Here is a 57,130-nt window from a genome sequence, read left to right on the forward strand (position 1 = left end):
GACATAACAAAGCCCCGGAAAAGAAAAGGACCGATATCATGACACGACAGCTCTCCAGAAGATTGTTTCTCGCAGGAACCAGTGCGGCAGCGTCCGCAGGTATCGTCGGGACAGCCAATGCGCAGGTGGCCTCCGGCGGCGCTGCAACCGTCTCCGTGCAGGAAGCCCTGAAACAGCGCCGCTCTACCAAGCGCTTCGGGCGTGGTGACGTTGCGCGCGAAAAGGTGCTCGAAGCACTGTGGGCGGCCAATGGTGTCAACCGCGCGGACGGTGATGGACGCACAGCGCCCGCCTGGCACGGTGCGAAGAACGTCGATATCTACGTCGCGCTGGAAGATGGCGTCAGTCTCTACGACCCCGTGGCAAACGCTCTCAACAAAGTGGCCGATACAGATATTCGCGCGGATGTCAGCCCCACGGCTTTCGTACGCAGGGCGCCCGTGGTGCTGATCTATGTCTCTGATGCCGAGAAACTTGCCGCTGCCGCCGGTGACCTGGCCAAGTCTGCGCCCGAAGAACTGGTTATCGCCGCACGCGTCAACTCAGCCATCATGGCCCAGAACGTCTATCTGTTCTGCGCTGCCGAAGGGCTCGGCACATGCCTCCTCGGTACGGTGGACCGCGAAGCTATTAAAACAGCGCTGAAGTTCCCGGATCATCTTTCGGTGACATATATCCAGCCCTTAGGCGAAATCGGCTGATCCGGAGCGTGGTCATAGAGCGGCATGCAGGCCTTGCCGCATATCCGGTGCTTCTGCAGAGACACAAGCCTTGACGGCCGCAATTCTCTGGTGCGCGCTTGGCCTCCTCGCTTTGGTCGGCGGAGCGGATATACTGGTGCGCAGCGGGTCGACGCTCGCGCGCCGGCTGAGCATATCCCCGCTCGTCATCGGGCTCACATTTGTTGCGATCGGGACAAGCACACCTGAGCTGGCGGTGGGCATCAATGCCGCGTTGACGGGAGAAGGAGGGTTGGTCGTCGGGAACATCGCCGGCACCAACACCTTCGGTCTGCTGTTCATCCTTGGACTATGTGCTATCGCTCGGCCCGTTGTTTTGGAACCGGTCTCCGTTGGGCTTGAACTCCCTGCAATGATAGCCGCCGCACTGGCGTTCTGGGTGTTTGCAGCTGATGGTTATCTGTCGAGAGCCGAGGGCCTTGTGTTCCTGCTTGGTGGTATCGGCTATATCGTCCTGGTCGTTCGAAGCGCGCGCTTAAGAAGTTCGCCACCCGACAAAGAGTTGCCAGTCCTGCCACGCCCGATGCGCGACGCTCCGCGGAGCGGATGGTTGAACGTCGCCGTCATGATTGGTGGTATTGCGGTCATCACAATAGGCGCGGATTGGCTCGTATGGGGATCCTCCGATCTTGCTCGCAGGTTGGAGGTCTCCGAAGCTCTTATCGGACTGACCATAGTTGCAATCGGCACATCGAGCCCTGAACTGATCACGACAATCGTCTCGACCGTACGCAATGAGCGCGAGATCGCGGTAGGCAATCTTTTGGGCAGCAGTGTCTATAATATTGCAGTCATTCTTGGGCTGACGATGCTGGTTCCGAGCGAAGCGATCACCGTGGAAAGAACGCTCATCGCCGTCGACATTCCTGTTATGGCTGCGGCAACTGTGCTTTGCGTTCCAGCCTTCCTCACGGGCAGAACTCTGTCGCGGGCCGAAGGGGCAGCATTTGTCGGTTGCTACATAGCTTACTTCGCCTACCTTATGCTCGCTCGGACTTAACTCTGGCGCAGGCAGGGTAATGAAACTGGACGCATCGATTTGCTCCGCGAAGGTTGTCGCTTCCGTTCGAAAAATTGACGGATACAGCGCGCAATAGGTCACCCACGAGTAGGTTATGCAGCTGTTTCGAAGAGCAAGTTATGATGGCTGCCCGTCCCCGCAACCATCTTTACTTGCTCGGGGCGCAAGTGAAGATTAGATCCTGCCCCCGCAACCAGAATTTATGTGACTTATCAAAAAGCCCCGCAGACAGAAATGTCGCGGGGCTTTTTGATGTCGGTGCCAGGGCTCGCCTGCCCGGCACCCCCCCCGTTTTCCCCGCCTAATCCTGCGGCCTTATAATGCTCCAGGAACAACAGCTGGACACCCGCAAAAACCCGTGGCGTTAGCGGCGGCGGAATGATTCACTGGCGGCGAGCAAAGATGGAGCGCCGTCATGGACCCGCAGTCACTGTTCAGCCTGAACGATCACCTTAAGGCCCTGAGCAAGGAGGGCGATCCGCTCGAGGTTCTGCAGGAGACGGTGGATTTCGAGTATTTCCGGACCTGGCTGATCGAGGGACTGGGATACGGCGACGGTTCCAAGGGTGGAAGACCACCTTTTGACCCCGTCATGATGTTCAAGGCGCTGATTCTTCAGGCGCAGCACAACCTGTCGGACGCCCGCATGGAATTCATGATCCGGGACCGGCTGAGTTGGATGCGCTTCCTGGGACTATCGCTGGGGGATCGCACTCCGGACGAGAACACCATCCGGCATTTCCGCAACCGCATGACCGAGACGGGGACGCTGAAGCGGGTGATGAAGGCCTTCGACTGGCAACTCCAGAAGAAGGGCTACATCCCGATGTCGGGGCAGATTGTCGACGCCTCGCTGGTGCCGGCGCCCAAGCAGCGCAACACCGATAGAGAACGGGAGGCTATCAAGGCGGGCAAGTCGGCCGAAGAGATCTGGCCCGATGAACCGAACAAGGCGGCCCAGAAGGACACCGATGCGCGCTGGACACTGAAGATCGGCGGCAAGGTGCGGTATCGGGAAGACGGAACGCCGCTGCCGATGATCGCCTTGCCGGTGTTTGGCTACAAATCCCATATCGGCATTGATCGCCGCTATGGGTTCATCCGGTCGATGGCGGTGACCTCGGCATCGACGGCCGATGGACGTCTTCTCAGGCGGGTCATCAGCACCGACAACACCGGTTCCGAGGTCTGGGCCGACAGCGCCTATCGCTCGCAAAGCAACGAGAAGTGGCTCGGCGACAGGATGCTGACCAGCCGCATCCATCGCAAGAAGCCCATGGGCAAACCGATGCCGAGGGCGACGGCACGGGCCAATGCGCAGAAGTCCTCAATCCGCGCTCATGTCGAGCATGTGTTTGCCCATCAGAAGAACAGGTTCGGCCTGTTCATCCGCACCATCGGCCTTGCCCGCGCAGAGGCGAAACTGGCCCTTGCCAACCTGGCCTACAACTTCGACCGCCTGATCTTCCACGAACGCCGACGCGCCATGGCCTGAATCTGTCCGGGATTCGGCGAAGCCGCCGAAACCGGGAACCGAACCCACCAAAATCAGCCGAAATGGTCCCGATCAGGGCGACTATATCCTCGTCACGGTCAAACCGCCCGTTCTGGCGCCAAAATCAAAGGGTTTTTGCGGGTGTCCAGCTGGAAACGCACGCCATGGACACATCCGAAAATCTCGACCTCCCCTATATCTCTGCCGCTCAAGCCCAGAAACACGTCACCCACAACGAGGCCATCAGGGCCGTCGATGCGTTGCTCCACCTCGCCGTCAAAAGTCGCAGCGCGACAAGTCCGCCGGTAATCCCCGAGCCGGGCGAGCGTCATATCGTGCCGGCGGCGGCCACGGGGGCCTGGACGGGGCAGGCAAAGGCCGTGGCGGCGTGGCAGGACGGGATCTGGACCTTCTATACGCCGCGCCCCGGCTGGCTCGCCTATGCCCTCGATGAAAACCGCCTGCTCGCCTTCGACGAGGGCGAGTGGGTCCTTGCCGCCGTCAATGTCGCCATTCCGAGTCAGGTCGGCGTCAATACCACGGCGGATGCGACGAACCGCCTGGCCGTCGCCGCCCCGGCCACGCTTCTCACCCACGAGGGAGCCGGCCATCAGCTCAAGATCAACAAGGCAACCACCGGGGATAGCGCAACGCTGCTCTTCCAGTCCGGATGGTCGGGGCGCGCCGAAATGGGGCTTGCCGGCAGCGATGCCTTCCGCGTCAAGGTGAGCCCGGACGGCGCTGCCTTCCATGACGCCATGGTCGTCGATCCGGCGACGGGGCAGGTGACCTTTCCCGCCGGCGTCGTCGGCCTCCGGCCCCAGCTGACGGATCACCGGACCTACCATGTCGCAACGACCGGAAGCGACGGCAACAACGGGCTGACGCCGGGCGCACCCTTTGCGACCATCCAGAAGGCGATTGACGAGGCGCACAACCTCGATTGCGCCTACTATTACGTGACCATCGAGATCGCCAACGGCACCTATGCCGGTGCGAGCGTCCTGCGGCCGCTGATCGGCGGCGGCACGCTCGTCATCAAGGGCAACGAGGCGACGCCGGCCTCGGTGGTGCTGACATCCGGGCTGAGCTTCCGCAACGGCGCCCAGGTGCGGGTCACCGGGGTGCGGATCGCCGTCGCCACGGACCTGATCCATGCACTGTCGGTCGGCAACGGCGTCCACTTGCGCCTCGGCAAGGTCGAGTTCGGCGCGGTCGGCGCGAATGCCGATCATATCTTCTGCGACAATCCCTGCCAGATCGTGCTCGAGGACAACTACACGATCACCGGCGGCGCCCGGCGGCACATGAACATCGGGAGGGGCCATCTTTCGGGTGCGAACCGCACCTTCACGCTGACGGGAAACCCGGCCTTCACGCAGTTCATCGCCGCCAGCTGCTGCGGCACGGTGGCGCTCTCCAATCCGACGATATCAGGCACGGCGACCGGCGGGCGCTACATCGCCGAAACGAACGGCGTCATCAACACCTTCGGCAAGGCGGCGACCTTCCTGCCGGGCTCCGTCGCCGGCACCAATCCGACCGGCGGCATCTATGCCTGAGCCGGAAGCATAGCATGCATCGCTTTGCCGGCGGCTCTTGCGCAGGAGCCGCCGGACTGGTTATGAAAAGGCATGTCGCTCGAATCCGTCCGTACCTTCTTCTCCGAAAACGCCCCCGAAATCGCGGTGCTTGTCACCGAGCAAAGCTCTGCGACCGTGCCGCTTGCCGCCGCAGCGCATGGGGTTGCGCCGGAACAGATCGCCAAGACGATCTGCCTGCGTGTCGGCGAGGAGATCGTGCTTCTGGTCGCGGCCGGCACGGCGCGGCTCAGCAACCGCAAGTTCAAGGACCGCTTCGCCGCAAAGCCGCGCATGCTCGATGCCGAACAGGTGCTGGCCATCACCTCCCACCCGGTCGGCGGCGTCTGCCCGTTCGGTCTGCCCGCCCCGGTGCCTGTCTACTGCGACGTCTCGCTGAAACCCTTCGAGGAGGTCGTTCCGGCGGCGGGCGCGACGAATGCGGCGGTGCGCATTGCGCCCGAACGCATGGCGGCGCTGGTCAAGGGCGAATGGGTCGACGTCTGCGAGTGACGGAATCCCCTTGCTTTCCCGGAAAAGCGGGCCGCCCGTCAGGAAAATCGTGAAAGAGTTTCGCGAAAATCCGGGGAAATGCCCCGCTGGCGTAATTCCGCTCGAACAAGCAATATGACGAAACTGTGATCAACCGCGGCCGGCTTCCGGCGGACAGCGGCGCGCGGGCGCGGAGACATCCGCGAGGCAGGCGGTTCGCATGGCGGAGCGTCGGCCAGGTCCCGGGTCGCTGGAGGAGTAACTTGACCCGGAAGTTTTGCACGGCGGCGCCGTCAAGCGCACGCCAGGGGGAGAAAACATGTTCGAACGGCTTTTCAAGCTGCGTGAGCACGGCACCACCGTGCGCACCGAGGTGATCGCGGGTCTGACGACCTTCCTCACCATGTCCTATATCATCTTCGTCAATCCGGACATCCTGTCGACCACGGGCATGGACAGGGACGCCGTCTTCGTCGCGACCTGTCTTGCTGCCGCGCTCGGCTCCATGGTCATGGCGACCGTCGCCAACTGGCCGATCGGCATGGCGCCCGGCATGGGCCTCAACGCCTTCTTCGCCTTCACGGTCGTGGCGGCGCTCGGCTTCACCTGGCAGCAGGCGCTGGGTGCGGTGTTCATTTCCGGCATCATCTTCGTCATCCTGACGGTGACCGGCGTGCGTAGCTGGCTGATTGCCGGCATCCCGCATTCGCTGAGGAGCGCGATCGCCGCCGGTATCGGTCTCTTCCTCGGCATCATCGCCCTGAAGAGCTCCGGCATCGTCGTCGACAATCCGGCGACGCTCGTCGGCCTCGGCGACCTCAAGCAGACCGGCCCGCTGCTCGCCATCCTCGGCTTCTTCATCATCGCCGTGCTCGATGCGCTGCGCGTCAAAGGCGCGATCCTGATCGGCATCCTCGCCGTCACGGTCCTCTCCTGGATCTTCGGCGTCAGCGAGTTCCGCGGCCTCGTCTCCGCCCCGCCGTCGATCATGCCGACCTTCCTGCAGCTCGACATCATGGGCGCGCTGCATGGCGGCCTGCTGCATGTCATCCTCGTCTTCGTGCTCGTGGAAGTGTTCGATGCGACCGGCACGCTGATCGGCGTCGCCAAGCGTGCCAACCTCATCCAGGAAGGTAAGAAGAGCCGTCTCGGCCGCGCGCTCCTGGCCGACAGCACGGCGATCGTCGCCGGCTCGCTGATCGGCACCAGCAGCACCACGGCCTATGTCGAAAGCGCCTCGGGCGTGCAGGCGGGCGGGCGCACCGGCCTTACCGCCTTCACCGTCGCCATCCTCTTCCTCGCCGCCCTCTTCATCTCGCCGCTCGCCGGCTCCGTGCCGAGCTATGCGACGGCACCGGCCCTGCTCTATGTCGCCGGCCTGATGATGCGCGAACTGACGGAAATCGAGTGGGAGGACCTGACGGAAGCGGCCCCGGCGGCGCTGACCGCGCTCGCCATGCCCTTCACCTATTCGATCGCCAACGGCCTTGCCTTCGGTTTCGTCAGCTATGTCGTGCTGAAGTTCTTCACCGGCAGGTGGAAGCAGATCCACCCGGCAACGGCGATCGTCGCCGCCCTCTTCATCATCCGCTTCGCCTTCTTCGCGGAATAAGGGGATCGACCTTCGACAGGAAACGGGCCGCGTGATGAGCGCGGCCCGTTTTCGTTTTCAGGATCGGGCGATGGCGTCGAGCCAGGCCTGCCATTCCGGTTCGCTTGCCGCGGGGGATGTCGAGATGGCGCATGCGGCGGGATTCAATTGACAGGAAAACGTATCAAGGCATGCAAAAAGCCGGCCCGTGGAGGCGGGCCGGCGGATCCGTGATCCCGGTGGTGGATCAGCGGATCAGGAAAGGTTCGGCGTAGAAATGCTCCTCGAGGTTCACGCCCTCGCCGCCGCGGTCCACCACGGCGAAATCCGAGACCGTGTCGAGCGGCGTCAGGATGCCGTGCCAGACATTGCGGCCGATATTGACGCCCTGGCCGGGCGCGGTGCGGAAGGCGATCGGCTCGGCGGGGCCGTTCTCCGTCTCCTCGGCGACGACGACGAGGAAGGAGGCGTCGCCGAGCGGAATGAAGGCCTGGCTGCCGAGCGGGTGGCGCTCCACCATCGTCAGCTCCAGCGGCAGCGGATAGGGCTCGCCGCGCAGGAGGCTGATCATCGGCCGGGCCTTCTCGCCCGTCGTCTCGATATTTGCAAGGTCATGGTAGCGGGTGCATTTTCCCGCATTGATCGGAAAACTGTGCGCGCCCTCCTGCTCGATCACCTGGCCGAAGGGCGCGAAGGCCTCGCGGGTGAGCGGCTTGATCTCGATGGTCTTCATGTCTTTCCTCCCTCGGCCGGATGGCCAAAACACGCAGGCGGCCGATGCCGCCGTCCGGATGGATGTTCAGGCGGACATGCGCCACGGCACCCGCCCGTTGTTTCACGAGATCGCCGTCGAACCCGTGGATGCGGTCGGCGGCGAGTTTCTGCTCGGGCAGGATCTCCTGCCAGAACATCGACGGGGCGGTGACAAGGGTGGGGAGGTCCCCCGTCGTGCCCGTCAGGTCGGCGGCCTGCAGGGAGCAGGCATCCGGGTCGTCGCCCTTGAAACGGGCGGTATCGGCGACGATGCTTTCGATCGTCGTCCATATCGATGCCACGGCCGGACACGAGCAAGCGCTGGGGGGCCGCGTACTGTTCGTTCGAAAATCCCGCTCTCAGGCCGGCAGCATGGCTTTGAGCCGCAGCAGCGCGATGCGCTCCACCTGCCGGCAGGCGGTGGCGAGCTCGGTGTCGCGGTCGTTGCCGATGCGGGCCTTGAAGGCGGCGAGGATGCTGGCCTTCGTGTTGTCGCGCACGGCGATGATGAACGGGAAGCCGAATTTCCTCACATAGGCCTCGTTCAGTTCGGTGAAGCGGGCGCGCTCCGCGTCGGTCAGCGCGTCGAGGCCGGCGGAGGCCTGTTCCTCGGTGGAGCTCGCGGTAAGGCGTTTCGCCTGGGCCAGCTTGCCGGCAAGGTCCGGGTGGGCGACGAGCACGCGAAGCCGTTCGGCATCGCTGGCCGCGCGGAACTGGAAGGTGAGGGCGGCGGCAAGGCCGGTCGCCGTGTCGTTTGCCGGCGAAAGTTCGTCGGCGAAGGCACGGCGGGCGACCCAGTCGGAATGTTCGAACACGCCGCCGAAACGCGCGACGAAGGCCTCTTCGGTCATCTGCGAGGGGCGCTCGGCCGGCGGCTGCGGCGGGTGGGTCTTCGCCCAGTGCTCGGCGATATCGACGCGCCGCGCGATCCAGACCTTCTCGTGGCTCTGCACATAGTCGATGAAGCGGGCGAGCGCCATGACGCGGCCGGGCCGGCCGATCAGGCGGCAATGCAGGCCGATGCTCATCATCTTCGGGCTACCCTTGGCGCCTTCCGCATAGAGCGCATCGAAGCTGTCCTTCAGGTAGCTGAAGAACTGGTCGCCGCTGTTGAAGCCCTGGGGCGTCGCGAAACGCATGTCGTTGGCGTCGAGCGTATAGGGGATGATGAGCTGCTGCCGGCCGCCATGCTCGTACCAGTAGGGCAGGTCGTCGGAATAGGTGTCGGAAATATAGGCGAAGCCGCCCGCCTCGGCGACGAGGTCGACGGTGTTCACCGAACAGCGGCCGGTATACCAGCCACGCGGCCGCTCGCCGGTGACGAGCGTGTGCAGGCGGATCGCCTCGGCGATGGCGGCGCGTTCGTCCTCCGCCGTCATGTCCTTGTGCTCGACCCATTTGAGGCCATGCGAGGCGATTTCCCAGCCGGCCTCCAGCATCGCGGCCACCTGGGCGGGCGAGCGGCGGAGCGCGGTGGCGACGCCGTAGACCGTGACGGGCACGTTCTTTTCCGTCAAAAGCCGGTGCAGGCGCCAGAAGCCGGCGCGCGCGCCGTATTCGTAGATCGATTCCATGTTCCAGTGGCGCTGGCCCGGCCATTGGGCGGCGCCGACGATCTCGGAGAGAAAGGCCTCGGATGCCGCATCGCCATGCAGCACGCAGTTCTCGCCGCCCTCTTCGTAGTTCAGCACGAACTGCACGGCGACACGCGCCTCGCCCGGCCACCGGGCCGCCGGCGGTGTCTGCCCATATCCGTGCATGTCACGGCAATATCGCATGGGAACGCTCCTCCAAACGTTTTCGATGCGGAATTTCTAACCGCAAATCGCCGGTGCCATTCCCTACGGAAATTTTGAAAGTCTCGAACGATCCTGCTGCTTTTCAGTGGCAAGCGGCTGGAGGATAGTGATTGTAGGAGCGCTGTGTTCAGGAGGAAAAACATGCAAACGCATTCGCAAGGGGCCGGCCGCCTCACGACCCATGTGCTGGATACGGCGCGCGGCAAGCCGGCGGAAGGCCTGCGCATCGATCTCTACAGGGTGGAGGGCGACACGCTGCACCTTCTCAAGACCACCGAGACGAACGACGACGGCCGCTGCGATGCGCCGCTCTTGGCCGGCGAGACGATGAAGGCCGGCACCTACGAGCTGCGCTTCCACGCCGGCGACTATCTCGGCCGCACGGGGGATGGCCCGATGTTCCTCGACATCATCCCCATTCGCTTCGGCCTTGCCGACGAGGGCGCGCACTACCATGTACCGTTGCTCGTCTCGCCCTTCAGCTATTCCACCTACCGCGGGAGCTAAGCCATGGCGGCCGCCACGATCCGCTCGGAACTGCACTTCATCCTCAATGGCCGCGACGTCGCGCTCAGCGACGTCGCGCCGGACCAGACGCTGCTCGACTGGCTGCGCCTCGCGCGCCTGCTCAAGGGCACCAAGGAAGGGTGCGCCGAGGGCGACTGCGGCGCCTGCACGGTGCTGGTGGGCCGGCTGACGCCTGAGGGCGGCCTTGTCTACGAGGGCGTCAATGCCTGCATCCGCTTCCTCGGCTCGCTGGACGGCTGTCATGTCGTCACCGTCGAGCATCTCGCCGCCAGCGACGGCCGCCTGCACCCCGTGCAGCAGGCCATGGTGGATTATCACGGCTCGCAATGCGGCTTCTGCACGCCGGGCTTCGTCATGTCGCTCTATGCGCTGTGGATGCAGTTGCCGAACCCGACCGATCAGGAGATCGAGACGGCGCTGCAGGGCAATCTCTGTCGCTGCACCGGCTACGAGCCGATCCTGCGCGCCGCCCGCGCCATTTCCAGCTATGGCGGCACGGAGAAGGATCCGCTCCTTGCCGAACGTCAGGCGATGATCACGCGCCTCAAGGCGCTTGCCGACGGCGCGCGCGTCGAGATCGGCGAGGGCAAGAAGCGGTTCGTCGTGCCGGCGAACCTCGATGATTTCGCCGCCGTGCTGGAGGCCGAACCCGCCGCCACGGTGGTGGCCGGCTCCACCGATGTCGGCCTCTGGGTCACCAAGCACATGCGCGACATCACGCCGGTCGTCTTCATCGCCGGCCTTCAGGAGATGAAGGCGATCACGGTGAAGGACGACGTGATCGCCCTCGGCGCGGGCGTTACCTATACCGAGGCCATCGCGACGCTTTCGCGGTACATTCCGGCGCTTGGCCCGCTCATCACCCGCATCGGCGGCCAGCAGGTGCGCAACATGGGCACGATCGGCGGCAATATCGCCAACGGCTCGCCGATCGGCGACACGCCGCCGGCGCTGATCGCGCTCGGCGCATCGGTGACCTTGCGCAAGGGCGCGGAACGGCGCACCATCCCGCTCGAGGATTTCTTCATCGCCTATGGCAAGCAGGACCGCCAGCCCGGCGAATTCGTGGAATCTCTCGCGGTGCCCGTTCCTCCCGCGACGGAAAAGTTCGCCGTCTACAAGGTGACCAAGCGCCGGGACGAGGACATCACCGCAACGCTCGGCGCCTTCCGCCTGGCGCTTGCCGCCGACGGCACGGTCGCCGCCATCACCATCGCCTATGGCGGCATGGCGGCGACGCCGAAGCGCGCCTTTGCCGTCGAGAAGGCGCTGCTCGGCCAGAGCTGGACCGAGGCGACGGTGGAAGCGGCCATGGCGAAATATGCCGAGGACTATACGCCGCTGACCGACATGCGCGCGACCGCGGAATACCGCGCGCTGGTGGCCAGGAACCTGCTCTTGCGGTTCTATGTGGAAACGACGACCAGCGCACAGCCTGCGCAGGTGTCCAGATACGAGGCTGCGTAAGCCATGAACAAGCACAGTCCAGACCTCAAGGCGGAAAAGATCACCGGCGGCGTGCATGACAGCCCGCGCCATGATTCGGCGCACAAGCACGTCGCCGGCACGGCCGTCTATATCGACGACATCACCGAGCCCGCCGGCACGCTGCATGCCGGCCTCGGCCTGTCCACCGTCGCCCATGGCATCGTGAAATCCCTCGACCTTTCGGCCGTGCGCGCCGCCCCCGGCGTCGTCGATGTGCTCACCCATGAGGACGTGCCCGGCGACAACGACATCTCGCCCTCCGGCATGCACGACGATCCGGTGCTCGCCGTCGGCAAGGTGGAGTTCCACGGCCAGCCGATCTTCTGCGTGATCGCGGAGACGCGCGAGGAGGCCCGCCGCGCCGCGCGCCTCGCCAAGGTCGAATACGAGGAGCTGCCCGCCAATATCGACATCTGGGATCTCGACCAGAAGACGCACCGGCAGGTCTTTCCGCCGCTGACGCTGAAGCGCGGCGATGCCGCCGCCGCCCTCGACAGTGCCCCGCGCCGGGTGAAGGGCCGCATGCGGCTCGGCGGCCAGGACCACTTCTATCTCGAAGGCCAGGTCTCGCTCGCCGTGCCCGGCGAGGACGACGAGGTCACCGTCTACTGCTCCACGCAGGGGCCGAGCGAGACGCAGCACCTCGTCGCCCACGCGCTCGGCGTGCCGAGCCATGCCGTGACCGTTGAGGTGCGCCGCATGGGCGGTGGCTTCGGCGGCAAGGAGACCCAGGCCAACCAGTGCGCCGCGCTCGCCGCCATCGCTGCCAAGAAGCTGGGCCGCGCCGTCAAGCTCCGACTCGACCGCGACGAGGACATGGTGGCGACCGGCAAGCGGCACGATTTCGCCATCGACTACGATGTCGGCTTCGACGACGAGGGCCGCATCCTCGGCATCGACTACACCTTCGCGCTCAGGGCCGGTTTTTCGGCGGACCTGTCCGGCCCGGTGGGCGACCGTGCGCTGTTCCACTGCGACAATGCCTATTTCTTCCCGCATGTGCACGCCAGGACGGCGCTCCTGCACACCAACACCGTGTCGAACACCGCCTTCCGCGGTTTTGGCGGCCCGCAGGGCATGGTCGGGGCCGAGCGCGTCATCGATGAGGTGGCCTTCGCCGTCGGCAAGGACCCGCTCGAGATCCGCAAGCTGAACTTCTACGACGCGATGGGCGTCGAGGGGACCCGCAACCTCACGCCCTACCACCAGAAGGTGGAGGACTGCATCATCCAGCGCATCGTCGCGGAGCTTGAGGAAAGCGCCGACTATGCCGGCCGGCGCAAGGCGATCCGGGAATTCAACGCGAAGAGCCGCATCGTCAAGCGGGGCCTCGCGCTGACGCCGGTCAAGTTCGGCATCTCCTTCACCAAGACGGAATCCAACCAGGCCGGCGCGCTGGTGCATATCTACACGGACGGCTCCGTGCACATGAACCATGGCGGCACGGAAATGGGCCAGGGCCTGCACCTGAAGGTGGCGCAGGTGGTGGCGGAAGAGTTCCAGATCGACCTCGACCGGGTGAAGATCACGGCGACGACGACGGCCAAGGTGCCGAACACCTCGCCGACGGCGGCCTCGTCCGGCGCCGACCTCAACGGCATGGCGGCGCAGAACGCCGCCCGCCAGATCAAGGACCGGCTGATCGATTTCGCCGCGGAAAGCCATCAGGTGCCGCGCGACCAGGTCGTCTTCCTGCCGAACCGGGTGCGCATCGGCAATGCCGAGATTTCCTTCAACGATCTCGTCAAGCAGGCCTACATGGCGCGCGTCCAGCTCTCGGCGGCCGGCTTCTACAAGACGCCGAAGATCCACTGGGACCGCTCGAAGGGCCGGGGCCACGCCTTCTATTACTACGCCTATGGCGCGGCCTGCTCGGAGGTCTCGGTCGACACGCTGACCGGCGAATATGTCGTCGAGCGCACCGACATCCTGCACGATACCGGCCGGTCGCTGAACAGGATCATCGACATCGGCCAGGTCGAGGGCGGCTTCATCCAGGGCATGGGCTGGCTGACCACGGAGGAATTGTGGTGGGACGGCAAGGGGCGCCTTCGCACCCACGCACCCTCCACCTACAAGATCCCGCTCGCCTCGGATCGCCCGAAGATCTTCAACGTGGCGCTGACCGACTGGTCGGAAGCCTACGAGCCGACGATCCACCGTTCCAAGGCGGTGGGCGAGCCGCCGCTGCCGCTCGGCCTTGCCGTGCTGCATGCGCTGTCGGACGCGGTGGCGAGCGTGGCGGACCACAGGATCTGCCCGCGGCTCGACGCCCCGGCGACGCCCGAGCGCGTGCTGATGGCGATCGAGCGCCTCAAGGCGGCCCGAGCAATTCCAGGAAAAGTGTGATGCGGTTTTCCGTCCGGAATTGCGGCAAAGAAAGCAAGGGGTGAGGCCATGCCCGCCGTGCGCGAAGACATCCGGGATTTCCTGCGCCGCGCGCCGGGGTCGATCCTGGTCGAGGTGACGGGTGCGGCGGGGTCCACGCCGCGCGACACGGATGCCTTCATGCTGGTCTCGGAACGGGACATATTCGCGACGATCGGCGGCGGGCAGCTCGAATATATGGCAATCGACCAGGCCCGCCGCGCGCTGCGCTCGGGCGCGGCCGCCGAGCCGATGAGCGTGCCGCTCGGCCCGGAGATCGGCCAGTGCTGCGGCGGGCGCGTTGGCCTGTCCTTCACCGCCATGAACCCGGTGCTGGCGCGCGACCTTGTCGCCCGCAGCGACCGCGAGATGGCCCTGAGGCCGCATGTCTACGTCTTCGGCGCCGGCCATGTCGGCGATGCGCTCGCCATGGCGCTATCGCTCGCGCCGCTGCGCGTCGTGCTGGTGGATACCCGCGAGGACGAGCTCGTCGCCTCAAGGGTGCCGGGCATCGAGACCTGCCTCACCGCCATGCCGGAGGCCGTGGTGCGCGATGCGCCGGCCGGCAGCAGCTTCGTCGTTTTGACCCATGATCACGCGCTGGATTTCCTGATCACCGCCGAGGCGCTGAAGCGCAACGATGCCGCCTATGTCGGCATGATCGGCTCGAAGACCAAGCGCACGACCTTCCGCAACTGGCTGTTGCGCGAGATCGGCCAGCCGGACCTTTTCGACCGCCTCGTCTGTCCGATCGGCGGCACGGTCATGAAGGACAAGCGCCCGGCGGTGATCGCGGCGCTCGCCACCGCCGAGATCATGACGGCGGCGCTAACCTGGGCAAGCGCGCGTCAGAACGCGGTTCCCGTCAAGGACTAAAGCGGTCTATCCTCCGGGAGCCTTTTCCCAGGGATTGAGGCACGGGACGCCGAGTGGCTGAAAGTCCGAAAGATTGCGTGTGACGAGGACCAGATTGTTGGCGAGCGCGGTTGCCGCGATCATGCCGTCGGCCGTCGGCTTCCTGCCGGGTGTCGGCAATCGGCCTGCGATCAAGGCCGCCCGCGTATCGAACGGCAGGAGCCTTGCGGAAAATTCCGGCAGCACGACGGCCGTCAGCCATAAGGAAAGGTCATCGGCAAAATCGGGATTGCGAAGACGCTCGCGTTGTATGCCGAACTCGATCTCCATGATCGTAATCGTCGAAAGATAGGCGGTCTCGACATCGAACGCGTGGAGGAATTCCTGAAATTCAACGGCCTGACGCTCGGCCCTGCGGGATGCGGAAACAACGTTCGTATCGAGCAGGAATGCCATCAGAATTCGACGTCCCGCCCCTGAAGCTGATGCGTTCGGGCGCAAAATCGTCATCGAACCTGGAGTCCTTGTGATTGAGGGCGTCATACAGGCTTTTCGACTTTCGCCAGTGGTCCTTGAAATCGCTATAGCGGACAAGCACATAGCTCGCCTCGCCATGTTCGGTGATGACGAGGGGGCCTTCGTTTGCCGCCTTCTTCGCCTTGCTCGGATTCTGGTTGAAGTCGGCGCTGGTCATGGAGGCGAAGGGCATGGACTTCTCCATCTAGTATATTCTTAGAAGAAATATACTATTTTCCGTCGTTCGCTTCAACCAGTTCGGCTTTGCCGTCGTCGATGTCCTCTCCGAGCAGCCGGCCGATCAGCCGCTGACATCGCTCGGCCATGAAATCGATCATCAGCCGCACCTTGGGGTCCTGGAAGCGCTTGTGCGGATAGATCGCGGCGAGCTGGACGGAGGCGGGCGGGCTGTCCTTCAGGATCTCCACCAGGCGGCCCTCGGCAAGATGGGCCTTCACCTCGAAGAGCGGCTTGTTGATGATGCCGCGGCCTTCCAGCGCCCATTGCGTGAGCACGTCGCCGTCGTCGCTGTCATAGGGGCCGGCGACCTCGAACTTGCGCACGCCCTCGGCCGTCACCAGCGTCCAGTAATATTCCTTCGAGCCGGGATAGCGCAGCAGCAGACAGTCGTGCTTGTCGGCGATCAGCGCATCGGCCGTCTTCGGCGTGCCGCGGCGGGCAAGATAGGCGGGCGAGGCGCAGAGCACGCGCTCGCAATTGAGGATGCCGCGCATGCGCAGGTTCGAATCCTCGAGCACGCCGAGCTTGAAGGCGACGTCGACGCCCTCGGCGAGGATATCGACATTGTGGTCCGACAGGCGCACCCGCACCTCGATATCGGGATACTTGTCGTGGAATTCCGGAATGCCCGACGCGATCAGCCGCCGGCCGATGCCGAGCGGCGCGGTGATGCGGAGCGAGCCCTTGGGGTTGCGCGACAGGTCCGCGATCGCCGCCTCCGCCTCGTTCACCGCCTCGATGATCTTCACCGCGCCCTCGTAGAACACGCGGCCATGCTCGGTCGGCGAGAGCTTGCGCGTCGTGCGGTTGAACAGCCGCACGCCGAGATGGCGCTCCAGTTCCTTGATGCGATTGCTGGCGACCGCGGGGGTGACGCGCTGGTCGCGCCCCGCCGCCGAAAGGGTACCGAGTTCGACCACGCGAACGAAGACGCGCACATTATCGAGATAGGACATGGCTCTTTCTACCACATTGGCGTGCCGAGCAAAGAGGCGGCCATCTTTTAGATTTTTTTGAAAGTGTTCGGGATTCACCGGGATTTCCGTGAAAATCACTTGATGGCAAACAAGCCCATGGAAAATGGGAGGAGGTCCCTATGTACGAATATGCCATAGCCTGGGATTGGTTGATGTTCGCCGTCCGCTGGCTGCACGTCATCACGGCGATCGCCTGGATCGGCTCGTCGTTCTATTTCGTCGCGCTCGACCTGGGCCTGAAGAAGCACCCCGCGCTGCCGCCGGGCGCCCATGGCGAGGAATGGCAGGTGCATGGCGGCGGTTTCTACCACATCCAGAAATACCTGGTGGCGCCGGCCAACATGCCGGAGCATCTCGTCTGGTTCAAATGGGAGAGCTACGTCACCTGGCTGTCCGGCTTCGGCATGCTCTGTCTCCTGTATTATGCGGGCGCCGACCTCTACCTGATCGATCCGAACGTGCTCGATGTCTCCAAGCCGGTGGCGATCGGCATTTCGCTGGCCTCGCTGGCCTTCGGCTGGATCATGTACGACCTGATCTGCAAGTCGCCCTTCGGCAACGACAACACGCGGCTGATGATCGCGCTCTACTTCATCCTCGTCGTCGTCGCCTGGGGCTATACGCAGCTCTTCACCGGCCGCGCCGCCTACCTCCATCTTGGCGCCTTCACGGCGACGATCATGTCGGCCAACGTGTTCTTCATCATCATTCCGAACCAGAAGATCGTCGTCGCCGACCTCATCGCCGGCCGCACGCCCGATCCGAAATACGGCAAGATCGCCAAGCAGCGTTCCACGCACAACAACTACCTGACGCTGCCGGTGCTGTTCCTGATGCTGTCGAACCACTATCCGCTGGCCTTCGGCACCGAGTTCAACTGGATCATCGCCTCGCTGGTCTTCCTGATGGGCGTCACGATCCGCCACTACTTCAACACCACCCACGCCAATGCCGGCAACCCGACCTGGACCTGGCTTGCCACCGCGCTGCTCTTCGTCATCATCATGTGGCTCTCCACCGTGCCGAAGGTGCTGACGGGCGACACGGCCGACGCGAAGGTCTCGGCCAGCCAGCAGCCCTTCGTCACGGCTGAAGCCTTCCCCAAGGTGCGCGACACCGTTCTCGGCCGCTGCGCCATGTGCCATGCCAGGGAGCCGGGCTGGGAGGGCATCATCACCGCGCCGAAGGGCGTCGTCCTGGAAACGGACGGCGAGATCGCCAACCACGCCCGCGAGATCTACCTGCAGGCCGGCCGCTCGCACGCCATGCCGCCGGCCAACGTGACCCAAATCTCCGACGAGGAGCGCCGCCTGCTCGTCGCCTGGTACGAAAGCGCCATCAACGGGGAGAAGACCCAATGAGCGAACTCCTGATCCGCGGCCGCGTGCTGACCTTCCTCGCCGAGCCGCAGGGCATCGACGACACGGCCGCCTGGCGCTACATCGAGGACGGCGCGGTCTTCGTGCGGGGCGGCAAGGTCGTCGAGATCGGCGAGCATGCCGAGGTCAGCAGGCGCGCCGGCCCCGGCGTTGCGGTCGCCGACCATCGTCCGCACCTCGTTCTGCCGGGCCTCATCGACACGCATCTGCATTTCCCGCAGACCCAGGCGATCGCCTCCTATGGCGCGCAGCTCCTGGAATGGCTGAACACCTATATCTTCGTCGAGGAGCAGAAGTTCGCCGAGGCCGGCCACGCGGCCGCCGTGGCGGACCGCTTCATGGACGAGCTGCTCTCGAACGGCACGACGACCGCCGTCGCCTACTGCTCGGTGCATCCCGAAAGCGTCGAGGCCTATTTCTCGGCGGCCGAGGCGCGCGGCATGCGCATGGTCGGCGGCAAGGTGATGATGGACCGCAACGCGCCCGACGCCCTGCGCGACACGCCGCAGCAGGGCTACGACGAGACGAAGCGGCTCATCGGGAAATGGCACGGCCGCGGTCGCGCGCATTACGCGATCAGCCCGCGCTTCGCCATCACCTCCACGCCCGAGCAGATGGAGATGAGCCAGGCGCTCGTCGCCGAGCACCCGACCTGCTTCGTGCAGACGCATCTTTCGGAGAACAGCGACGAGATCGCGTTCGCCACCTCGCTCTACCCGCAGGCGAAGGACTACACGGACATCTACGCCCGCTACGGCCTGCTCAATGACCGCATGCTGCTCGGCCATTGCATCCATCTCGGCGACCGCGAGGTTTCCGTGCTCGCCGAGACGGGCGCCGTCGGCGTCTTCTGCCCGACGTCCAACCTCTTCCTCGGCTCGGGCCTTTTCGACCGCGACAGGTTCGACCGGCTCGGCGCCCGCTGGTCGGTGGCGACGGATGTCGGCGCCGGCACCAGCTTCTCCATGCTGGAAACGATGGACGAGGCCTACAAGGTGCTGCACCTCAACGGGCAGAAGCTGACGCCGTTCAATTCCTTCTACCGCCTGACGCTGGGCAATGCCCGCGCGCTCGGGCTTGAGAAGCACATCGGCTCGCTGCATGCCGGGGCCGATGCGGATATCGTCGTGCTTGATTCCTCCGGCAAATCGGCGATGGAATACCGCATGCGCACCGCCACCTCGCTGGCGGAGGAGCTCTTCATCCTGCAGACCATGGGCGACGACCGCTGCGTCGCCGAGGTCTATGTCGCCGGAAAGGCGATGAAGGGGAAGGGCAAGACAGGCGCCGCAAACCAGCGCCTGCTCGAGACGGCCTGATCACTTGACGGTGCAGATGCCGTTCGCGCCGCCGTGTCCGGTATAGGAGACGGCGGCAGAGCCGTCAGGGTTGATGCTGAGCGAGATCGTCACGCCTTCGCCCGTCGCTTCGTAATAATTGTCGTTGATGACCTTCAGCTTGCTTTCCTTGCCGTTGATGTAGATCGGCCCGCCCTCGTCGGCATGCACCTCGATGTCATGGGGGCAGGTGGCGTTGACGAGCGGGATCTTTGCGAAGGCGGAGCTCGCGGCGATCAGGAGAGAAGCGGCCACGGCGGCAATCCGGGTCAAGTTCATTGGACAATCCTTTCTGTCTATCCTGGGCTTTACGCCCCGACGGGGTACCCAGATTTGCGTAAGGTCGAAAGATAAACGTTTTTCTGCACATCGATGAGAACCGGGCCGGCTCGGGATGCCGATCCGGTGGTTGGAAAAGTCAAGCGCGTCGCGAGCGCCCGCCCATCGCCTTGGTCAGCCCCTCCGCCGCCGCGCGCACCACCGGGCCGAAGGCGTCGACCTTGCTGTCGGGCAGGCGCACCGCCGGACCGGACACGGAAATGCCGGCCACCGCCTCGCCATACTCGTCGAAGATCGGCGCGGCCACGCAGCGCATGCCGAGCGTATGCTCCTCGTCGTCGATCGACCAGCCGCGGGCGCGGATTTTCCCGATATCCTCGAGCAGCGTCGGGATCGTGTCGCGGGTCCTGTCGGTGAAATGCTGTAGCGTGCGGCCGGAAAGCAGCGCCTCGATGCGGGCATCCGGCCAGGTGGAGAGGATCGCCTTGCCGATGCCGGAGGCGTGGATCGGCCCGCGCCGGCCGGGGCGGAAGAAGGCGCGCATCGGCGCATGGCTTTCCACCTGCGAGATGAAGACCACGTCGCCGTCGTCCTCGATGGCGATGTTGGCGGTCTCGCCGCAGCCTTCCATCAGTTGCTTGAGGAACGGCCGGCTGATCGTGCCGAGCTTGCGGAAGCGCAGGTACGCGGTGCCGATCTCGAAGGCCTTCACGCCGATCGTCCAGGCGCCAGTCTCCGCGTCATGGGCGACCATGCCGTGCTGGGCGAGCGAGGTCAGCAGGCGGTGCACGGTGGAGGGCGCCATGGCCGACTGGTCGGCAAGGTCGGTGAGCGCCGCGCCGTCCGCCTGCGCCACGAGATCGAGAAGTTTCAGGCTGCGGTCCAGCACCTGCACCGAGGACGGTGCCGCATTCTCGCCGGCCTTGCGGCCGGGCCGCCCCCGCGTCTTCTCCTGCTGCTCCGCCATGCGCCCCTCTCTTCCGTCGCTCCGCACTCATGACATAGCCGTCTCGTGGCGATTGTTCCAGTTTCGTTGAAAATGTTTATTTCCATCTGATGGGATTGATTTCCATTTTATGATTGCGCGCAGGAACAGATGCGCTACCTTCCTTCTCGAGAGACGGAGGAAATCCCATGGCTAAAATGCGTGCTGTCGATGCAGCGGTCCTGGTTCTGGAGAAGGAAGGCATCGATTGTGCCTTCGGCGTTCCGGGCGCTGCGATCAATCCCTTCTATTCGGCGCTGAAGGCGCGCGGCACGGTCCGCCATGTGCTTGCCCGCCACGTCGAGGGCGCAAGCCACATGGCCGAGGGCTATACAAGGGCCCGCGCCGGCAATATCGGCCTGTGCATCGGCACGTCGGGCCCGGCCGGCACCGACATGATCACCGGCCTCTATTCGGCCTCCGCCGATTCGATCCCGATCCTGTGCATCACCGGCCAGGCGCCGCGCGCCCGCCTCGACAAGGAGGACTTCCAGGCGGTCGATATCGCCAAGATCGCCGCGCCCGTCACCAAATGGGCCGTCACCGTCATGGAGCCGGGCCTCGTCCCCTATGTCTTCCAGAAGGCGTTCCACACGATGCGCTCCGGCCGTCCCGGCCCGGTGCTGATCGACCTGCCGATCGACGTCCAGCTCGCCGAGATCGAGTTCGACATCGACGCCTACGAGCCGCTCGAACCCTACAAGCCGGCCGCCACCCGCGCCCAGGCCGAAAAGGCCCTCGCCATGCTGAACGCGGCCGAGCGCCCGCTGATCGTCGCCGGCGGCGGCATCATCAACGCGGATGCCTCGGACCTCCTGGTCGAGTTCGCCGAGATCACCGGCGTTCCCGTCATCCCGACGCTGATGGGCTGGGGCACGATCCCGGACGATCACCGGCTGATGGCCGGCATGTGCGGCCTGCAGACCTCGCACCGCTACGGCAACGCGACGCTGCTCGCCTCCGACTTCGTCCTCGGCGTCGGCAACCGCTGGGCCAACCGCCATACCGGCAATGTCTCGACCTATACGGAAGGCCGCACCTTCGTCCATGTCGATATCGAGCCGACCCAGATCGGCCGCGTCTTCACGCCGGACTTCGGCATCGTCTCGGATGCCGGCGCCGCGCTGAAGGTGTTCCTCGACGTCGCGACCGAATGGAAGGTCGCCGGCAAGCTGCGCGACTGGTCGGCCTGGGCCGAGGAGTGCCAGGAGCGCAAGCGCACCATGCTGCGCAAGACCCATTTCGACCAGACGCCGCTGAAGCCGCAGCGCGTCTACGAGGAGATGAACAAGGCCTTCGACCGCGACACCTGCTACGTCTCGACCATCGGTCTTTCCCAGATCGCCGGCGCGCAGTTCCTGCATGTCTACAAGCCGCGCAACTGGATCAACTGTGGCCAGGCCGGCCCGCTCGGCTGGACGCTGCCCGCCGCGCTCGGCGTGCGCGCCGCCGATCCCGATCGCCCGATCGTCGCCCTGTCCGGCGACTACGACTTCCAGTTCCTCATCGAGGAGCTGGCGGTCGGTGCCCAGCACAAGCTGCCCTACCTGCATGTGGTCGTGAACAATTCCTATCTCGGTCTCATCCGCCAGGCCCAGCGCGGCTTCAACATGGACTTCGAGGTCTCGCTCGCCTTCGATAACATCAATGCGTCGGGCGATTCGGAAGCCGGCTATGGTGTCGACCACGTCGCCGTCGCCGAAGGCCTCGGCTGCAAGGCGATCCGCGTGCGCAGCCCGAACGAGTTCCAGGAAGCCTTCAACACCGCGCAGGCGCTGATGAAGGAACACCAGGTCCCCGTCGTCATCGAGTTCATCCTCGAGCGCGTCACCAACATCGCCATGGGCGCCGACATCAATGCCGTCGTCGAATTCGAGGACCTGGCCGAACGCGGCGAAGACGCCCCGACCGCGACGCTGGCCCTCCTGGACTGAGACGAAGAGAGGAAAACACCATGCCGAAATTCGCGGCCAACCTGACCATGCTCTTCAACGAGGCGCCGTTCCTCGAACGCTTCGCGCTGGCCGCCAAGGCCGGCTTCGAAGGGGTGGAATATCTCTTCCCCTACGATTTCGACAAGGAGGCGCTGCGCGCCGCGCTCGATCTCCATGGCCTGACGCAGGTGCTGCACAACCTGCCGGCCGGCAACTGGGCCGGCGGCGAGCGCGGCATCGCGGTCCTGCCGGATCGGGTCGACGAGTTCCGCCGCGGCGTCGCCTCGGCGATCGACTATGCGACGGCGCTCGGCTGCAGGCAGGTCAACTGCCTCTCGGGCATCGCCCCGGTCGGCGTTTCGGACGAGGTGTTGCGCACCACCTTCGTCGCCAACCTGAAGCTGGCGGCGGGCGAGCTCGGCAAGCACGGAATCCGGCTTCTGATCGAACCGATCAACCGCTTCGACATTCCGGGCTTCTACCTCAACACCCCGGATCAGGCGGCCTCCATCATCGCCGAGGTGGGCAGCGACAACCTGTTCATCCAGTACGACCTCTACCACCAGCAGCGCACCGAGGGCGAGCTGATCGGCACGTTCAGGAAGCACCAGGCGCAGATCGCCCATGTGCAGCTCGCCGACAATCCGGGCCGGGGCGAACCGGGCACCGGCGAGATCGCCTGGCCCTTCGTGTTCAAGACGCTGGACGCGCTCGGCTACGACGGCTGGATCGGCTGCGAATACAAGCCACGCACCACCACGCAGGAAGGCCTCGGCTGGCTGGCCGAAGTCGGCCGCTGAAGACACAAACACATTCAAAGCTGAAAGTCTGGGAGTTCAGATCATGGCAAATATCGGTTTCATCGGCCTCGGCATCATGGGTACCCCCATGGCGCGTCACCTTCAGGACGCCGGCCACACGGTCATCACCTCGAAATTCTCCGTTTCGCCGCGTCAGGAACTCATCGACAATGGCCTCAAGATCGTCGACAGCCCGAAGGTGCTGGCCGAGACCGTCGACACGATCATCCTCATGCTGCCCGATACGCCCGAGGTCGAAGACGTGCTCTTCGGCGAGAACGGCGTCTGCTACGGCCTTGCGGCCGGCAAGCTCGTCATCGATATGAGCTCGATCTCGCCGATCGCCACCAAGGAATTTGCCAGGAAGATCCGCGCAACCGGTGCCGAATATGTCGATGGTCCGGTCTCGGGCGGCGAGGTCGGCGCCAAGAACGCCTCGCTCTCCATCATGGCCGGCGGTTCGCAGGAAAGCTTCGACCGGGCGCTGCCGCTCTTCCAGCTGATGGGCAAGAACATCACCCTCGTCGGCGATTGCGGAGACGGCCAGGTGACGAAGGTTGCCAACCAGATCATCGTCGCGCTGACCATCGAGGCGGTGTCCGAAGCCCTCGTCTTCGCCTCGAAGGCCGGTGCCGATCCGGCGCGTGTGCGCGCCGCACTAATGGGCGGCTTTGCCTCCTCGCGCATTCTCGAAGTGCACGGCGAGCGCATGGTCAAGCGCACCTTCGATCCGGGCTTCCGTATCTCGCTGCACCAGAAGGACCTGAACCTGGCGCTGCAGGGCGCCAAGGCGCTCGGCGTCGCCCTGCCCAACACCGCGTCCACGCAGGAGCTCTTCAACCAGTGCGCCGCCCATGGCGAGGCCGGTCTCGATCACTCAGGTCTCGTCAAGGCGCTGGAGCGCATGGCGAACCACGCCGTCGCATGACGGCCTGGCCGGGCGGGGAGGGGAGCCCCGCCCGGCCACCCCTTCTGGAGGCGGCGGCGCAGCCCCTCATCCCCCGCCGCGGCTCTTTTTCATCGGGAGGTGCTGGCGGGCGGGTGAGGGGCTGTGCTTAATTGCCCCGCCCGAAGCGCCGCGCGCCCCGCGCACGGCGACGGCCGCTGTAGAATTTTGAATCTGCTGCCGGAATCCCTCGTCCCGAGGCCCGGCGCAGCGTGACCCGGAGGAACCCATGCCGCCCATCGCCGATCCGCGCGCCTTTCTCGAGCGTCTCTTCTCCGTCGCGGTCTCCGCCGCCGATCCGGACAAGGTGCTGGCCGCCAACCTGCCGGAAAAGCCGAAGGGCCGCACGGTGGTGATCGGTGCCGGCAAGGGCGCGGCGCAGATGGCGCGCGCCTTCGAGCGGCTCTGGGATGGCCCGCTCACCGGCGTCGTCGTCACGCGCTACGGCTATGCCGTCGCCTGCGAGCGCATCGAGATCCTGGAGGCCGCCCATCCGGTGCCCGATGACAGCGGGCTCCTCGCCTCCGGCCGGCTGATGGCCGCCGTGCGGGCCTTACCGAGGACGACCTCGTCGTCGCCCTCGTCTGCGGCGGTGGTTCGGCCCTGCTGCCGGCGCCGGCCGGCGACCTGACGCTTGCCGACGAGATCGCCGTCAACAAGGCGCTGCTGGCCTCCGGCGCGCCGATCAGTGCCATGAACGCCGTGCGCAAGCAGGTCTCGCGCATCAAGGGCGGCCGGCTCGCCGCGCTTGCCCATCCGGCCCGCGTCGTCTCGCTCGTCGTCTCCGACATTCCCGGCGACAATCCCGCCCTCGTCGCCTCCGGCCCGACCATCGCGGACGAGACCACCCGCGCGGATGCCCTGCGCCTCATCGAGCGCTACCGCCTCGACCTGCCCGAAGCCGTGATGCGCCACATCCGCGAGGGCAAGGACGAGCCGCCGCTGCCGTCCGATGCCGCCTTCGCCCGCAACGCGGTGAAGCTCGTCGCCTCCGCCGCCGTCTCGCTGGAGGCCGCCGCCGAAGCGGCGCGCAAGGCGGGTGTCGAGGCCGTCATCCTTTCCGACGCCATCGAGGGCGAGGCGGCCGAGGTCGGCCGCGTGCATGCGGCGATCGCCGCCGAGGTGGTGCGCCGCGACCGGCCGTTCCGCAAGCCCGTCGTCGTGCTGTCGGGCGGCGAGACGACCGTGACGATCAGGGGCAAGGGCAAGGGCGGCCGCAACGGCGAGTTCCTCCTGTCCCTCGCCTGCGGCATCGATGGCCTGCCGGGTCTCTTTGCGCTTGCCGCCGACACGGACGGGATCGACGGTTCGGAGGACAATGCCGGCGCCTTCGCCGACGGGACCACCGTCGCGCGCCTCGCCGACAAGGGCAAGGATGCCGCCGAATTCCTCGGCCGCAACGACAGCTGGACCGCCTTCGACGCGCTCGGCGATCTCTTCGTGCCCGGCCCGACCGGCACCAATGTCAACGATTTCCGGGCCATCCTCATCCAGTAGGATTGGGAGAATCCGGCTAAATATGAAGAAGGTCGCGGAACTGTCCGCGGCCTTTCTGTTTGGTGGCAAACATCGCCCCAAGCACTCCGTCATCCTCGGGCCTGACCCGAGGTCCAGTCTTTCAGCAGCTTGTGGATGGCCGGGTCGAGCCCGACCATGACGGAGGAGAGGCAGGGTGGCCTTTCCTTACCGGTTGGCCATCGAGGCCATGCGCTGCGAGTAGCGTCCGCCGGCCACCTTCGCCGGCGACAGGAGGTCGCCGAGGCGGGCGGCTTCCTCGGGCGTCAGGACGATCTCGGCGGCGGCGGCGTTCTGCTCCAGATGGGGCACCTTGCTGGCGCCGGGGATCGGCACGATGAAATCGCCCTGCGCCAGCACCCAGGCAAGCGCGAGCTGCGCCGGGGCGACGCCCTTTTCCGCCGCCATCTCCTCCAGGAGGGCGACCAGCGCGAGGTTGGCGTCGAAATTCTCCGCGGCAAAGCGCGGCAGCGAGCGGCGGAAATCATCGTCGGCAAGGCCGTCCAGCTTCTTCAGCGCGCCGGTGAGCACGCCGCGGCCGAGCGGGCTGAAGGGCACGAAGCCGATGCCGAGCGTGCGGCAGGTCTCCAGCACGCCGTTTTCCTCGACGTCGCGGGTCCACAGCGAATATTCGCTCTGCACGGCGGCGATCGGGTGCACGGCATGGGCCCTGCGGATCGTCTCGCTGCCGGCTTCCGAAAGGCCGAGCGCCTTCACCTTGCCCGCGCGCACCAGCTCCGCCATGGCGCCCACCGTCTCCTCGATCGGCACGTCCGGGTCGACGCGGTGCTGGTAGTAGAGGTCGATGACCTCGATGCCGAGCCGCTTCAGCGAGGCCTCGGCGACGGCCCTGACGTTTTCCGGCCGGCTGTCCGTACCCGTGATCATCTCGGCCGAGGGTTTGGCGGGATCGATGCGGAAGCCGAACTTGGTGGCGATCACCACCTTGTCGCGCACCGGCTTCAGCGCCTTGCCGAGGAGGATCTCGTTCCTGTAGGGGCCGTAGACCTCGGCCGTATCGAACAGGGTGATGCCGAGATCGACGGCGCGGTGCAGCGTGTCGATGGCCGCCGTCTCGTCGCTGGAGGGGCCGTAGGCGTGGCTCATGCCCATGCAGCCGAGGCCGAGGGCGGAAACGTCGAGGGTACCGAGCTGTCTGTGTTTCATGGCGAAATCCTTCTTCTGTGGACCCCGGGAGGCGGGTCCGCGCGGCCGGGCGGCGAACGATCCGCCGTCATCCGGGCAAGGCCAATCTAGGACGCGGCGCCTCATCGGAAAATTGCTGCAAAAGCCAACGGCTTGTTCTATCTGTTGGAACAATGAACCGGACCCAGCTTTCCCAGCTCGCCGTGCTCGCCATCGTCGCGGAGACGCGCAGCTTTCGCAAGGCCGCGGCTGAACTCGGCATCGCGCCCTCCGCCGTCAGCCATGCGGTCTCGGCACTGGAGGCGAGCCTCGGCGTTCGCCTCATCGCACGCACCACCCGCTCCGTGGCGCCGACCGAGGAGGGGCGCCTGCTGCTCGACACGCTGGCGCCGGCGCTTTCCGACATCGGTTCGGCCATGGAGGCGCTTGCGGACCGGCAGGGCCGCCCCGCCGGTCCGTTGCGCGTCACCATGCCGCTGATCGCCGCCGAGGAGATCGTCATGCCGCGGCTCGGCGCCTTCCTCGCCGCCTATCCGGAGATCGAGCTGGACCTTCGGACCGACGATCGCTTCGAGGACATCGTCGAGAAGGGGTTCGATGCCGGGCTGCGGCTCGGCGAACATCTGGAGGCGGACATGATCGCGGTCCGGGCGAGCGGCCCCTGGCGCGGCCTCATCGTCGGCGCGCCGGCCTATTTCGAGAGCCATCCGAAACCCGTCCAGCCGCGCGACCTCATGCAGCACCGCTGCATCCGGCGGCGCTTTTCCAGCGGGCGGATCTATCGCTGGGAGCTGGAAAAGGACGGGCGGCTGGTGACGGTCGACGTCACCGGCCCGCTGATCGTCTCCGACCAGCGGCTGATGCGCGCGGCCGCGATGGACGGCGCGGGCCTTGCCTATGTCTTCGACCAGCGCGTCGCCGAGGATATCGAGGCCGGCCGGCTCGTCGCGGTGCTGGAAGACTGGTGCCCGGCCTTCGACGGCTTTTCGATCTACTATCCCTCGCGCCGGCAGATGCGCCCGGCGCTGCGCGCCTTCGTCGATTTCTTCCGCTTCCGCGGCTGACCCGGGCTCAACGGAACTGTGTCAGGTTTTCAGCCGGTAGCGGATATGCCCGTCGGCCTCGACATAGCTGTCGTAGAGCTTGCGGGCGCGCGCATTGTCCTGGCGGGTGTGCCAGTAGATGCCGCGCCAGCCGTTGCGCCTGGAAATGGTGACGAGATCGTCGATCAGCGCCCGGCCGATGCCCCTGCCGCGCGTGCCCTCGTCGACGAACATGTCCTCGAGATAGCCTTCCGGCGCGATGCCCCAGGTGGAATCGTGGTAGTGGTGGATGGCAAAGCCCAGCACCGTCCTGCCTTCCTCGGCAAGCCGCATCGAGACGCGCGAGCCGGGATCCAGGATGCGTGCCCAGGTGAAGGCGGTCACCTCCTCAGGCACGTCGGTCTCGTAGAAGGCGAGGTAGCCGGCCCAGAGCTTTCTCCAGGCGGCCTCGTCACCCTCCAGCGCATCGCGGATGGTGATGGCCATGGGTCACGCCCCCGCCGTGTCGAGCGCGGCCATCTGCTCCGCGCTCAGCGTGAGGGCTGCCGCCTTCATCAGGCTTGCGAGCTGGCCGAGGCTGGTCGCGCTGGCGATCGGCGCGGTGACGGCAGGCTTGGCCATCAGCCAGGCGAGCGCGATTTCGGCCGGCGTCGCGCCGGTCTCGGCGGCCACCTTGTCGAGGGCGGCGAGGATGCGCAGGCCCTTGTCGTCGAGATAGTGCACGACGCCCTCGCCGCGGGCCTTGCCCTCCGTGTCCGCCTTCGTGCGGTACTTGCCGGTCAGGAAGCCGGAGGCGAGGCTGTAATAGGTGATGACGCCGAGATCCTCCTTCCGGCACAGATCGGCCAGCGCGCCCTCGAAGCCGGCGCGGTCATAGAGATTGTATTCCGGCTGCAGCGCGCCGTAGCGCGGCAGGCCGGCCTTGTCGGCGGCCTCGAACGAGGCCTGCAGCTGGCCGGCATCGAGGTTCGAGGCGCCGAAGGCGCGCACCTTGCCGGCCTTGACGAGGCTTGCATGGGCCTCCAGCGTCTCCTCGTAGGGCGTCTGCGGATCCGGCCAGTGCGAGAGATAGAGGTCGATATGATCGGTCTGGAGCCGCTTCAGCGAATTCTCGACCGCCTCGACGATCCAGCGCCTGCGCAGGTCCCGGCGTCCCTGGCCCATGTCGGAGCCGACCTTGGTGATGACCACCACCCTGTCGCGGGCGATGCCGGAGCGCTTCAGCCACTTGCCGATGATCGTCTCGGATTCGCCGCCCTGGTTGCCCGGCGCCCAGCGGGAATAGACGTCGGCCGTGTCGATGGCGTTGAAGCCGGCGCCGGTGAAGGCGTCGAGCAGGTCGAAGGAGGTCTTCTCGTCGGCCGTCCAGCCGAAGACATTGCCGCCGAAGACGAGGGGGGCGATCGAAAGGCCGGTCTTGCCGAGGGCGCGAAACTGCATGGGGTTCCTCCAAAGGGTTCGTGCTGAAAAAGGCTTCCTGCAACATAGGGCGCCGCCGGCGCCTTTGCACGCCATGGATCCGACTTTTTGCCGGCCGCCGCGCTTGCGAGGAACGTACCTCGCGACTAGTCTCCTGTCGCAATCAGGGAGAGATCACCATGCTGCGTTTCGGAATCCTGTCGACGGCCAAGATCGGCCGCGAACTCGTCGTGCCGGCCATCCAGGACGCGGAAAACTGCGTCATCACCGCCATTGCCAGCCGTGACCTCGCCAAGGCCCGCGCCATGGCCGACCGCTTCTCGGTGCCGCATGCCTTCGGCTCCTACGAGGAGATGCTGGCCTCGGACACGATCGACGCCGTCTATATCCCGCTGCCGACGTCCCAGCATGTGGAATGGTCGATCAAGGCGGCGGATGCGGGAAAGCATGTGCTGTGCGAAAAGCCGATCGCGCTCAAGGCCGGGGAGATCGACGCGCTGATCGCCGCGCGCGACCGCAACAAGGTGTTGATCTCGGAGGCCTTCATGGTCACCTACAGCCCTGTCTGGCGCAAGGTCCGCGCGCTGCTTGCCGAAGGCGCGATCGGCCGGCTGCGCCATGTGCAGGGCGCCTTCACCTATTTCAACCGCGACCCCGGCAACATGCGCAACGTGCCGGCGCTCGGCGGCGGAGGCCTGCCCGACATCGGCGTCTACCCGACTATCACCACGCGCTTTTCCACCGGCAAGGAGCCGGTCCGCGTGCAGGCGAGCACGGAGCGCGACCCGGAATTCGGCACCGACATCTATTCGAGCGTGCGCGCCGATTTCGGCGACTTCGAGCTTTCCTTCTACGTCTCCACCCAGCTCGCCCAGCGCCAGGTCATGGTCTTCCACGGCGACAAGGGCTTCATCGAGGTGAAGTCGCCCTTCAATGCCGATCGCTACGGGGCGGAGGAGATCGAGCTCACCAACCAGAGCCACAGCGAAAGCCAGCTCTTCCGCTTCCAGGATGCCCGCCAGTACAGGCGCGAGGCCGAGGCCTTCACCCGGGCGGCGCTCGGGGGGACGAGGAGGTCGTGTCGCTGGAAAACTCGCGCCTCAACCAGAGGCTCATCGACGCCATCTACCGCGCCAGCGAGAAGGATGGCTGGGAGCCGGTCTGAGGCGAAGGCATCGACCTCCGCCCCGAGAGTGGTGGCATGCGGCACGGCGCCGCCGCTTTGCCTTCTCCCGCCGGGGAGAAGGCAAGAGGCAACACCTCATTTCACATGCGCCTCCGTTGCCTGAAGGGCGGAGGCGAAATGCCGGATCAGGCGGCCGGCTGCTTCGTCTTGCGCAGGTAGGGCAGGACGGTGTCGAAGGCGCCGAAGCGGGTGATGGCGTCCTCGTTGGAAACGGCGGCGGTGATGATCACGTCTTCGCCCTGCTGCCAGTTGGCGGGCGTCGCCACCTGGTGCTTGCTGGTGAGCTGGATCGAATCGATCGCGCGCAGGATCTCCGCGAAGTTGCGGCCCGTCGTCATCGGGTAGGTGAGGATCAGCTTGATCTTCTTGTCCGGGCCGATGACGAAGACGGAGCGCACAGTGGCGTTGTCGGCGGGCGTGCGGCCTTCCGACGTGTCGCCGGCGGCGGCCGGCAGCATGTCATAGAGCTTCGCCACCTTCAGGTCCTTGTCGCCGATCAGCGGGTATTCGACGTCGAAGCCCGTGGCGGTGCGGATATCGGCCTTCCACTTGGCGTGGCTGTCGACCGGATCGACCGAGATGCCGATGATCTTCACGCCGCGCTTGCGGAACTCGCCCTCGACGCCGGCCATGGCGCCGAGCTCGGTGGTGCAGACCGGGGTGAAGTTCTTCGGGTGCGAGAAGAGCACCGCCCAGCCGTCGCCGATCCAGTCGTGGAAGCTGACCGGGCCGATGGTGGTCTCGGCGGTGAAGTCCGGAGCGATGTCGTTGATGCGCAGGCTCATGGGATGGTCCTCTCTTTCATGCGGGGATCGCAGGATAGCCCCGCGAAAAATATGTCCGAGGGGTAGATAGAACGAAAAAAACGCCTTGCCTATAGCGGCCCGCCGTCGCCTGCCGCCCGCGCGGGAGCGCATCTTTGCGCCCTTTGCGCCGGCGGGATGAAGGCTTTCGGCGGCTTGCGGATGACGCGCCAAACCGTTCCGCGAAGCCGGCGGGAAATGGAAGGGGATTTCTTTTGACCGGAAGGGCAAATTTCCGGGCCTGGCGCCATTCCGGCAAGGGGCGCCGCGGTTTTGTCCACGAACCGTCTACTTGCCGATCCCGGCGCGCCCGCTCGTCAGGTCCGCGATCATCCGGCTGATCTCCTCCGCCTTTTCCGCCGGTACGCGGAAGGCAAGGCGCGCGCCGCGCGCGTGAAAGGTCTCCTCGTCCATCACGAGGCCGGCAAGGGCGGAAAGCCGCGCCTTGACCAGCGCGAGATCGGAAAAGCCGAGCGAGACGGACAGCGCGACGCGCTCGACATATTCGGTCTTGGCGGCGGCGCGCAGGCAGGCGGCCGCCGTGCCGCCATAGGCGCGGATGAGCCCGCCGCTGCCGAGCAGGATGCCGCCGAACCAGCGGGTGACGACGACGAGCGTGCGGTCGAGCGCCTGGCCGTCGATCGCCTGCAGGATCGGCTTTCCGGCCGTGCCGCTCGGCTCGCCGTCGTCGCTGAAGCGGTAGGTCTGGCCGATGCGCCAGGCCCAGCAATTGTGGTTGGCCGTGGGGTCCGAGACCTCGGCCAGCCGGGCCTTCGCCTCGGCCTCGCTCTCGACGGGGCAGGCGATCGCGCGGAACCGGCTCTTGCGGATCTCCTCTTCGAACAGCTCTGTCTGGTCCAGCGTGTACAAGGCGTCTTCCCGGTGGCGTCAGGCTGCCTCGTACTCCCTCGGCTTGGTGCGTATCAAGGGCGGAATAGAGCACTAATTTTGTAGACTATTGACAGCCGCCACGATTCCGCCATGATGTTGACCGGGACGTTAAACGGAACGGGAGCCTACCGCATGATCTATCTCGGCGGCGTGACGCTTGGTTACTTCAACCTCTACCCCGTCGGCTTCCAGCCGAAGGACGAGCAATCCGCAAGTGACGACACGCCCGGCCGCGCGACGGAAGACAGGCTGCCGCTCGAGGGCAGCCGGCTCTCCTCCTCCCGCCGCCCGGTCCAGTGGCCGCTGCACGTCTTCTTCTAAGGCAGCACAGTCTCCCTTCCCACAGGAAATCATCGATGATTTCCTGTAGTCGGGCAAATGCAGAGGGAAATGACCGCTCCGACATCGCGCCGGAGCCGGCGGGTCAGGGAAGCGCCGCGCAGGTGCCGGCCCTGGCCGGCAGCCCGCCGCCGGCGATGAGCGCGGCAAGCTGGGGCCGGTCGCCGTCGGCGGTCGGCTGGATGTTGAGCGGCTCCGTCGCCGGCCACCAGTCGCCGCCCGCCCAATAGGCCCAGCCGGTCCAGACCGCGCTTTCCTTGCCGACCAGCGCGGTCATGCGGGCGAGCCCGTCGAGGCAGGCCTTGTCCGCCGCGCCGCCGAACTCGCCGAGGAAGCCGCGCTTGTTGTTGCGCTTCAGCCAGTCGGTGAAGCGCTCCAGTGCGGCCACGGCGCCGTCCGCCCGCGTGCAGGTGTCCGCCTTGCCGGAAAAATCCGCGTCGAGATACTGATGCACCTCGTAGGCGTGGTTGTCGGCGGGGTCCTCGATGCCGAGCATGACGGTGCCGTTGGCGCCGCCCTCCCGCTCCTCTTCCCAGCTATGCGCCCCCGTCCAGATCGTGCCGGGCACGAGCACGAGGTTCTTCGCGCCCGCCTCGCGGATCGCGGCGATCGCCGCATTGGCGGAGGCGAGCCACTGAGGGGCGGATACGTCGTGCGGCTCGTTCATCAGGCCGAATTGCACGCCGCCGTCGTCCTTGTAGTCCTCGGCAAGCCGGCGCCAGAAATCGGCGAAGGCGCTGTCGGGCACCTCGGCCGAGCCGACCTGCTTGTCGCCGTAATAGGCGTAGTTGTGCGGGTCGAGGATGACGGTCATGCCGGCGCCGCGCAGCGCCTTGACGGTCTCGGTGAGCCGCTTGCGCTCCGCCTTGTCGAAGCCGCGGTTCAGCCGCGGCTGCAGCCGTTCCCATTTGAAGGGAAGGCGCACGGCATTGAAGCCCTTGCCGGCGAAATAGGCGATCGTTTCGGCGGACGGATAGGTATAGTCCTTGCCGAAGGTGCCGCGCCCCTCGCCGAATTCGGCGCCGGCGAGGTTCACGCCGCTGAGGCACGCCGCGCTCGCCTGAACGGGAAGAATCAAAGCCGCCATGGCCGCCACCAGTCGAAAGCGCGCCGCCGCGCCGCATAGGGATTGCACGCCTGCCTCCGTTCCGGCCGGGCGCCGGTTGGTTCCGTGGGGTATCGCACCCCGTCCATGGGAGCCGATCAAGACGCACACGATCTTAAGGCGGTGTTAAGGCGGTCCGCCTTTTCGCGAAATGGATTAAGAGAATGCGACCGTCCCGCTGCCCGTCATCTGCCGAATGCGGGCGCCCGGTGATTCCACTTGGCCGCAAAATGCTCTAGAGGCGAGGATGCCGCCGATCGACCGGCCGGCCCCGACAACAGGTTCCTTCCATGCCCGCTCCCGATACGTCCGCTCCCCTTTCCTCCGGCAAGCGCCATCCGCTGCGTGTTCTCCTGTCGCTCGTCAGCGACGAGAAGGGCCGCGTGATGCGGGCGGTCGCCTCGTCGGTCATCAACAAGATCTTCGACGTCATGCCGGAGATCCTGATCGGCATCGCGCTCGACGTGGTGGTGCGCGGCAAGGATTCCTTCGTGGCGCAGGTCGGCATCACCGATCCCGTGCAGCAGCTCACCCTGCTCGGCATCGCCACCTTCCTCATCTGGTTCGGCGAATCGCTGTTCGAATATTTCTACCAGATCCTCTGGCGGGGCCTGGCGCAGGACGTGCAGCACCGGCTGCGCATCCTCTGTTATGACCACGCCCAGCACCTGCCGTCGAGCTTCTACGAGGAGAACCGCTCCGGTGATCTCGTCGCCGTGCTGAACGACGACATCAACCAGCTCGAACGCTTCCTCGATCGCGGCGCGAACGAGCTGATCCAGACCTTTTCCGCCGTCATCCTCGTCGGCGCGGTGTTCTTCATCGTCAGCCCGCTGATCGCCGTCATCGCCTTCACGCCGGTGCCGGCGATCATCGCCGGCGCCTTCTGGTTCCAGCGCCGGGCGCAGGCGCGCTACGATGCGGTGCGGGCGCGGGCCGGCGGGCTCGGCGCGCGGCTCACCACCAACCTGCAGGGCCTGCAGACCATCCGCGCCTTCGGCGCCGAAGCGCGCGAGACGGCGGCGCTGACGGCGGAAAGCCGCGGCTATGTCGAGGCGAACCGGGCGGCGATCCGCGTCTCCTCCGCCTTCATCCCGATCATCCGCATGGCGATCCTGTCCGGCTTCCTCGCCACCTTCCTGATCGGCGGCTGGCTGACGCTGACCGGGCAGATGCAGGTCGGCGCCTATGGCCTGCTCGTCTTCCTCACCCAGCGCCTGCTCTGGCCGATGACCGGCCTTGCCGAGATCGCCGACCTCTACGAGCGCGCCATGGCCTCGACGCGCCGCATCCTGCGCCTGCTCGACGAGCCGCGCGGCGAGCCGCACGGCACGCACGAAGCGAAAGTCTCCGGCCGCTTCGAGATCGACGGCGTTACCTTCCGCTATGCGACGAGCCCCGGCGGCGTCAGCGACATCAACCTCGCCATCAAGGCGGGCGAGACGGTCGCCCTCGTCGGCCCCACGGGCAGCGGCAAGTCGACGCTGATCAAGCTGCTCGGCCTCTTCATCCGCCCGCAGAAGGGCCGTATCCTCCTCGACGGCGTGCCGCTCGCCGACTGGTCCGGCGAATGTCTGCGCAAGAGCATGGCCTGGGTGCCGCAGGAGGTGACGCTGTTTTCCGGCTCGATCGCCGACAACATCGCCTATGGCCGGCCGGGCGCGAGCCGCCGGGAGGTCGAGGCCGCCGCGCGCATGGCGGAGGCCGACGGCTTCATCCGAGACCTGCCGGACGGGTACGAAAGCCAGATCGGCGAATACGGCCAGAAGCTCTCGGGCGGCCAGCGCCAGCGCATCGCGCTTGCCCGCGCGCTGCTGATCGATCCGGCAATCCTCATCCTCGACGAGGCGACGAGCGCCGTCGACAACGAGACGGAGGCGGCGATCCAGCGCTCGCTCGCCAAGATGAAGGGCAAGCGCACGGTCATCCTCGTCGCGCACCGGCTGAGCACGGTGGTGCACGCCGACGCCATCCATGTGATGGAGGCGGGCCGGGTGATCCAGTCGGGCTCGCACGACGCGCTTGTGGAGCGGCCGGGGCTTTATCGCAATCTCTGGAACATCCAGACGGGGCATGCGGAGATCGCGGAGGCGTAGCGGCCCTGCTGAGGGCAACTGTGTTTGAACTTATAGCCTGATCGGCCGGTTGCTCCGGATCATGGCGTTGAGGATGACGAGGAGTTGTCGTCCAGCAGCGATGAGGATGGTTTTGGGGGCCTTGCCGGCGGCACGCATTCGATCCCGCATGGCAATGAGGGTAGGGACGCGCCGGGTTGCGGTTAGGGCTGCAATGTACAGAGCCTCGCGAACCTTTCTCCGCCCACCCCAGATGCGCCTTGTGCCCTTCCATGTTCCGCTTTCACGCGCATGCGGCGCGAGTCCTGCAAGAGAGGCGATACGTCTTCGATCGAGAGTGCCGAGTTCGGGCAATTCTCCAAGCAGGGTTGCCAGCACGGTGGGGCCGATACCGGGCACAGCAGACAGGAGATGGGCCTGCGCCGCAAGGTCACGGCTTTCGCCGATGATGGCCGCGATCTGCTTGTCCAGTTTCTCGATCCTGCGGTCGAAGATGGCGATCATGCTGTCGATGTCGTGAAGCAATTCCGGTTGCCCGGCGCTATGCCGGCGCAGCTTCTCGGCCTTTCGGGCTTCGACCAACTGCTTGCGTCGCCTGAGGAAATCGGCGAGCCGTTTCCTTTGTGGCTCCTGCGGCTTGGTGATGGTCAGGGGAAGGCGCTGCCCCATCTGGGCCAGCACCCTGGCATCGACCTTGTCGGTCTTGGCAAGCACGCCGAGCGCGCGGGCGAACTCGCGTGCCTGCCGTGGGTTGACGCGGGCATAGGTGACGCCGTGCTCCGCAAGGACTTGCATGAGGACAGCATCGCATCCGCTGGTGGCCTCGAAGACGACAAGAGCGGAGGTCTCAAGCGTTACGATCCATTGCGTGATGCCGGACTTGGTGTTCTCGATCCTCGACGTCCTGCGCCCGGCATTGATGCAGACGTCGATGAAGGCGCGGGAAAGATCGCAGCCGACGATGATCTGTGGCATGGTAAAGCTCCTGTCCATGTCGTGCGGGCTCGTGGCAGGCCCAAGCAACTGTTCAGGTTGACGACCAAGCGAAGGGGACCCTTGCTCTCAGACGGGATGGGACCCATGGGGGGGACGGGTTCCCCTCCGCTCAAACACAATGCCACATCTCAAACAGACAGGGGGGGTGGCGTGTTGCGGCACCCCCTCTTGCGGTAGCTATGCAGGATGAGGGGACGCTCAGTGCGCCTCGTCCCAATTGTGCGCGGCGCGCGCATCCACCTTCAACGGCACCTTCATCGAAAGCGCCGGCAGGGAGGCGTTTTCCATCACGCCGATGATGACGGGGACCGCCTTTTCCACCTCGCCGTCCTCGACCTCGAAGATCAGTTCGTCATGCACCTGCAGCAGCATGCGGGCGGAAAGGCCGGCGGCGGCGAGCGCCGGCTCCATCTTGACCATGGCGCGGCGGATGATGTCGGCAGCCGAGCCCTGGATCGGGGCGTTGATCGCGGCGCGTTCGTTGAAGGCGCGCACCGAGGGATTGGACGACTTGATCTCCGGGTAGTGTGCGCGGCGGCCGAAGATGGTTTCGACATAGCCCTTCTCGCGGGCGAAGGCCTTGGTCTGGTCCATGTAGTCCTTGATGCCCGGGAAGCGCTCGAAATATTTCTTGATGTAGTCGCCGGCCTCCGAGCGCTCGATGGAGAGCTGGTTGGCAAGGCCGAAGGCCGAGATGCCGTAGATGATGCCGAAATTGATCGCCTTGGCGCGGCGGCGGACCTCCGGGGGCATGCCGTCCACCGGGACGCCGAACATTTCGGACGCCGTCATGGCGTGGATGTCGATGCCGTCGGCAAAGGCCTGTTTCAGCTGCGGGATGTCGGCGACATGGGCGAGCACGCGCAGCTCGATCTGGCTGTAGTCGGCCGAGACCAGCTTGTGGCCGGGCGTCGAGATGAAGGCCGTGCGGATCTTGCGGCCTTCCGCCGTGCGCACCGGGATGTTCTGCAGGTTCGGATCCGAGGAGGAGAGGCGGCCGGTCGTCGTGGCGGCGAGCGCGTAGGACGTGTGCACGCGTTTCGTGTCGGGATGCACGAAGCCGGGCAGGGCGTCCGTATAGGTGGATTTCAGCTTGGTGAGCTGGCGCCAGTCGACGATCTTGCGCGGCAGCGGAATGCCCTGGGCGGCAAGATCCTCCAGCACCTGCGCGGAGGTCGACCACTGGCCGGTCTTCGTCTTGGAGGCGCCGGGCAGGCCCATCTTGCCGAACAGGATGTCGCCGAGCTGTTTCGGCGAGCCGATGTTGAAGCGTTCGCCGGCAAGGTCGTAGATCTCCTCCTCAAGGCCGGCGGCGCCCTGTGCGAGTTCCCCGGAAAGGCGGGACAGCACCTGGCGGTCAATGGTGATGCCGCGCTCTTCCATGCGGGCGAGCACCGGCACCAGCGGGCGCTCCAGCCGCTCGTAGACGGTGGTCATGCGCTCGCTTGCAAGGCGCGGCTTCAAGACGTGCCAGAGGCGCAGCGTCACGTCGGCGTCTTCCGCCGCATAGGCCGTGGCGCGGGAAATATCCACCATGTCGAAGGTCTGCGCGCCCTTGCCCGAGCCGGCGACATCCTTGTAGGAAATCGGCTTGTGGCCGAGCCAGCGTTCGGAGAGCGTGTCCATGCCGTGCGTGCCCGCGCCCGCGTCGAGCGCATAGGACATCAGCATCGTATCGTCGAAACCCTTCACGGTGATGCCGTGGCGGCGCATGACGAGGTAATCGTATTTGAGGTTCTGCGCGACCTTCAGGACGGAAGGATCCTCCAGCAGGCTTTTCAGCCGTTCCAGCGCCGGCCGGATCGGGATCTGCCCCTCGGCGAGCCCGCCGCCGAGCAAATCGCCGACGCCGGTCTTGTGGTTGAGCGGCACGTAGCAGGCGCGGATGACGGTGCCCGTCGGGTCCTTGGCATTGTCGGCGATCGCAAGGGAGAAGCCGCAAAGCTCCGCCTGCATGGCGTCGAGCGAGGTCGTCTCGGTGTCGAAGCCGACGAGGCCGGTCTCGCGCGCGGCGGAGATCCAGCGGTCCAGCGTTTCGATGTCCCGCACGGTTTCGTAGCTGGCATGGTCGATGGGGGCGGCCGAAAAGCGTTCGGCGCGGGCCCTGGCGAGCGCCGAGGGCGTGTCGCCATCCGCGCCGGCGGTGGGCAGCAGCGTGGCAGCGGCCTCGGCCGCCGTTTCCTTGCCGTCGAGCACGAGGGCGGGGCCGGCGACGTCGCCCTTGTCGAGGTCCGGGCCATGCGCCTCGGCGCCCCATTCGACCGGCACGTCCGCCGGCGCGATGGCGCCCGCGTCGCACTCGCAGGCTTCGGCGACGCGGCGCGTCAGCGTGGTGAATTCCATCGCCTTCAGGAAGGCGATCAGCCGCGGCCCGTCCTGCGGATGCAGGATCAGGTCGTCGAGCGGCGTGTCGAGCGGCGTATCCGTCTTCAGCGTGACGAGCTGGCGGGAGAGCAGCACGAGCGCGCGGTTGGCGATGATGTTCTCGCGGCGCTTGACCTGCTTGATCTCCTCGGCGCGGGCAAGCAGCGTGTCGAGATCGCCATATTCTTCGAGGAGCTGCGCGGCGGTCTTCGGGCCGATGCCGGGAACGCCCGGGATATTGTCAGTCGAATCGCCGGTCAGCGACTGGAGGTCGATCATCTTTGCCGGCGGCACGCCCCATTTCTCGACGACTTCCGGAATGGAGATCTGCTTGTCCTTCATGCCGTCATACATCGAGACGTTCTCGGTCACGAGCTGCATGAGGTCCTTGTCGGAGGAGACGATGGTGACATCCGCGCCGTCCGCCTCCGCAAGGCGGGCATAGGTGGCGATCAGGTCGTCGGCCTCGAAGCCTTCCTTCTCGATGCAGGGCAGGTTGAAGGCGCGCGTCGCGTGGCGGATCAGGCCGAACTGCGGGATCAGGTCCTCGGGCGGTGCCGTGCGGTTCGCCTTGTACTGGTCGTAGAGGTCGTTGCGGAAGGTCTTCGAGGAATAGTCGAAGATGACGGCGAAATGGGTCGGCGTCACGCCCACATCGGTGTTGCGCGCATCCTTCAGGAGCTTCCACAGCATGTTGCAGAAACCCGAGACGGCATTGACCGGCAGCCCGTCCGATTTGCGGTTGAGCGGCGGGATGGCGTGGAAGGCGCGGAAGATGAAGCCCGAGCCGTCGACGAGGAAGAGATGATCACCTTTTTTCATGGGGTGAATGGATAGCGCGGGCGGCTTTCCGCGTCCATCTTTCATTGCGGGCAAACAGGCCTTTCCAGGGGCCGGAAAGCCTCACACGAACGTTACCGATTTGTAATTTTCCCGGGCGCCTGAAACCCTTGAAAAGCCACATTCGAACCCACAGATATTGATCATCGGCACCTGATCAAAGCCGTTGTCTGGCACCCGGCCTGTCCCCCGCCGCGCCAGACAAAGGACAAAGGCCTCATCCCCCTCTCCGGGCCTTTGTCCATCATTCGAAGAAGCCGCCGCGACAAGCCTCCTGTCGTCGGCGGCTTCTCGTTTCTGGGGCCGCGCTGATGAATGGGGGAGCGCAGGAAGACATGGCCTCTCCCGGTCGCCAAAGCATCGCCTGCGATCCATTGTCTTCCGCCGAAAACCGGCTTAGCTTTCGCTCCATGGAATTTGACCGGAAGGAGTCGGCAGCGTACCTCGCCAATCTCCTGGCGAAGGCGGCGTCCCGCGCCCTTCAGGCACGGGCGGACGGGGCCGGTTTCGCACCCGGCCAGTTCCCGGTCCTCCTGGAACTGTGGAGCGGCGACGGCCTCACCCAGCGCGAGCTTCTCGACCGGCTCGACATCGAGCAGGCAACCATGGCCAACACGCTTGCCCGCATGCAGCGCGACGGGCTCATCTCCCGCCGGCGCCACCCGAAGGACAAGCGGGCCCAGCTCGTCTTCCTGACGAGCCGCGGCAAGGCGCTGCGCGAGACCGCGATGGCGGCCGCCTCGGCCACCGAGGACACGCTCTTCCGGGGCTTCCGGCGCTTCGAGCGGGAGCTGCTTCTGGAATATATGCGCATGGTGCTCGCCAATCTCGGCCGCGATCCACGCCTCTGATCGTCATACGATTTGCCCTGACCGAGCCGATCGGTCTAATGTCGCGCCGAAATTCATTTGATTTGCTGCATGTTGCACCGCAAGAGCGCGCCCGCACCATGTCCTGGGGGTTCATCCATGACCAACATCCTGCCCGTCCTCGATCGCGCCAGCGCCGGCATTCCGGCCAGCCTCGAACGCCTGTTCGAGCTCGTGCGCATCAAGTCCATCTCCACCGATCCGGCCTTCAAGGCCGAGTGCCGCCGGGCGGCCGAGTGGCTGGTCACGGAACTGCGCTCGCTCGGCTTCGACGCGACGGTGCGCGATACGCCCGGCCATCCGATGGTCGTCGCCCATCACGACGGCGCCAGGCCCGATGCGCCGCATGTGCTCTTCTACGGTCATTACGACGTCCAGCCGGTCGACCCGCTGAACCTCTGGGACCACGATCCCTTCGAGCCGGCGGTGCGCGATGCCGGCGAGGGCCGGCGCATCATCACCGGCCGCGGCACGTCGGACGACAAGGGTCAGCTCCTGACCTTCGTGGAAGCCTGCCGCGCCTACAAGGAAACGGCGGGCAGCCTGCCCTGCCGCGTCACCATCCTCTTCGAGGGCGAGGAGGAATCCGGTTCGCCTTCGCTCAAGCCGTTCCTGGAGGCCAATGCCGCGGAATTGACGGCCGACTTCGCCCTCGTCTGCGATACCAGCATGTGGGATGCCGACACGCCGGCCATCTCCGCGGGCCTGCGCGGCCTCGTCGGCGAGGAGATCGTCATCAAGGCGGCCGACCGGGACCTGCATTCGGGCTATTTCGGCGGGGCTGCGGCAAACCCGATCCACATCCTGTCGGACATCCTCGCCGGCCTGCACGACGAGACCGGCCGCGTGACGCTCGACGGCTTCTATGACGGCGTCGAGGAAACCCCGACGCAGATCAAGGCGGCCTGGGACAAGCTCGGCAGTTCGGCCGAGAGTTTTCTGGGCGAGATCGGCCTGTCGATCCCCTCGGGCGAAAAGGGCCGGTCCGTGCTGGAGCTCACCTGGGCGCGCCCGACCGCCGAGGTCAACGGCATCACCGGCGGCTATACGGGCGAGGGCTTCAAGACGGTGATCGCCGCCGAAGCCTCGGCAAAGGTCTCCTTCCGCCTCGTCGGCAAGCAGGATCCGGCGAAGATCCGCGATGCGTTCCGTACCTATGTGCGTGGAAAAATCCCGGCGGACTGCTCGGTGACGTTCCATGCCCATGGCGGCTCGCCGGCCATCCAGCTTCCCTACGATTCCGCCCTGCTCGGCAAGGCGAAGAACGCGCTGTCCGACGAATGGCCGAAGCCCGCCGTCGTCATCGGCATGGGCGGCTCCATCCCGATCGTTGGCGATTTCCAGAAGATGCTGGGCATGGAATCCTTGCTCGTCGGCTTTGCGCTGTCGGACGACCGCATCCATTCGCCGAACGAGAAATACGAGCTGCGCTCCTTCGAAAAGGGCATCCGCTCGTGGGTGCGCATTCTTTCGGCGCTCGCGGCGCGCTGACGCAGATGTGATGAGATGGGAGGCCAGCATTAACCGGACGGAACGGAAATGCTGGTTTCCTCAAAAACAAGGACCGCGCGCGGACAGGCGACGACGGTCCGGACACGGGGAAAGGGTGAGAATGGCATCAGGAAAGATTGCGAGAACACCTCGCTGCTCGGGCTATGGGGCGCCGGGAGCAGGGGGGAAGGCAGGATGAAGCGGCTGAAAAAGTTCTTCTGGCCGCTCGTCAGCACCGCCGCGATCATCCTGTCGGTCTATATCCTCTACAAGGACCTTCGCGGCCTGTCGCTCGACGAGTTCATGGCGAGCCTGCATGCCATTCCGGTCTCCGGCTGGCTGCTGGCCTGCGGCGCCACGCTCGTCGCCTATGCGGCGCTCGCCGCCTACGACCACCTGGCGCTCGAACATCTCGGCCATCGCATCTCGCTGTGGTTCATCACCATCACCTCCTTCACCACCTATGCGCTGTCGCACAATATCGGCGCCTCGGTGTTCTCCGGCGCGCTGGTGCGCTACCGCGCCTATACGTCTAAGGGACTGACCGGATCGGAGGTGGGCGTCCTCGTCGCCTTCTGCTCCTTCACCTTCGCGCTCGGCACGGTCGTGCTGTTCGGCCTGGTACTGGTGCTGGAGCCGGAGATCGTCGGGCGGTTCGCCGAGTTCCTGCCGATCGAGGCGGCGTTCTCGACCGGTGTCTTCATCCTGGCGCTGGTCGCGCTCTATGTGGTCGGCAGCCTCGTCGGCTTCCGGCCGATCAACACGCGCTGGCTGAGGCTGGAATATCCCAAACCCTCGCTCGTCTTCCGCCAGCTCATCATCGCGCCCATCGAGCTGATCGGCGCGGCGGCGATCATCTATTTCGTGCTGCCGGTGGAGGGCAATCCGGGCTTCTTCGTCGTGCTCGGCATCTTCCTCGCCTCCTTCTCGGTGGCGCTGCTCTCCCACGCGCCGGGCGGCATCGGCGTCCTGGAACTCGTCTTCATCGCCGGCCTGCCGGACATGGATCCGGCGGCGGTGCTGGCCGCGCTCGCCGTCTTCCGGCTGTTCTACCTGATCATCCCGTTCATCATGGCGCTGGTGGTCATTCTCGTCTTCGAACGGCAGCGTTTCCTCAGCCGGCTGGGCAATGGCGAGGATTGAGACGTGGAGAAGTTCGGTTCATCTTGCATTCAGTCGAATTGTTTCATGCTGTCATCCGTCTTGATCACTGTAAAACAGTGACTATCCAAGGGAGATCGACATGAAGACAACGATCAAGGGCGGTATTGCCGCCGCCATGGCCGTCGCCATGTTCGCCACGACATTCGTATCCGCACCGGCCTTCGCCATGCCGATGCCGAAGGTCGGCGCTTCTCAGGCGAGCGATGTGCAGGAGGTGCAGTGGCGTCGCGAGCGTCGTGGCTGGCACAATGGCCATCGCGGCTATCGCTACGAGCGTCGCGGCTATCGCCGGCACTCGGACGGCTGGTGGTATCCGCTGGCCGCCTTCGGTGCGGGCGCGATCATCGGCGGCGCGATCGCCAATGACGGCTACGCCCAGCCGCGCTACGAGGGCATCAATCCGCGCCACACCGAATGGTGCTATGCGCGCTATCGCTCGTACCGGGCCTATGACAACACGTTCCAGCCCAACTATGGCGCCCGCCGCCAGTGCCTCTCGCCTTACTATTGAGGTGATTTTACGGGCGGCCCGCAAGGCCGCCCGATCTTTCTCTCAAATCCCCCTCAAACTGTCGCCCGCCTGTTCACCGGTTCTTAACGACCCCTTAAATCGCCGCATTTAAGGTCCACCGGACGGTGATCTTTTCGAGGGTGTATCCGACCGCTTATGGCAGCCAATCGCAAATCCCAGCGCATCGAACCGTCCTTCCGGGGATCGGGAGGGCACGACGACGAGGATGATTTCCACGTCGGCGCGGGAGATCGCGTGGCAGGCGGCGGCCGCAAGGGGCGCGGCAAGCCGCAGAGGGCCGAGCGGCCGAGGCGAGGTTCCGGCGGGCGCCGGCAGGCGGGCGGCGGCGGTTTCTTCGGCCTCTTCCGCCGGCTCTTCTACTGGTGCGTCGTGCTCGGCATCTGGGGCGCCATCGGCGTCGGCGGCCTCGTCCTCTACTACGGCGCACGCATGCCGAGCGCCACGAGCTGGTCGATCCCCGATCGGCCGCCGAACATCAAGATCCTCGCGGTCAGCGGCGAGGCCATCGCCAATCGCGGCGCGACAGGCGGCGAGGCGCTGTCGCTGGAGAACATGTCGCCCTATATCCCGCAAGCCGTCATCGCCATCGAGGACCGGCGCTTCTATTCGCATTTCGGCATCGATCCGCTCGGCCTTGCCCGCGCCATGCTCACCAACATCACCACCGGCCGCATGGTGCAGGGCGGCTCGACGCTGACCCAGCAGCTCGCCAAGAACATGTTCCTCTCGCCGGAGCGCACGCTGGAGCGCAAGGTTCAGGAAGTTCTGCTCGCCTTCTGGCTGGAGCACAAATATTCCAAGGACCAGATCCTGGCGATGTATCTCAACCGCGTCTTCTTCGGCTCGAATTCCTACGGCGTCGAGGCCGCGGCGCGGCGCTACTTCAACAAGTCGGCGCGGGACGTCAATCTCGGCGAGGCCGCCCTCCTCGCCGGCCTCCTGAAGGCGCCCTCGCGCCTCTCCCCGGCGCGCGACCCCGAGGCGGCGGAAGCGCGTGCGCAGATCGTGCTCGGCGCGATGCGCGAAGAGGGCTTCGTCACCGACACCGAGATCAAGACTGCCATGTCGCAGACGCCGGCGCGGGCGAAGAGCTACTGGTCCGGCGCCCAGCATTATGCCGCCGACATGGTCATGGCCCAGCTGCCGGGCATGATCGGCGACATCACCGAAGACCTCGTCATCGACACGACGATCGACCTCGACCTCGAGAAGAAGGCCGACGCGGCGATCACCGCGCTCCTCGACAAGGAGGGCGAAAAGTCGAACGCCTCACAGGCCGCCCTCGTCTCGATCGATGGCACCGGCGCCATCCGGGCCCTCGTCGGCGGGCGGGACTATGCGGAAAGCCAGTTCGACCGCGCCTCCAAGGCCAAGCGCCAGCCGGGCTCCGCCTTCAAGCCCTTCGTCTATGCGGCGGCGCTGGAAGCCGGCCGCTCGCCGCTTTCCGTGCGCAACGACGCGCCGGTCAGGATCGGCAAGTGGACGCCGGAGAACTACGACCAGAAGTATCGCGGCGAGGTGACGCTCTCCTCCGCGCTCGCCCAGTCGCTGAACACGATCGCCGCCCAGCTCGTCATGGAGGTCGGCCCGAACGACGTCATAAAACTCGCCCGCAGGCTCGGCATCGAATCGGAGCTTCAGTCGAACGCCTCGATCGCGCTCGGCACGTCGGAGGTGACGCTGGTCGAGCTGACCGCCGCCTACGCCCCCTTCATGAACGGCGGCTACAAGGCGACGCCGCACATCATCCGCCGCATTTCGACGGCCGACGGCCGGGTGCTCTACGAGAATACCTACGACAACCCGCCGCGCGTGCTGGAGCCTGGCATCGTCTCCCAGATGAACGGCATGATGATGCGCGTCATCACCGAGGGCACCGGCAAGAATGCCCGCATTCCCGGCTGGCCGGCGGCCGGCAAGTCGGGCACGACGCAGTCCTTCCGCGACGCGCTTTTCGTCGGCTACACCAGCAACCTGACGACCGGCGTCTGGTTCGGCAACGACGACGGCAAGTCGATGAAGAAGGTGACGGGCGGCGGGCTTCCCGCGAAGGCCTGGAGCCAGTTCATGACCGCCGCCCATGAGGGCCTTGCGCCTTCGCCGCTCTTCGGCACGGCTGGCGGAGATCCTGTCGTGGACGGGACGGAACCGGCCCCGGAAGGCGACCAGCTCTTCGACATCATCTCCCGCACGCTGGGCAACGAGCCCGCCCGCGACGGGCAGGCGGTGGCGAACGGCGAGACGGGCACCGTTCCGCTCGACGACGGCCTTACGCCGCCCGCAGACGTCGGCCAGCAGGGACAGACCGGCACGCGCCGGACGACGCTCCTCGACGTGCTGCTGGGGGGCTGACGGTCGCGTTCATCCGAAGGCGATGACGGCATTTTCCGGCTCCCTCGGATGATCGATCCAGATCCGAATGCGCGTTTTGACGGGGGGCACCGATACGCTGGCAAACTCCGGCTCGTTGGCATCGAAGAAGACAAGCCTTTTGTCGGGCGTGTCGAGAAACCCGTCGAATGTCGGTGGCGTCGACATGGTTATTTCCGAAGCTTCTACAACGGAAAAACTGGTGTCGCCATCATTTCAATATGTGCATGGAATACTGATGCAATCGGGAGCAGACGGAATGAATTTTTTTCCTGAGATTGTAAGGAATGTCGCGTATATCCCGGTTTGCCAGATAAATTCTGCTGTATTAAGGCAGTGATGCTGAAGCGAAGAGTAGCTATCCTAAGGTGTTCCACCTCCTTTGAGCAGCATCTTCTCGCCAAGCGTGCCTTTCTGTCTCCAAGAGATAATAAACATGTTATGGTTCGAAGCAGTCATAACGTCATACCATTTATAGAAATATTCTATAGATTAAATGTAATTTGCAATAGTGCTGCCGCAGCACATTACTAGATTTCTTATCCCCAAGCAATAACGACATTTGAAGGCTCAATTGGATGATCGAGCCAAATGCGGATTCGCGTTTTTGTTGATGGAACTGTTGTGCTGACGTACTCAGATACTGTTGCGCCAAAAACAATAAGCCGCCTGTGTGAAGTTTTGAGAAATCCATCAAATGCCGGTTCGGCTGTTTCATTCAGCTCATCGAACGGGCCGAAAGTGACATTCGTGTCTCCATGATTCCAGTCATAGGCAGGAACGTTTATACACTGAGGCGATGCAAAGATTCCCTGTCGATCCATGTGCATTGGAATATCGACACCGGTGCGGCCGGCGATATAGATGCTAAGATATTCTGGAGCGATTGTAAGCGTTTCAACAGACATGACCTCAATAGCTTCCCTTTGATATCAAGCCGCCTTGTGATTTTCCGCACCACCAGCAGTGTGGATAAATCCTGCTAGGTTTGCCCAACGATTTTGGCACCTGATGGTCGCCGACAAAATGGCCCTGTGGCGTTCCCGACGTCTTTGTACCACACCAATGACATCCGTACGCCCGGCCTATGCGATCAATATCCGCCTGCTCCGCTCTGGTAAGCCGCTTATTGGTTGCTGGTGCGGCAATTCACTCCTTTGCAAACGGCCCGATACCGGTCCGAGGTAATTTTAACTGGAGCGCTCGGAGCATCGCCTCCTGTGCCGTTGCTTCGTTGGCCCGTATCAGTCCCTCAACCGTTTCGTATACGTGCGGCGTCGGTTTCCAGTTCGGTTCGCGCCTGTGAATGCCCCGCAGTGCCTCCTGCATTCGGCCGACGCTGACCGCCAAGCGCGCCTCCTGCGAGGGCGTCACGGCCTGCCATCTCCCGAGGATACGGATCTGTCCTCCGCCGCGAGGTCCTCGACGGCTGACGAGGATTGGCCGGACGCCGGAACCTTCGTCGACCCATTGCCCGCCGTCGGGATTGCCTGCGGGGACACGCGGTTGGTCGGCGCGGAAGCCGGCCTTTAGTCGAAGAGAGAAGGCCAGCGCGCGGATTTCGACTGTTATCGCCGCATATCGGTAGCTTGATTGTAAAAAGCTTGGTTCGGTAGGGTCCGTCGAGATCATTGCCACACAATCCGCTCGCTATTCAGTCGGAAAAGTGTGCGCGCGTTGGCGGCGACGGGGATAAATTAACCTCAAGAAAAATTTTACACTGCGTACAAGTGAAGGAAAATATTATATGTTTCCTTCCGTCGCTCTCTATTCGACGCCTCCGTTCATGCCGGATGTTCTACATTTCCGGGCCTTAGGATCCCATCTCTCCGGGAGCCGCCAAGACCTCGATCCGTTGCTTGAAACACCGGAGAGGATTGTGGTTGATTGCGGGTTGCGAGGGCGGTACACCAAATCCATCGGACGCGCTGATTTTGCGAGCTTTGCGGCCCGGCAATGTCTTGCAGTCGTCTGGAGGGCTCCTTATATACGCCGCAAGGCAGGGCTGCGGCCCATGCTTTCGTGAAGACCATACCATTAGGGGCTGCCAATCGAATGCCTGAATGGGTTCCGGCAGTTCGCTTCAAGGAGAGAATGACATGGCTAAAGTAATCGGTATCGACCTCGGGACGACCAATTCCTGCGTCGCCGTCATGGATGGCAAGGACGCGAAAGTTATCGAAAATGCCGAAGGCGCGCGCACGACGCCTTCCATGGTCGCCTTCACCGAAGACGGTGAGCGGCTGACCGGCCAGCCGGCCAAGCGCCAGGCGGTCACCAATCCGGAAAACACCCTCTTCGCCGTCAAGCGCCTCATCGGCCGCCGCTACGACGACAAGCTCGTCGAGAAGGACAAGGGCCTCGTTCCCTACAAGATCGTCAAGGGCGACAATGGCGATGCCTGGGTCGATGCCCGCGGCAAGGGTTATTCCCCCTCGCAGATCTCCGCGATGATCCTTCAGAAGATGAAGGAAACCGCCGAATCCTACCTCGGCGAGACCGTCACCCAGGCCGTCATCACGGTTCCGGCCTACTTCAACGACGCGCAGCGCCAGGCGACCAAGGACGCCGGCAAGATCGCGGGTCTTGAAGTGCTGCGCATCATCAACGAGCCGACGGCCGCCGCGCTCGCCTACGGCCTCGACAAGAAGGACGGCAAGACCATCGCCGTCTACGACCTTGGCGGCGGCACGTTCGACATCTCGGTGCTGGAGATCGGCGACGGCGTCTTCGAAGTGAAGTCGACCAACGGCGACACCTTCCTCGGCGGTGAAGACTTCGACATGCGTCTGGTCAACTACCTCGCCGACGAGTTCAAGAAGGACCAGGGCGTCGACCTGAAGAACGACAAGCTCGCCCTTCAGCGCCTCAAGGAAGCCGCCGAGAAGGCCAAGATCGAGCTCTCGTCCTCGCAGCAGACCGAGATCAACCTGCCGTTCATCACGGCGGATGCGACCGGTCCGAAGCACCTGACGATGAAGCTGACCCGCGCCAAGTTCGAAGCGCTCGTCGACGATCTCATCCAGCGCACCGTCGCGCCCTGCAAGGCAGCCCTCAAGGATGCCGGCGTTTCGGCAGCCGAGATCGACGAAGTCGTTCTCGTCGGCGGCATGAGCCGCATGCCGAAGGTGCAGGAAACCGTCAAGCAGCTCTTCGGCAAGGAGCCGCACAAGGGCGTCAACCCGGATGAAGTGGTCGCCATGGGCGCCGCCATCCAGGCCGGCGTTCTGCAGGGCGACGTCAAGGACGTCCTGCTCCTCGACGTGACCCCGCTGTCGCTGGGCATCGAAACGCTGGGCGGCGTCTTCACCCGTCTGATCGAGCGCAACACGACGATCCCGACGAAGAAGAGCCAGACCTTCTCGACTGCTGAGGACAACCAGTCGGCCGTGACCATCCGCGTCTCGCAGGGCGAGCGCGAAATGGCGGCGGACAACAAGCTGCTCGGCCAGTTCGACCTCGTCGGCATTCCGCCGGCCCCGCGCGGCATGCCGCAGATCGAAGTCACCTTCGACATCGACGCCAACGGCATCGTGCAGGTCTCGGCCAAGGACAAGGGCACCGGCAAGGAGCACCAGATCCGCATCCAGGCCTCCGGCGGTCTTTCCGACGCGGACATCGAGAAGATGGTCAAGGATGCCGAGGCCAATGCCGAGGCCGACAAGAAGCGCCGCGAGGGCGTCGAGGCGAAGAACCAGGCCGAAAGCCTGATCCACTCCTCGGAAAAGTCGCTGAAGGAATATGGCGACAAGGTTTCCGAGGCCGACCGCAAGGCCATCGAGGACGCCATCGCCGCGCTGAAGACCGCCGTCGAGGCCTCCGAGCCCGATGCGGACGACATCAAGGCGAAGACCAACACGCTCATGGAAGTCTCCATGAAGCTCGGTCAGGCGATCTACGAGGCCCAGCAGGCCGAGGAGAACGCTTCTTCTGCCTCGGGCGAGGCCGGCGACAATGTCGTCGACGCCGACTACGAGGAAGTCAAGGACGAGGACGACCGCAAGAAGTCGGCCTGAGCCTCCTGAACTGCCGGCCGCGCTCTCTCGCGGCCGGTGCAACGGATAGCGAGAAGGCGGAAGTCAGCGCGAAGGGAAAAAGACAAGATGATCACTCCCGTTTACCGCGGCGACGATGTCTTGGCTTTTCCTTCGCTCCGGCTTCCGCCTTTTGCATGCGCGCTTTTCAGGCATGCAGGCTAAGGCAAGCTTCCAGGTCCATAACAAGAAGACCGTTCCCGAGAAACGGACGTGAACCCGAATGGCAAAAGCTGATTTTTACGAGACGCTGGGTGTTTCCAAGAGCGCCGACGAGAAGGAGCTGAAGAGCGCCTTCCGCAAGATGGCGATGAAGTACCACCCGGACAAGAATCCGGGCGATGCCTCCGCCGAGCAGAAGTTCAAGGATGTCAACGAGGCGTATGACACGCTCAAGGACCCGCAGAAGCGCGCGGCCTACGACCGTTACGGCCATGCGGCCTTCGAGCAGGGCGGCATGGGCGGCGGCTTCGGCGGCGGCGGTTTCCAGGGCGGCGGCTTCTCCGACATCTTCGAGGACATTTTCGGCGAGATGATGGGCGGCGGGCGCCAGCGGCGCTCGTCCGGCGGCCGCGAGCGCGGCGGCGACCTGCGCTACAACATGGAGATCTCGCTGGAAGAGGCCTATGCCGGCAAGACCGCGCAGATCCGCGTGCCGACGTCGATCACCTGCGACGTCTGTTCCGGGTCCGGCGCCAAGCCCGGCACCAGCCCGAAGACCTGCGCCACCTGCCAGGGCTCCGGCCGCGTGCGCGCCGCACAGGGTTTCTTCTCGATCGAGCGCACCTGCCCGACCTGCCACGGCCGCGGCCAGACGATCAGCGATCCCTGCACCAAGTGCCACGGCCATGGCCGCGTCACGGAAGAGCGCTCGCTGTCGGTCAACATCCCCTCGGGCATCGAGGACGGCACGCGCATCCGGCTCTCCGGCGAAGGCGAGGCGGGCGTGCGCGGGGGACCTGCGGGCGACCTCTACATCTTCCTGTCGGTGAAGCCGCACGAGTTCTACCAGCGCGACGGGGCGGATCTCTACTGCACCGTGCCGATCTCGATGACGACGGCAGCGCTCGGCGGCACCTTCGACGTGGCGACGCTCGACGGCACCAAGTCGCGCGTCTCTGTGCCCGAGGGCACCCAGGCCGGCCGCCAGTTCCGCCTCAAGGGCAAGGGCATGCCGGTGCTGCGCTCCACGCAGGTCGGTGATCTCTACATCCAGATCCAGATCGAGACGCCGCAGAAGCTGACGAAGCGCCAGCGCGAGCTGCTCAAGGAATTCGAGGAGATCTCCTCGAAGGACAACAACCCGGAATCCGCTGGCTTCTTCGCGCGGATGAAGGAATTCTTCGAGGGCTGACCGCTCTCGTGAACAAACGTCACCCCAAGCACTCCGTCATCCTCGGGCTTGACCCGAGGATCCATTTTTCAATGGGTTGTGGACGACCATGACAGAGGAGAGTTTGGCGGATTTTGTCAGCAGCCGGAAGCCGGGATGGAGACATCCCGGCTTTCCTGTTTCGTGAAACGGGAGCCTGCGTGTCAGCCCGCCGCCCGCAGCAGCGTCAACCGGCCGTCCGCATCGGCTTGCGTGCTGACGCCCTCGTAGCTCTGCAGCGTCGGATGGCCGGTCTCGATGGGGTGATGGTGCGTCGCCGTCATCACCACGACATGGGCGCCGGCGCCCTCGCCGGCAAGAATGCCCGCCGGCACGTCCTCGAAGACGAGGCAATCGGCCGGGTCGAAGCCGAGCCGCTCGGCACCGAGCCGGTAGCCGTCCGGTGCCGGCTTGCCGCGCGTCACGTCGTCGGCCGTCACGATGACCGCGGGCAGCGGAATGCCGGCGGCGGCGAGGCGGCGATGGGCGAGCGCCACCGGCGCCGAGGTGACGATGCCCCAGCGGCCGGCCGGCAGGGCGGACAGGAAGGCGATCGCGCCCGGGATCGGCAGCACGCCCTCGACATCCTCCATTTCCTCGCGCTCGACCTCCTTGGCCTCGGCGACGGGATCGACGCCCGGCAGGCCGAGCCGCGTGATCGTGTCGATGCCGCGCACGCCATGCATGGTCGGCAGGAAGGTCGCCACGTCCAGCCCGTGCTTCAGCGCCCAGCGCGTCCAGACGCGCTCGGTGGCCGGAATGGAGTTGATGATCGTGCCGTCCATGTCGAAGAGGAAGGCGGAGAACGAACGGTCGAAGACGGGAAGGAAAGAGGACAAGGCAAGGACCTGCGGACTGGGAGAGGGGAGGATGCGAGGCACGGCGGGATGCCCTGGCTTACCTGCTCGCGGCCGGGCAGGCAACCGGCTCGATGCGGGCTTGCGGGACGGGACGGCTTGCATGGTGCCCGGCGCCTGCCCATCTTTCTGTTGTTGCCCGATTTATGCGCCGCAGGGTGATTCCCCTTGGCGGCAAAATGCTCTAGCTCTCACCCCATGCCGCACAAGGTTTCCCTCTCCCGCCTCAAGCTCACGGATTTCCGCAACTATGCGGGCCTGTCGCTGCCGCTCGACGGCCGGCATGTCGTTCTGACGGGGCAGAACGGTGCGGGCAAGACCAACCTGATGGAGGCCGTCTCCCTGCTTTCGCCGGGCCGGGGCCTGCGCCGCGCGCCCTATGGCGATGTCGTGCGCGCCGGCGCGAGCGGCGGCTTTTCCATCTTCGCCACACTCGACGGCATGATGGGCGAGGTCGACATCGGCACCGGCACGGAGGGCGGCGACGAGGGCCAGGCGCGGAAACTCCGGCTGAACGGCACGCCCGCCCGCACCGTCGACGAACTGCTCGACCATCTGCGCGTCGTCTGGCTGACGCCGTCCATGGACGGCCTCTTCACCGGCCCCTCCGCCGATCGCCGCCGTTTCCTCGACCGGCTGGTGCTGTCGCTCGATCCCGAGCACGGGCGCCGGGCGGCGGATTTCGAGAAGGCGATGCGCGGCCGCAACCGGCTGCTGTCCGAGCCGCGGCCCGATCCCGCCTGGCTGACGGCGCTGGAGCGGCAGATGGCGGAGCTCGGCATCGCCATGGCGCATGCCCGCCACGAGCTCGTCGGCCTCCTCTCCGGCCTCGTGGAGGCGGCGCGCGACGACGGCCCGTTCCCCTCGGCCACCATGCGCCTTTCCGGCTTCCTCGACGGGGAATGGCAGCGCCCGGCCTACGAGATCGAGGATATCTATCTCGGCATGCTGCAGGACGGCCGCTACCGGGACGCCGCCGCCGGCCGCACGCTGGACGGCCCGCACCGCGCCGACCTCTTGATCCGCCACCGCGAGAAGGACATGGAGGCCGAGCGATGCTCGACGGGCGAGCAGAAGGCGCTGCTCGTCGGCCTCATCCTCGCCCATGCCGGCCTCGTCGGGGGCATGACCGGCCATGCGCCGGTGCTGCTGCTCGACGAGATCGCCGCCCATCTCGACGCAGGCCGCCGGGCCGCGCTGTTCGACCGGGTCGATGCGCTCGGCGGCCAGGCCTTCATGACCGGCACCGACCGGTCGATGTTCGATGCGCTCGGCGATCGCGCGCAGTTCCTCACCGTCTCGCATGGAGGCATCGTGCCATGACCGATCCGCTCAGCCCCGAAGAGATCGACCGCTACCGCCGGCATATCGTGCTCGCCGAGATCGGCGGCGCGGGCCAGCAGAAGCTGAAGCAGGCGCATGTGCTGGTCGTCGGCGCCGGCGGCCTCGGCGCGCCGGTCATCCAGTATCTCGCCGCCGCCGGCATCGGCCATATCGGCGTCCTCGACGATGACACGGTCTCCCTCTCCAATCTCCAGCGCCAGGTGATCCACGACACGGCCGGCCTCGGCACGCCGAAGGTCGCGAGCGCCGAGGCCGCTGTCGCCCGCCTCAACCCGCATGTCGCCTTCACCGGCATCGCCGAACGGCTGACGGCCGGCACCGCCGCGCGCCTCCTTGCCGGCTACGATCTCCTCGTCGACGGTTCGGACAATTTCGACACGCGCTATGCCTCCGCCGACGCGGCGGAGGCTGCGCGCATTCCGCTCGTCACCGGCGCCGTCGGCCGCTTCGACGGTTCGCTGACCGTGCTGAAACCCTATGAGGCCGGGCCGGACGGCACGCTTCATCCCGGCTACCGCGACCTCTTCCCCACGGCACCGCCCCCCGGCGTCGTGCCGGCCTGCGCCGAAGCCGGCATCGTCGGCGCGCTGACGGGCGTCGTCGGCACGCTGATGGCGATGGAGGTGATCAAGCTCGTCACGGGCGCCGGCGACCCGCTGGTCGGGCGGATGCTGCTTTACGACGGGCTGGCGGCGCGGTTCGAGACGCTGAAGTACAAGCGGCGGAAGGCGTAAACCCTCCGTGTAGGAGAAATAGCCCTCACTTGCCCCTTCTCCCCGCGGAAGAGAAGGGGGCAGCAGCGACGAAGCGGTATTGCGTTCGGAATGCGAAACGCGGAAATGCTCTATCTGTTTGTTTTTACGCAATTCCGGACGCAAAACCGCTACGCACTTTTGCTGGAATTGCTCTAGACCCGGCTCGGCAGCACGCGGTCCGGCGGGCGGTGGCCGTCGAAGAAGGTGCGGATGTTGATGACGACCTTCTCGCCCATGTCGACGCGGCTTTCGAGCGTCGCCGAGCTCATATGCGGCAGGAGCACGACCTTGCCCTCGCTAGCCAGCTTCAGGAGCTTGGGGTTGACCGAAGGCTCGTTCTCGAAGACGTCGAGGCCGGCGCCGGCGATCTTGCCTTCGCGCAGGCACTTGATCAGCGCCGTCTCGTCGATGATGCCGCCGCGCGCCGTGTTGACGATATAGCTCGTCGGCTGCATCAGCTCGAGCCGGCGGGCCGACAGTAGGTGATAGGTCGCCGGTGTCGAGGGGCAGTTGACCGAGACGATGTCGACGCGCGCCAGCATCTGGTCGAGGCTGTCCCAATAGGTCGCCTCCAGCGCGTCCTCCGTGTCCGGGCGCACGCGGTGGCGGTTGTGGTAGTGGATGGAGAGGCCGAAGGCCTTGGCGCGGCGGGCGACGGCGGTGCCGATGCGGCCCATGCCGACGATGCCAAGGCGCTTGCCCCATATGCGCCGGCCGAGCATCCAGGTCGGCGACCAACCGGCCCATTCGCCCTTGCGATCCGTCAGGATGCGCGCCCCTTCCGCCAGCCGGCGGGGGGCGGCGAGGATCAGTGCCATCGTCATGTCGGCCGTGTCCTCGGTGAGAACGTTCGGCGTGTTGGTGACGGTGATGCCGCGCCGTGCCGCCGCCTCCACGTCGACATTGTCGACGCCGTTGGAGAAGCAGGCGATCAACTTGAGTTGCGGGCCGGCCTGCTCGATGAGCGCGGCGTCGATCCGGTCCGTCAGCGTCGGTACGAGCACGTCGGCCGATTTGACGGCGGCGACGAGTTCGGGCTGGCTGCGCGGCGTGTCGTCGATGTTGAGTTCCGCGTCGAACAGCTCGCGCATCCGGGTCTCCACGACCTCGGGCAGGCGGCGGGTGATGTAGACCTTCGGTTTTTTCTTCTGGGTCATGGGCTGTTCCGGCGTCCTGTTGACGGGTCCTTAACCAAGTTGGGCAAGGATTGCTTCATCAGGGGCATTTTCTACCAGACCCGGTCGCGAAGACAATCCGCCCTCTTCGGCGTTCCTGCGATTTGCCACTTTGCGCCGGTTCGGCAGCGTAATGCCCTCTCCAGTTTGTGCGGATCGTCCATGCGTCACCTTGTCCTGCGTCTCAGCCTTGCCGCCCTTGCGGGCCTCCTCGTCTCCGTTGCCGGCGTCCAGTTCGCCCATGCCCAGGCGGCCAAGGGGCCGAGCGGCCTGCCGCTGCCCCGCTTCGTCAGCCTCAAGGCGAAAAGCGTCAACCTGCGCGTCGGCCCCAGCGTCGATTATGCCGTCGCCTGGCGCTATCTTAAATCCGGCGTGCCGGTGGAAATCATCCAGGAATACGATAACTGGCGCCGCATCCGCGATGCGGATGGCACGGAGGGCTGGGTCAACCAGGCGCTGCTCTCCGGCGAGCGCACCGCCGTCACCGCGCCGTGGATGCGCGGCAAGGGTGAAGGCATCTTCGTCAACATGCGCCGCGAGGCGATGCCGAACTCGACGGTCATCGCGAAGATCCAGCCCGGCGTCGTCATCAAGGTCGGCGAATGCAACGGCGACTGGTGCCGCGCCGAAGCGGACGGCACGGCCGGATGGGTCTCGCAGAACGAGATCTGGGGCGCCTATCCGGGCGAGGCCTTCAAGTAAGGCCGGCCTTCCTGGCCTCTTCCGCCAGCGAGAGCAGCGGACGGGGGCCGACGTGCTGGATGACGAGGCCGGCGGCAAGGCTGCCGAGCCGGCCGCAATCGGCCAGCGACCGCCCGGCCGTATAACCGTAGAGGAAGCCGGCGGCATAGAGATCGCCCGCGCCCGTCGTGTCGACGACGCTCGGAATGCTGATCGCCTCCACCCTGGTGCGTTCGCCGCCGGTCAGGATGACCGAGCCTTCCTCGCTCATCGTCACCACCGCCAGCCGGCAATCCTTGGCGATGCGCGTCAGCGCCTCCTCGAAATCCTCTGTCTCGTAGAGCGCCAGGGCTTCCGCCTTGTTGGCGAAGACGATGTCGATCGTGCCGGAGCGCATGAGGTCGAGGAACTCGTCGCGGTAGCGGTGCACGCAGAAGCTGTCCGACAGCGTCATCGACATTTCCCGGCCGTTCGCATGGGCGATGCGGGCGCAGTCGCGGATCGCGTCCTTGGCGCGCGGCGGATCCCAGAGATAGCCTTCGAAATAGGTGACCTTGGCCTCGGCGACGACGCTTTCCTCCACGTCTTCCGGCCCGAGCTCCACGCAGGCGCCGAGATAGGTGTTCATCGAGCGCTCGCCATCCGGCGTGACGAAGATCATC

The 57,130-nt window shown here is 65.4% G+C and carries 49 protein-coding genes and 2 pseudogenes (2 of these 51 cut by a window edge); 31 read left to right on the top strand and 20 right to left on the bottom strand.

What is annotated here, in order from left to right; all coding sequences use genetic code 11:
• The 7 genes from shn_RS20565 to shn_RS20595 form a co-directional block, all read left to right on the top strand.
• Positions 1-7 carry the 3' end of a CBS domain-containing protein gene (locus tag shn_RS20565; protein WP_009450480.1) on the top strand. Its footprint begins 389 nt before the window's first position, so 7 of the gene's 396 nt are visible here — the last part of the coding sequence; its start codon lies off the left edge, out of view; the stop codon is at positions 5-7.
• A 31-nt stretch (positions 8-38) separates the two neighbouring features.
• Positions 39-701, top strand: coding sequence for a nitroreductase family protein (locus shn_RS20570; protein ID WP_009450479.1), 663 nt, complete (start codon positions 39-41; stop codon positions 699-701).
• A 70-nt stretch (positions 702-771) separates the two neighbouring features.
• Positions 772-1,740: a calcium/sodium antiporter gene (locus shn_RS20575; RefSeq protein WP_009450478.1), complete on the top strand. Its 969-nt coding sequence runs from the start codon at positions 772-774 to the stop codon at positions 1,738-1,740.
• Between the two features lie 436 nt (positions 1,741-2,176).
• A complete protein-coding gene (locus shn_RS20580; RefSeq protein ID WP_064328982.1) occupies positions 2,177-3,256 on the top strand; it encodes an IS5/IS1182 family transposase in 1,080 nt (359 codons plus the stop codon).
• 164 nt (positions 3,257-3,420) lie between these two features.
• Positions 3,421-4,818: a DUF2793 domain-containing protein gene (locus shn_RS20585; RefSeq protein WP_064332058.1), complete on the top strand. Its 1,398-nt coding sequence runs from the start codon at positions 3,421-3,423 to the stop codon at positions 4,816-4,818.
• A 72-nt stretch (positions 4,819-4,890) separates the two neighbouring features.
• Positions 4,891-5,349, top strand: a complete 459-nt coding sequence (locus tag shn_RS20590; protein WP_064332059.1) for a YbaK/EbsC family protein — start codon at positions 4,891-4,893, stop codon at positions 5,347-5,349.
• A 298-nt stretch (positions 5,350-5,647) separates the two neighbouring features.
• The gene (locus shn_RS20595) at positions 5,648-6,940 is read left to right on the top strand and encodes an NCS2 family permease (protein WP_064332060.1); all 1,293 of its coding nucleotides are present in this window, start codon (positions 5,648-5,650) and stop codon (positions 6,938-6,940) included.
• A 226-nt stretch (positions 6,941-7,166) separates the two neighbouring features.
• Here the strand turns inward: shn_RS20595 and shn_RS20600 are convergent, their stop codons facing one another.
• From shn_RS20600 to puuE, 3 genes are read right to left on the bottom strand one after another with little or no spacing between them, the layout of a single operon-like run.
• Positions 7,167-7,643, bottom strand: a complete 477-nt coding sequence (locus shn_RS20600; protein ID WP_371328610.1) for an ureidoglycolate lyase — start codon at positions 7,641-7,643, stop codon at positions 7,167-7,169.
• Positions 7,531-7,974 carry a hypothetical protein gene (locus shn_RS37625; protein WP_084438206.1) on the bottom strand — a complete coding sequence of 148 codons (444 nt, stop codon included), beginning with the start codon at positions 7,972-7,974 and terminating at the stop codon, positions 7,531-7,533. Before shn_RS37625 ends, shn_RS20600 begins: the two co-directional genes overlap by 113 nt.
• A 57-nt stretch (positions 7,975-8,031) precedes the next feature.
• On the bottom strand, positions 8,032-9,450 hold the full coding sequence (gene puuE / locus shn_RS20605) for an allantoinase PuuE (protein ID WP_064332062.1): 1,419 nt from the start codon (positions 9,448-9,450) through the stop codon (positions 8,032-8,034).
• 162 nt (positions 9,451-9,612) lie between these two features.
• Here puuE and uraH point away from each other — a divergent pair, with 162 nt between their 5' ends.
• From uraH to xdhC, 4 genes are read left to right on the top strand one after another with little or no spacing between them, the layout of a single operon-like run.
• A complete protein-coding gene (gene uraH, locus shn_RS20610) occupies positions 9,613-9,978 on the top strand; it encodes a hydroxyisourate hydrolase (RefSeq protein WP_064332063.1) in 366 nt (121 codons plus the stop codon).
• A gap of 3 nt (positions 9,979-9,981) precedes the next feature.
• On the top strand, positions 9,982-11,466 hold the full coding sequence (gene xdhA / locus shn_RS20615) for a xanthine dehydrogenase small subunit (RefSeq protein WP_064332064.1): 1,485 nt from the start codon (positions 9,982-9,984) through the stop codon (positions 11,464-11,466).
• A gap of 3 nt (positions 11,467-11,469) precedes the next feature.
• The gene (gene xdhB, locus shn_RS20620; RefSeq protein ID WP_064332065.1) at positions 11,470-13,836 is read left to right on the top strand and encodes a xanthine dehydrogenase molybdopterin binding subunit; all 2,367 of its coding nucleotides are present in this window, start codon (positions 11,470-11,472) and stop codon (positions 13,834-13,836) included.
• Between the two features lie 48 nt (positions 13,837-13,884).
• On the top strand, positions 13,885-14,730 hold the full coding sequence (xdhC, locus tag shn_RS20625) for a xanthine dehydrogenase accessory protein XdhC (protein ID WP_064332066.1): 846 nt from the start codon (positions 13,885-13,887) through the stop codon (positions 14,728-14,730).
• A gap of 6 nt (positions 14,731-14,736) precedes the next feature.
• On the opposite strand, the gene shn_RS20630 is transcribed toward xdhC, so the two are convergent.
• Together shn_RS20630 and shn_RS20635 are read right to left on the bottom strand one after the other, a co-directional pair.
• Positions 14,737-15,252 (bottom strand): type II toxin-antitoxin system VapC family toxin, encoded by a 516-nt coding sequence (locus tag shn_RS20630; RefSeq protein WP_245337332.1) that lies wholly within the window; start codon positions 15,250-15,252, stop codon positions 14,737-14,739.
• A gap of 203 nt (positions 15,253-15,455) precedes the next feature.
• The gene (locus shn_RS20635) at positions 15,456-16,421 is read right to left on the bottom strand and encodes a LysR family transcriptional regulator (RefSeq protein WP_064332068.1); all 966 of its coding nucleotides are present in this window, start codon (positions 16,419-16,421) and stop codon (positions 15,456-15,458) included.
• A gap of 140 nt (positions 16,422-16,561) precedes the next feature.
• Between shn_RS20635 and shn_RS20640 the strand changes: the two genes are divergently transcribed.
• Together shn_RS20640 and guaD are read left to right on the top strand one after the other, a co-directional pair.
• Positions 16,562-17,803, top strand: a complete 1,242-nt coding sequence (locus tag shn_RS20640; protein WP_064332069.1) for a urate hydroxylase PuuD — start codon at positions 16,562-16,564, stop codon at positions 17,801-17,803.
• The gene (gene guaD, locus shn_RS20645) at positions 17,800-19,140 is read left to right on the top strand and encodes a guanine deaminase (protein WP_064332070.1); all 1,341 of its coding nucleotides are present in this window, start codon (positions 17,800-17,802) and stop codon (positions 19,138-19,140) included. Before shn_RS20640 ends, guaD begins: the two co-directional genes overlap by 4 nt.
• Here guaD and shn_RS20650 read toward each other — a convergent pair whose 3' ends face one another.
• The gene (locus shn_RS20650; protein ID WP_064332071.1) at positions 19,141-19,437 is read right to left on the bottom strand and encodes a hypothetical protein; all 297 of its coding nucleotides are present in this window, start codon (positions 19,435-19,437) and stop codon (positions 19,141-19,143) included.
• 139 nt (positions 19,438-19,576) lie between these two features.
• Positions 19,577-20,404: an HTH-type transcriptional regulator BhcR gene (bhcR, locus tag shn_RS20655; RefSeq protein WP_064332072.1), complete on the bottom strand. Its 828-nt coding sequence runs from the start codon at positions 20,402-20,404 to the stop codon at positions 19,577-19,579.
• Between the two features lie 167 nt (positions 20,405-20,571).
• On the opposite strand from bhcR, the gene gcl reads away from it, so the two are divergent.
• The 4 genes and pseudogenes from gcl to shn_RS20675 all read left to right on the top strand — a co-directional run bounded on the left by gcl (position 20,572) and on the right by shn_RS20675 (position 25,599).
• Entirely contained in the window at positions 20,572-22,356 is a 1,785-nt protein-coding gene (gene gcl / locus shn_RS20660; RefSeq protein WP_064332073.1) for a glyoxylate carboligase, read from the top strand.
• Positions 22,357-22,376: 20 nt separating this feature from the next.
• On the top strand, positions 22,377-23,156 hold the full coding sequence (gene hyi / locus shn_RS20665) for a hydroxypyruvate isomerase (protein WP_064332074.1): 780 nt from the start codon (positions 22,377-22,379) through the stop codon (positions 23,154-23,156).
• Positions 23,157-23,199: 43 nt separating this feature from the next.
• A complete protein-coding gene (locus tag shn_RS20670) occupies positions 23,200-24,084 on the top strand; it encodes a 2-hydroxy-3-oxopropionate reductase (protein WP_064332075.1) in 885 nt (294 codons plus the stop codon).
• 247 nt (positions 24,085-24,331) lie between these two features.
• Positions 24,332-25,599, top strand: a pseudogene (locus shn_RS20675) (glycerate kinase).
• Between the two features lie 186 nt (positions 25,600-25,785).
• Here shn_RS20675 and shn_RS20680 read toward each other — a convergent pair.
• The gene (locus shn_RS20680; protein WP_064332076.1) at positions 25,786-26,784 is read right to left on the bottom strand and encodes an aldo/keto reductase; all 999 of its coding nucleotides are present in this window, start codon (positions 26,782-26,784) and stop codon (positions 25,786-25,788) included.
• Between the two features lie 152 nt (positions 26,785-26,936).
• Between shn_RS20680 and shn_RS20685 the strand changes: the two genes are divergently transcribed.
• Entirely contained in the window at positions 26,937-27,827 is an 891-nt protein-coding gene (locus shn_RS20685) for a LysR family transcriptional regulator (protein ID WP_064332077.1), read from the top strand.
• A gap of 21 nt (positions 27,828-27,848) precedes the next feature.
• Here shn_RS20685 and shn_RS20690 read toward each other — a convergent pair whose 3' ends face one another.
• Entirely contained in the window at positions 27,849-28,292 is a 444-nt protein-coding gene (locus tag shn_RS20690) for a GNAT family N-acetyltransferase (protein WP_064332078.1), read from the bottom strand.
• A gap of 3 nt (positions 28,293-28,295) precedes the next feature.
• A complete protein-coding gene (locus shn_RS20695; RefSeq protein ID WP_064332079.1) occupies positions 28,296-29,246 on the bottom strand; it encodes an aldo/keto reductase in 951 nt (316 codons plus the stop codon).
• A gap of 158 nt (positions 29,247-29,404) precedes the next feature.
• On the opposite strand from shn_RS20695, the pseudogene shn_RS20700 reads away from it, so the two are divergent.
• Positions 29,405-30,390 (top strand): annotated as a pseudogene (locus tag shn_RS20700) (Gfo/Idh/MocA family protein).
• A gap of 146 nt (positions 30,391-30,536) precedes the next feature.
• On the opposite strand, the gene shn_RS20705 reads toward shn_RS20700, so the two are convergent.
• Positions 30,537-31,196 (bottom strand): peroxiredoxin, encoded by a 660-nt coding sequence (locus tag shn_RS20705; protein WP_064332080.1) that lies wholly within the window; start codon positions 31,194-31,196, stop codon positions 30,537-30,539.
• A gap of 306 nt (positions 31,197-31,502) precedes the next feature.
• Positions 31,503-32,084, bottom strand: a complete 582-nt coding sequence (locus shn_RS20710) for a YigZ family protein (protein ID WP_064332081.1) — start codon at positions 32,082-32,084, stop codon at positions 31,503-31,505.
• A gap of 153 nt (positions 32,085-32,237) precedes the next feature.
• Here shn_RS20710 and shn_RS20715 point away from each other — a divergent pair, with 153 nt between their 5' ends.
• Positions 32,238-32,426, top strand: coding sequence for a hypothetical protein (locus shn_RS20715; protein WP_064332082.1), 189 nt, complete (start codon positions 32,238-32,240; stop codon positions 32,424-32,426).
• A gap of 103 nt (positions 32,427-32,529) precedes the next feature.
• Here the strand turns inward: shn_RS20715 and shn_RS20720 are convergent, their stop codons facing one another.
• Positions 32,530-33,531, bottom strand: coding sequence for a glycoside hydrolase family 5 protein (locus shn_RS20720; protein ID WP_064332083.1), 1,002 nt, complete (start codon positions 33,529-33,531; stop codon positions 32,530-32,532).
• Positions 33,532-33,839: 308 nt separating this feature from the next.
• Here shn_RS20720 and shn_RS20725 point away from each other — a divergent pair, with 308 nt between their 5' ends.
• The gene (locus tag shn_RS20725; RefSeq protein ID WP_064332084.1) at positions 33,840-35,645 is read left to right on the top strand and encodes an ABC transporter ATP-binding protein; all 1,806 of its coding nucleotides are present in this window, start codon (positions 33,840-33,842) and stop codon (positions 35,643-35,645) included.
• A 30-nt stretch (positions 35,646-35,675) separates the two neighbouring features.
• Here the strand turns inward: shn_RS20725 and shn_RS20730 are convergent, their stop codons facing one another.
• Together shn_RS20730 and polA are read right to left on the bottom strand one after the other, a co-directional pair.
• Positions 35,676-36,599, bottom strand: coding sequence for an IS110 family transposase (locus tag shn_RS20730; protein WP_168168934.1), 924 nt, complete (start codon positions 36,597-36,599; stop codon positions 35,676-35,678).
• 219 nt (positions 36,600-36,818) lie between these two features.
• Positions 36,819-39,806: a DNA polymerase I gene (polA, locus tag shn_RS20735; RefSeq protein ID WP_064332085.1), complete on the bottom strand. Its 2,988-nt coding sequence runs from the start codon at positions 39,804-39,806 to the stop codon at positions 36,819-36,821.
• A 428-nt stretch (positions 39,807-40,234) separates the two neighbouring features.
• Between polA and shn_RS20740 the strand changes: the two genes are divergently transcribed.
• From shn_RS20740 to shn_RS20760, 5 genes are all read left to right on the top strand, one after another.
• Positions 40,235-40,675, top strand: a complete 441-nt coding sequence (locus tag shn_RS20740) for a MarR family winged helix-turn-helix transcriptional regulator (RefSeq protein ID WP_064332086.1) — start codon at positions 40,235-40,237, stop codon at positions 40,673-40,675.
• A gap of 117 nt (positions 40,676-40,792) precedes the next feature.
• Positions 40,793-42,184 carry a M20/M25/M40 family metallo-hydrolase gene (locus tag shn_RS20745; protein WP_064332087.1) on the top strand — a complete coding sequence of 464 codons (1,392 nt, stop codon included), beginning with the start codon at positions 40,793-40,795 and terminating at the stop codon, positions 42,182-42,184.
• 195 nt (positions 42,185-42,379) lie between these two features.
• Positions 42,380-43,327, top strand: coding sequence for a lysylphosphatidylglycerol synthase domain-containing protein (locus shn_RS20750; RefSeq protein ID WP_064332088.1), 948 nt, complete (start codon positions 42,380-42,382; stop codon positions 43,325-43,327).
• A 100-nt stretch (positions 43,328-43,427) separates the two neighbouring features.
• The gene (locus shn_RS20755) at positions 43,428-43,859 is read left to right on the top strand and encodes a BA14K family protein (protein WP_064332089.1); all 432 of its coding nucleotides are present in this window, start codon (positions 43,428-43,430) and stop codon (positions 43,857-43,859) included.
• Between the two features lie 156 nt (positions 43,860-44,015).
• Entirely contained in the window at positions 44,016-46,232 is a 2,217-nt protein-coding gene (locus shn_RS20760; protein ID WP_064332090.1) for a transglycosylase domain-containing protein, read from the top strand.
• Between the two features lie 9 nt (positions 46,233-46,241).
• Here the strand turns inward: shn_RS20760 and shn_RS36480 are convergent, their stop codons facing one another.
• Both shn_RS36480 and shn_RS35935 read right to left on the bottom strand, forming a co-directional pair.
• On the bottom strand, positions 46,242-46,418 hold the full coding sequence (locus shn_RS36480; protein WP_168168935.1) for a hypothetical protein: 177 nt from the start codon (positions 46,416-46,418) through the stop codon (positions 46,242-46,244).
• 371 nt (positions 46,419-46,789) lie between these two features.
• A complete protein-coding gene (locus shn_RS35935; protein WP_145925970.1) occupies positions 46,790-47,158 on the bottom strand; it encodes a hypothetical protein in 369 nt (122 codons plus the stop codon).
• A gap of 1,191 nt (positions 47,159-48,349) precedes the next feature.
• Here shn_RS35935 and dnaK point away from each other — a divergent pair.
• Positions 48,350-50,266 carry a molecular chaperone DnaK gene (dnaK, locus tag shn_RS20770; protein ID WP_064332092.1) on the top strand — a complete coding sequence of 639 codons (1,917 nt, stop codon included), beginning with the start codon at positions 48,350-48,352 and terminating at the stop codon, positions 50,264-50,266.
• Positions 50,267-50,507: 241 nt separating this feature from the next.
• Positions 50,508-51,638, top strand: a complete 1,131-nt coding sequence (gene dnaJ, locus shn_RS20775; protein WP_064332093.1) for a molecular chaperone DnaJ — start codon at positions 50,508-50,510, stop codon at positions 51,636-51,638.
• 182 nt (positions 51,639-51,820) lie between these two features.
• Here the strand turns inward: dnaJ and shn_RS20780 are convergent, their stop codons facing one another.
• Positions 51,821-52,441 (bottom strand): HAD-IA family hydrolase, encoded by a 621-nt coding sequence (locus shn_RS20780; protein WP_245337425.1) that lies wholly within the window; start codon positions 52,439-52,441, stop codon positions 51,821-51,823.
• Between the two features lie 270 nt (positions 52,442-52,711).
• Between shn_RS20780 and recF the strand changes: the two genes are divergently transcribed.
• Together recF and moeB are read left to right on the top strand one after the other, a co-directional pair.
• Positions 52,712-53,836 carry a DNA replication/repair protein RecF gene (gene recF / locus shn_RS20785; RefSeq protein WP_064332095.1) on the top strand — a complete coding sequence of 375 codons (1,125 nt, stop codon included), beginning with the start codon at positions 52,712-52,714 and terminating at the stop codon, positions 53,834-53,836.
• A complete protein-coding gene (gene moeB, locus shn_RS20790) occupies positions 53,833-54,591 on the top strand; it encodes a molybdopterin-synthase adenylyltransferase MoeB (protein ID WP_064332096.1) in 759 nt (252 codons plus the stop codon). The genes recF and moeB overlap by 4 nt, the downstream gene beginning before the upstream one ends.
• Before the next feature lie 173 nt (positions 54,592-54,764).
• Here moeB and shn_RS20795 read toward each other — a convergent pair whose 3' ends face one another.
• Positions 54,765-55,769 carry a D-glycerate dehydrogenase gene (locus shn_RS20795; RefSeq protein ID WP_064332097.1) on the bottom strand — a complete coding sequence of 335 codons (1,005 nt, stop codon included), beginning with the start codon at positions 55,767-55,769 and terminating at the stop codon, positions 54,765-54,767.
• 180 nt (positions 55,770-55,949) lie between these two features.
• Here shn_RS20795 and shn_RS20800 point away from each other — a divergent pair, with 180 nt between their 5' ends.
• Complete coding sequence (locus shn_RS20800; protein ID WP_064332098.1) at positions 55,950-56,489, top strand: SH3 domain-containing protein; 540 nt, start codon at positions 55,950-55,952, stop codon at positions 56,487-56,489.
• On the opposite strand, the gene shn_RS20805 is transcribed toward shn_RS20800, so the two are convergent.
• A protein-coding gene (locus tag shn_RS20805; protein WP_064332099.1) for an adenosine kinase crosses the window boundary here: on the bottom strand, positions 56,482-57,130 show its 3' portion. 344 nt of this gene lie beyond the right edge of the window; 649 of the gene's 993 nt are visible here — the last part of the coding sequence; the start codon falls outside the window, past its right edge — the gene reads right to left on this strand; it ends in the stop codon at positions 56,482-56,484. The genes shn_RS20800 and shn_RS20805 overlap by 8 nt on opposite strands.

Source organism: Shinella sp. HZN7, assembly GCF_001652565.1.
Classification (GTDB): domain Bacteria; phylum Pseudomonadota; class Alphaproteobacteria; order Rhizobiales; family Rhizobiaceae; genus Shinella; species Shinella granuli.

Bases quoted from the DNA above. Each gene is read 5' to 3' on its own strand.
- shn_RS20635 (WP_064332068.1), bottom strand. From the start codon at position 16,421: ATGTCCTATCTCGATAATGTGCGCGTCTTCGTTCGCGTGGTCGAACTC.
- shn_RS20745 (WP_064332087.1), top strand. From the start codon at position 40,793: ATGACCAACATCCTGCCCGTCCTCGATCGCGCCAGCGCCGGCATTCCG.
- shn_RS20595 (WP_064332060.1), top strand. From the start codon at position 5,648: ATGTTCGAACGGCTTTTCAAGCTGCGTGAGCACGGCACCACCGTGCGC.
- hyi (WP_064332074.1), top strand. From the start codon at position 22,377: ATGCCGAAATTCGCGGCCAACCTGACCATGCTCTTCAACGAGGCGCCG.
- puuE (WP_064332062.1), bottom strand. From the start codon at position 9,450: ATGCGATATTGCCGTGACATGCACGGATATGGGCAGACACCGCCGGCG.
- shn_RS20715 (WP_064332082.1), top strand. From the start codon at position 32,238: ATGATCTATCTCGGCGGCGTGACGCTTGGTTACTTCAACCTCTACCCC.
- shn_RS20795 (WP_064332097.1), bottom strand. From the start codon at position 55,769: ATGACCCAGAAGAAAAAACCGAAGGTCTACATCACCCGCCGCCTGCCC.
- shn_RS20630 (WP_245337332.1), bottom strand. From the start codon at position 15,252: ATGACGCCCTCAATCACAAGGACTCCAGGTTCGATGACGATTTTGCGC.
- shn_RS20695 (WP_064332079.1), bottom strand. From the start codon at position 29,246: ATGCAGTTTCGCGCCCTCGGCAAGACCGGCCTTTCGATCGCCCCCCTC.
- polA (WP_064332085.1), bottom strand. From the start codon at position 39,806: ATGAAAAAAGGTGATCATCTCTTCCTCGTCGACGGCTCGGGCTTCATC.
- shn_RS20670 (WP_064332075.1), top strand. From the start codon at position 23,200: ATGGCAAATATCGGTTTCATCGGCCTCGGCATCATGGGTACCCCCATG.
- shn_RS20740 (WP_064332086.1), top strand. From the start codon at position 40,235: ATGGAATTTGACCGGAAGGAGTCGGCAGCGTACCTCGCCAATCTCCTG.
- shn_RS20590 (WP_064332059.1), top strand. From the start codon at position 4,891: ATGTCGCTCGAATCCGTCCGTACCTTCTTCTCCGAAAACGCCCCCGAA.
- shn_RS20760 (WP_064332090.1), top strand. From the start codon at position 44,016: ATGGCAGCCAATCGCAAATCCCAGCGCATCGAACCGTCCTTCCGGGGA.
- shn_RS20685 (WP_064332077.1), top strand. From the start codon at position 26,937: ATGAACCGGACCCAGCTTTCCCAGCTCGCCGTGCTCGCCATCGTCGCG.
- shn_RS20800 (WP_064332098.1), top strand. From the start codon at position 55,950: ATGCGTCACCTTGTCCTGCGTCTCAGCCTTGCCGCCCTTGCGGGCCTC.
- bhcR (WP_064332072.1), bottom strand. From the start codon at position 20,404: ATGGCGGAGCAGCAGGAGAAGACGCGGGGGCGGCCCGGCCGCAAGGCC.
- xdhC (WP_064332066.1), top strand. From the start codon at position 13,885: ATGCCCGCCGTGCGCGAAGACATCCGGGATTTCCTGCGCCGCGCGCCG.
- shn_RS20750 (WP_064332088.1), top strand. From the start codon at position 42,380: ATGAAGCGGCTGAAAAAGTTCTTCTGGCCGCTCGTCAGCACCGCCGCG.
- shn_RS20580 (WP_064328982.1), top strand. From the start codon at position 2,177: ATGGACCCGCAGTCACTGTTCAGCCTGAACGATCACCTTAAGGCCCTG.
- shn_RS20780 (WP_245337425.1), bottom strand. From the start codon at position 52,441: ATGGACGGCACGATCATCAACTCCATTCCGGCCACCGAGCGCGTCTGG.
- shn_RS36480 (WP_168168935.1), bottom strand. From the start codon at position 46,418: ATGTCGACGCCACCGACATTCGACGGGTTTCTCGACACGCCCGACAAA.
- shn_RS20585 (WP_064332058.1), top strand. From the start codon at position 3,421: ATGGACACATCCGAAAATCTCGACCTCCCCTATATCTCTGCCGCTCAA.
- recF (WP_064332095.1), top strand. From the start codon at position 52,712: ATGCCGCACAAGGTTTCCCTCTCCCGCCTCAAGCTCACGGATTTCCGC.
- shn_RS20690 (WP_064332078.1), bottom strand. From the start codon at position 28,292: ATGGCCATCACCATCCGCGATGCGCTGGAGGGTGACGAGGCCGCCTGG.
- xdhA (WP_064332064.1), top strand. From the start codon at position 9,982: ATGGCGGCCGCCACGATCCGCTCGGAACTGCACTTCATCCTCAATGGC.
- dnaJ (WP_064332093.1), top strand. From the start codon at position 50,508: ATGGCAAAAGCTGATTTTTACGAGACGCTGGGTGTTTCCAAGAGCGCC.
- moeB (WP_064332096.1), top strand. From the start codon at position 53,833: ATGACCGATCCGCTCAGCCCCGAAGAGATCGACCGCTACCGCCGGCAT.
- shn_RS20640 (WP_064332069.1), top strand. From the start codon at position 16,562: ATGTACGAATATGCCATAGCCTGGGATTGGTTGATGTTCGCCGTCCGC.
- shn_RS35935 (WP_145925970.1), bottom strand. From the start codon at position 47,158: ATGTCTGTTGAAACGCTTACAATCGCTCCAGAATATCTTAGCATCTAT.
- xdhB (WP_064332065.1), top strand. From the start codon at position 11,470: ATGAACAAGCACAGTCCAGACCTCAAGGCGGAAAAGATCACCGGCGGC.
- shn_RS20570 (WP_009450479.1), top strand. From the start codon at position 39: ATGACACGACAGCTCTCCAGAAGATTGTTTCTCGCAGGAACCAGTGCG.
- shn_RS20730 (WP_168168934.1), bottom strand. From the start codon at position 36,599: ATGCCACAGATCATCGTCGGCTGCGATCTTTCCCGCGCCTTCATCGAC.
- shn_RS20720 (WP_064332083.1), bottom strand. From the start codon at position 33,531: ATGGCGGCTTTGATTCTTCCCGTTCAGGCGAGCGCGGCGTGCCTCAGC.
- uraH (WP_064332063.1), top strand. From the start codon at position 9,613: ATGCAAACGCATTCGCAAGGGGCCGGCCGCCTCACGACCCATGTGCTG.
- shn_RS20705 (WP_064332080.1), bottom strand. From the start codon at position 31,196: ATGAGCCTGCGCATCAACGACATCGCTCCGGACTTCACCGCCGAGACC.
- gcl (WP_064332073.1), top strand. From the start codon at position 20,572: ATGGCTAAAATGCGTGCTGTCGATGCAGCGGTCCTGGTTCTGGAGAAG.
- shn_RS20755 (WP_064332089.1), top strand. From the start codon at position 43,428: ATGAAGACAACGATCAAGGGCGGTATTGCCGCCGCCATGGCCGTCGCC.
- dnaK (WP_064332092.1), top strand. From the start codon at position 48,350: ATGGCTAAAGTAATCGGTATCGACCTCGGGACGACCAATTCCTGCGTC.
- shn_RS20725 (WP_064332084.1), top strand. From the start codon at position 33,840: ATGCCCGCTCCCGATACGTCCGCTCCCCTTTCCTCCGGCAAGCGCCAT.
- shn_RS20680 (WP_064332076.1), bottom strand. From the start codon at position 26,784: ATGAAACACAGACAGCTCGGTACCCTCGACGTTTCCGCCCTCGGCCTC.
- guaD (WP_064332070.1), top strand. From the start codon at position 17,800: ATGAGCGAACTCCTGATCCGCGGCCGCGTGCTGACCTTCCTCGCCGAG.
- shn_RS20650 (WP_064332071.1), bottom strand. From the start codon at position 19,437: ATGAACTTGACCCGGATTGCCGCCGTGGCCGCTTCTCTCCTGATCGCC.